This is a genomic window from Peribacillus sp. YIM B13472 (genome assembly GCF_042788005.1).
Taxonomy (GTDB): domain Bacteria; phylum Bacillota; class Bacilli; order Bacillales; family DSM-1321; genus Peribacillus; species Peribacillus simplex_E.
Genome location: NZ_JBHZPG010000013.1, coordinates 1 through 57,671 on the forward strand (window position 1 = coordinate 1; position 57,671 = coordinate 57,671).

Sequence of the window (57,671 nt, forward strand, 5' to 3'; positions counted from 1 at the left end):
CCAAGACGGACACATCCTCTCAAAAATCATTGTAAGGACTTAACTAAAATGTGTCCATGAAACTATACTAACTCCATATGTAATAAATAAATTGTAAATAATTTTTGATAACTTGATGAACCGTTTTTCTATAAAGAAATAATTCTCTAATAAAGATTAATGTTATTAAGGTAAAAATAAACAATCCTAATTTAACAAAGTAAGACAAAGTAAGACCCTTAAAAGTTGTGTTTGCAAGACTCCTTAAAGCTAAACTGAGAAGCACAGCTAACAAAAGATAAAAAATAAAGCTAATAATTTTTTTTTGATCAATCTTATAATTTTTCATATTTCACCTCTTTAATAACTTACATTAAATAGTTTAATACTAATACTCCAAGTTTACATTCATACTTAATTTCTTCACTAGTTATCAAATTTCTTTACATCCATCATGTTTTCTTGGAGTTAGTATAGTTTCATGGACACATTTTAGTTAAGTCCAATTTGTCTCAGGAATTAAGAAAGGGGTAGCGATAACGACGCTACCCTTTCTCACTCAACCCAACCAATAATTCCCTCAGGGAAAAAAACTTAAATCGCCGAATCCATTAGTAACCTTTGTTGAAATAAGGCTTCATATAATATATCATCTATCTCTCTGAGTCTATTATATGGTATTCTTAATAATTCAATATTGTAGTCCATACAGTATTTATCCTTTATCTTATCACGCAACTGAACTCCCTTAAGCGCCTTTTCTCCACCAAACGATTCGATTGGATGGAAATGTTGCTCTCCGTCAAACTCAATTAACATAGTCAACCCTGTAGCATCAAACACACCGAAGTCGAAAGGCAGAGGTTTACTAAGCCTGCATCTACTAATCCTGTATTCTTGAATAAAGGCGATGTCATTGGACTCCAAGAATCTTCTTATCGCTGCTTCTCCCTTGCTCTCGTTGCATCTAGGGCATCTTCTCCCTCCACTTACAAATTTATGTGGAGAGGTTTTCCAAATGTGTCCACAAATCTCATGCATCATATTTATCTTATTATGAGCGCCATTATACTGTTCTAATGGATTATACTCATCCCCCACCCTAACTTTTACATCCAAAAGGAATTGCTCATGTGTTTTCATAGAAGATAAAGTAGAGCAACGCTTGCAATTTTTTGTCATGATATCTGATGGGGCTTTAGAAAACTCGCTCCCGCATGGATTGTGTTTTACAAGTATTCGCTCTTTACTACCTTTATATTCTCCTAGGACAGTATAGTCATCACCGTATAGTATACGCAAATCTTCTTTAAACTCATCTGTTGTCTTCATTCTGCTTTCTCCACGTTGAATCAGCATGCACCTAGGACATCTTGTAAATTCTGTTTTTCCTGTAAACTTATTTGGAGAAACTGGAAACTCATCTCCGCAAGCATTATGTCTCATTAAGACTTTTTCATTTGAATTGATGTAAGTACTTAATACCTCGTACTCAACCCCAACTAATTCAAAAACTTTTTCTACAAATTCTTCATGAGTCTTTAACATATTTCCTGCACATTTGGGGCATCTTACTCCACCTATAAATGCAGATGGTGTAGTTGTGTCCCATTCATATCCACATTTATTGTGTCTAGTAAGGATTCCTTCGTTCGTAATATTAAAGTCGCCAAGAACAGTGTACTCATCACCCACAAGTTCGTAGACATCATCCCTATACATCTGAGGTGTTCTTCTAATTTTATTATTACATTTAGGACATCTTTGCCCACCTTTAAAGTCCGATGGGTAAACAGTGTATTCGAATCCACAATCGTTATGTCGCATTGAAATATTAGTATGATTATTGATGTACTCGCCAAGTACCGTGTATTCATTATCTTCTGTAATCCTCGATACATAATCAATGAACATCTCAGTAGTATGCCTTTGCTTGTCAATCAATTCTTTATGAGAGCATGTCTTGCAACGTTGACCAAATAAGAAGTTGCTTGGTTGCATTTTAAATACTCTTCCACACTTATTGTGCTTGAACCCGATCTTCTCCTTTGAGCCTATGTATTCGCCTAGTACAGTAAACTCATCGCCCACTTTCTCAAAGACTTTCATAACGAATTCTTCATGGGTCATGGTCTGTTCTTTTGTTCGCTCTTTTTGCTTACATACTTTGCATCTTCTACCACCCAAAAACTTAAATGGAGGCTTAGTAAATTCCAGACCACATTCATTGTGTTTAAATAGAACGGGTTTATCTGTAGTTATGTATTGACCCATAACTGTATATTCTGTTCCAACCTTTTCAAAAACCTCTGCAATGAATTGTTCATGCGTTTTCTTCTTAGCCATATTTTCCCTACTTATAATTTTATTGTATTCTATCCTTGTACCAAGCTTATTTTATTGACTCCTTGCTCCGTCTTGTATACGACATAGCAATGCTAATCTTTTATCCTCATTCGTTTGCAGTTGTTCATTAAAATCTATAATAAACTGTTCGCTTTCCTAAAATACTGTACCACCCACATCACCTTCCCTTTTTAATTATGGTTATAACCAAACGGAATTGTTTGTAGTTTTCGTTTGAATACGTTTTCAACCTCAACTGCTTCTAATGCTGTAATATCTTTAGGTAACACTTTTAAAATCACATATTGGAAATGTAAATGCGCGTTAGAGTTTTGTGAAAATAGCTGCTTAAATACTTCATTGCCTCCATGAATCGTGGTGGCATACTCCGACCAACGAGCAAGTAAACCATTTTTATTGTATGAAGAGCCGATATAAATTTTACCGTTGGAACGATCTGTTATTGCATAAATCGCATTTATCGAGCCTAAAGCGACGTGCCAATCCGCATACGTTTGACGGTCATAGATGATTTGTTTTAACTCGTTATACGATAATAAGATATTTTCGTATCCTGGAAAGACAAATTGACTCGTATTCACTAGCTGCGTAATGGATTTTTCATTGGTTCCTTTTTGATACCATTTCACAGCTGCCTTGCCCCATTCAATAAATAATTTATTTTCGTATGTAATTAATGGATCATTATCAATTTCAAATAAAGGATGCATGATTTCATCTTTATAAGACTCTAACAAAAATGGCGAACAATCTTGCGAAACAAACGGTGTCTTACCATGTCTTACTTCAAACGATTTTAAATACTTCCCTGTCGTACCTTCATCCGCAGAAAAAACAATTACTTTATCATATCCATCAAAAAAATGAGGCGGTTGTTTTTGTGTATATTCACGTAAAAAGCCATCGCGATATGCGTTGATAAATCGTTCATGTTTCAACGAATGACGGATAAGTAATGTTCTATTCAAGTTGTATTTGCAACGCTGTAATAAATCAGATAAATAGAAATGAACCATTTTTTATCTCCTTCTGGATGTTGCAGGAAGTTTAAATAATCTTAATTGTAAGGGATTAAGTTAGGAAGCATTTAAATGATAAAGTGAACAAATATTCAAATAGGTCTTGAATACGTTTGTTTTTGTAAATTTTATCAAAATGTTTTTGGATTCTCTATAAATTCAATTCCAGCTAATTGATAGCGATAGAAAGCGTTTTGACCATCCCAACCATCCTGCATTTTTGTTGAGGGTAACGAGTAGTCTTCTTCCTCTGTCACAGTACACGTATAGTAATATTTCAACAGCACATTATAAATTTCATCATAAGTCAAACGTCCTTGTTGTGCTTTATTAACCAGCATATTTAAATAGAGATTTTTCGGTATTATGTGTTCAAAAATTAGTTTTGCCTTTTCTTTTTGTTGCAGTATGAGTAAAGCTTGCGGGGTTATAAAGTCGGTCATACTGTATTTGCCATTATACAAACCATTCTGACGATGATAGCTCTCTGTTAGAAAGTACAAATCATCTCCTAACCCCTTGGGGCTTATATGGTATTTCTTCAAACGTTGATCGCTTATTTGAAGCTTTAAATGAATGATTTGGTCTAAATGTCGGCTTATAAATTCAATCAACTCTAATCTTGAAAATTTACTTTTTTTGGGTGGGGAATATACGTCCACCTGTGGTTGCTTTCTTCTAGGTCTACGATCATTCGCATGTTCACTCAATTGATTAAAACTATAAACGGCGCTATTTGTGTGTGTATAGCTGATGTTTTCAAGGATTCCCTTATTGATAATCGACCAGGGAATACGTTCTCGTCCTAGTTCAGCTTTCATAAAATGAGCTGCCTTTTGAATTGTCGGAAACTCTGCCAGTAGCTCATTGTCTTTATAAATGATTACTGTTACACATTTTTTTTTGATTTTCATCTGTTCACCTTATTTTCAAATTGTTTATGAATGGAAAATATAAGTTAGTAGTTAGGATTATGTGCTTTAATCTACACTTTTCTAAATCAATCCTAAAAAAGGAAGGGCAAATATAATTTATTTAGAGTACTTGCCTTCGTGAGGATATTAATCCTCGACTCTTTCAGATTCTGCGTCACTACGTCCCCTTGTTTAAGCCGAACCTTGCTACCATCTTCGAGAATCGGAACTTTAAATTGAGTAATACCTATTCCATGTACAGAAACAAAGAGCCTTTCTAGTTAGAAAAGCTCTTTACTCACAATTACATCCCTTATTGTCTTTTTTACAAGTAGTAATTGTAGTAACAACCCTCCACGTAATTGCTTAGTCTATATAATCCATAAAAAAGCAGTTGGAATATCCCTAAAATTTCACGATTGGATTTTATTATCAATTTCTTTCCAATCAATTGTTGAAAAATGGTTCATTCGATTTAATATAGAAGCTTTTAGAAACACACTATTTTAAGAGATATCTTATTGTATATCTCTTAAAATCTTCATCTAGAAATAGTTTTATCTACAATATACCTAAGCTTCGATAATATATAGTTATTTGAATGAAGCCAATAACTCCTATCTTCATTTAATATCACTTTAGTAGTGATGATAATTTTTGCTCGACCCACTTACTCATACTGATTCCTTCTTGTTCAGCTAACTCTGTTATACTTTCTATTAGATCAATAGGTAATTCTAAACTAGTTTTTCAATAGGAACTTCGAAAAATCAGGTGACCCTCTTCATAGTAGATGTCTCCTTTTATTAAAAATGGCAGGATATCAGCCGCATAGAAACCCTTTGTCGTTATTGGTCTTTCCCCTGCTCGAATGAAGAGTACTATCGTGTTATCCTGTTCCCTCAATCGTATGTTTTCCATTCCCCATGTTTCATATAAATAGTCCACGAATGGATAAAATACAACGGTATCCTTCGGAATTTCTAGCTCTACATAGCCTTTATACTCAAAAGTTGATTGATGAATAGGAAAGACCGGCATTAACTGATACTCCCTTACCCCTTTTTCAAATAGTAACCATTTTTGAATATTGGCTAAGTAAAAACCCCATTCATTATCCTTATTCCGTATAACACGTGCTTCGGGCACTTTGCTTGAATGAAATTTCTGAAATAAGACGATATCTTGACTAGGATAATAATACTCAAATCGTTTGGGACGTTGGGATTCAGATGGTTTCAGTAATCCGGAGGCTTCCTCATATGCTGTTTCGATATGACATAGATCGTCCTCGCATCCCCATATGGGACGACCTCAGCTTTTATGGATCCATCTTGTATATACTTATAAACACTTTGTACAGATAAACCCAATTTCTTTTCCACATCATTGGGGCTCATACCAGTAGGTAAAGATTGTTTTTCATACACTAATCGATCCACTTCCGCTTTTTCATAATGGGCCTCTTTATGTAATCGATGTGGGTCCAGAATTTTAATGATTTTCTTCTGCTTTCCATAATGGTAGACCGTTGCCTTGGATATTCCTAATAAATCAGCTACTTCTTTTTGTATATACCATTCCACTTTATCCCCCTCCCATCCTTCTTGATTATCCATTACTTTTATTGGAACATCCCGTTGGTTTCCATTCGTCAATTCCTCATGATACAAGACTGCTTCCGCCTGGCCAAATTCTACACGATATTGGCGACGTGGGTGTTCGATCACTTCCAAAATCACGCCTTCTTTTTTTTCAATTGTTTAAAGAATGGCGCGCTCTTAAAAGATCCAGTTTCAAAAATGGTTTAAAGATTAAGGATTTGAAAAATAGTCCAGATTTAATAAAGATATTTTAACACCTACATTTAATTCATGTATGTTTACTTCTTTTTATAAAGAAAGAAAAAGATAAAAGAGGGAGAACAATCACCTGGATGACTTGTTCCCCCTCTTTTTTAGAACCCCTTAGATAGGCATGACGAAGGAATGATAGGGCCTGGAGGGAAAGTCTCCAGATTCATAACAAGGTAAAAAATGGAGTTCTATTATTTAGCTAAAAAAATCGAATTCAAATATTTAATTCTTCTCTCCGAACTCTTTTCCTGCTGATTTTTGATCCTTTATTTTAAAAGAAATGAGGAAGCTAATTAACGAAAGTACAGCGATGACAATAAATGAGATTTGCGCGCCATACATATCAGGATGGACTATCTCGGGACGCTGCTGAGCATTTTCGGTAGCTGATGTCATCACAGTAACAAGTATTGCTGTACCTACAGATGCGGCAATCATTTTCATCGTATTATCCATTGCTGCACCATGGGCGATTAACCGTTTAGGCAGCTGGTTTAAAGCGGCCGTTGAAACAGGCATCATAACCATGGCTAATCCGAACATCCGAATACTGTACATGACCATAATAAATGTAAAACATGTCGAAGGACCAACATCCATAAAAGTAAAGGAGGAAGCGGTTATGAGGAGTAATCCGCCAATAACCAACCACCTGGCCCCAATCCGGTCAAAAATACGTCCAATGAACGGGGACATTAACCCGGTAATAAGTGCTCCAGGGAGTATGGCCAATCCAGCTTCAAACGCAGTAAATCCTCGCATGTTTTGCATAAATAGCGGGATGAGAGTTTCGGCACCTATCAGACCCATAAAGGTAATGGCTCCTATAATAATAGCAATCGGGAATAATGAATACGTGAACACACGGAACTCCAGCATTGGATGCTTCAATCGCAATTGCCTTTTGATAAACCAAACAAGTGAAATTGTTCCAATGCCTAGGGATATGATTGTACTCTCGTCTGTCCAGCCATAATTACCAGCAGCTGTAAATCCATACAATAATCCACCGAAACCCAAGGAAGATAAAACAATCGAAAGCACATCCACTTTTGGCCGTGTAACTTCTGTTACATTTTTTAAAGCGAAGAACGCAACTATGATATCAATAATAGCAATTGGAAGAATGATAAAGAATAACACCCTCCATGAGTAGGTCTCCGTAACCCAGCCGGATAAAGCGGGCCCAATAGCCGGCGCGAAGGAAATGACCAGCCCGACCAATCCCATGGCTGCACCCCGTTTATGAACAGGGAAAATCATTAGGAAGACTGTTTGCATTAACGGGAGCATAATTCCGGCTCCGCTCGACTGAATCATCCTTCCTAGCAGCAGCATTCCAAAATTTGGAGCCAGCCCCGCAACCAATGTACCAATAGCAAAAATCCCCATCGCGGAAAGGAAGAGCTGTCTGGTGGTAAAACGCTCCAGTAAAAACGCGCTAACAGGGATCATGATCCCATTAACCAGCATAAAAACGGTTGTTAGCCACTGTGCACTATTTGCCGTAACATTCATCTCCTCCATTACAGGAGGAATCGCGGTAATCATTAATGTTTGATTCAAGATCGCAATAAATGTACCCGCAAGCAAAAGAGGAACAATTGTTGTCTGTTTACGATTTGTTGAACTCAATTATGGTCCCCCTTTACGATTTGGAAAAAAACATACTTTTGTAGATTACACGAATTTACATCATATTTCCAGTAATTTGCTGTTAAAAATAAAAGCAATAAAGTCAGCATTAAATCATTACTTTCCCTACAATAAAAGGGGATTCCCTTTGAAGAACAGGTTGCAATTGATGTGCGTATTGCCCTAGTCACAGGGTTGCTGTCACAGACCGCAAAGTAGCAGATAAGTAGAGAGATGATGGGGAACACAGGAGCAAAGTGTATGCTCCTTATGTTGTTTATAGGGTCCGTTTCTGTATAGCTCTGTATAAAAAAACCTGTGAAATAATTCCTTTAATGGAGTATTCCTTACTGTCATACATTCGTAGGAACAAGACTATTTTATCCTTGGTTATCATCTTTCAAGTAATTTTTCGTTTCTCGGTTTCTTCTTGTATAAATATTGTCAACTAAGGATATTTTCATTTTATAAAGTAGGTTACCTTGTTTTTCGTTAGTGGCTTGATGAATGGACAGAGTGTTCTTATCTTTAGTCTTCCCTACCCATTTCGTCATTTACATTGTATCCCCTTGTAGAATATAAGTTTTGTGCTGAAATTAAAAAAGAGCACTTTGAAAATACCGATGCTCTTTAAATAGTAAAAAATAAAATTATTATTTATTATTTTCTGATTCTTATACCTTTTCATTGTGCTATCACAAATATAAAGGTGTATTTCCATTCCTGTTTAGTAATCTTTTTTTCACCAACCAAGCGCCTCCCATAATTCCTGCATCATTTCCTAACGTGGCATTGGCTAATTCCACTCCTTGCAATACTCTTGGAAAAGCAAAACGAGTAAATTGCTCTTTTAAAGGTACTAACAGTGCATCCCCTGCTTTGGAAACTCCTCCACCAATGATAATTTTCTCAGGATTTAAACCATTCGCAAGATGCGCTAATGCTAATCCTAAATAAAGGGTAACTTTCCCAATCACTCTATTAGCTAATTCATCACCCTCATTCGCTACTTCAAATACTAGCTCAGATGATAATATTTGATGTTCATTGTAAAAATCCCTCAGTCTACTTGGTGTCTCGGTAAAAGATAATTCTTCAATCGCTAAACGAACAATACCTGTGGCAGATGCTATGGTTTCAATACATCCCGTTTTCCCACAATTACAAGGTGCCCCACCCTCTACGAGAGAGGTAATATGCCCTATTTCGCCACCTGCCCCATTTATTCCATGTACAATTTGCCCATTGGAAATAATTCCACCACCAACGCCCGTTCCCAAGGTGATACATAATAAATCTTTTGACCCTTGTCCAGCACCTTTCCACATCTCCCCAATGGCTGCTGCATTTGCGTCATTATCAACTATGACTGGCAAAGATGTTCCCATTTCAAGAAGATCCTTCAAAGGAAAGTTATTCCACCCTAAGTTAACTGCGACATCAATAGAACCATTCCCCAAGTTAACAGGACCGGGTGCTCCAACCCCAATACCAATTAACTTCTGTTTTTCTTGCCCTAACTCACTTAATGTTTGATCTATTGATTTAGCCATCTCCTTAGGAATATTTTTCCCTTTTTCATTTATATTGGTAGGAATTTCCCATTTATATATAATCTCACCATTTTGATTGATAAATGCCATTTTAATAGTTGTACCGCCTATATCTGCACCCACTAACCATTTTTCATCCATCAATACTCACCCTTTTTCATTCAAGTTGGCAAGGAACTGTATGCCTTCACCTTACGGCAAGTTATGATTAAATTCGTTAATCTTGTACTAGCTATCGACTATACAGCTTTACTTTTTTATATAGTAATTAAGAAGTTTAACTCCTATCTTTCCTTGTTCAATAGAAATTTTCTAGAGCTACGATAGCCCTTTGTTCATCGTCTCCATCTGCAGTAAATTTAAACTCCTTTGCCATGTCTAACTGTCAGGGCCATTCCCCCGATATTACTTTTCTCAACTACCTTTTTTCCTTTTTCACAATATTAATGTCACTGTTAAAAGATGATGCTTTTCCTACAAATTTCAGAACCAGATCGAGATTGGAGTCCATGACGAAGAAGTACGTCAATTTTTTTCTACCATTAATCCTCACTCTACCCTTACTAATTTATCTATATTTTTAATTGAAATTAAAAAACTTATTTCTCGTAGTTCATACATCTGTTATAAGACACCAGCTTCTCTTCTTTTATGTGTTTTCATAGGAAGTGGAATACGAGTCTCCGTTTTACTATCAAAGAAGTGTACCTTGTTCATGTCTATAGCTAATTTCATTTGTTGACCTGCTTTCACTTCTGTACGAGCATCCACGCGCGAAACAAAGTTCTGATCATTAATTTGTGAATAAACCATTATTTCAGCACCCATTAATTCTGCCACTTCCACTTTAATATTTATTGTTGTATTCGGTGAGGCATCAACGAAAATCAGCTCATCATGAAAATCTTCTGGACGTACACCTAAAATTATTTGTTCACCTATATATCCTTGCTCACGTAATCCTTTCATTTTTCCCTCTGGCACCTCAATACGTACCGGTCCGATATGGAAGATACCCTCTTTTAAGGTACCAGTAAAGAAGTTCATCGCAGGAGAACCAATGAACCCGCCAACAAATACATTTGCAGGTTCGTCATATACTTCTTTTGGTGCACCCACTTGTTGAACAATTCCATCTTTCATAACAACAAGACGAGTTGCCATGGTCATCGCTTCTGTTTGATCATGCGTTACATAAATTGTGGTGGTTTGTAAGCGTTGATGTAGTTTAGCAATTTCAGAACGCATTTGGACACGCAGTTTTGCATCCAAATTGGACAAAGGTTCATCCATTAAAAATACTTTTGCATCACGAACGATTGCACGACCTAAAGCAACACGTTGACGTTGCCCACCCGAAAGGGCCTTTGGTTTACGCTGTAAGTATTGCTCTAGACCAAGGATATGGGCAGCCTCTTGTACACGACGATCAATTTCCTCTTTCGCGAATTTACGTAATTTTAGACCGAATGCCATATTGTCATAGACGCTCATATGGGGATATAAAGCATAGTTTTGGAAGACCATTGCAATATCTCGGTCTTTTGGTGCCACGTCGTTGACACGTTTACCATCGATAAAAAAATCGCCTTTTGAAATCTCTTCAAGTCCTGCAATCATGCGAAGAGTAGTTGACTTACCACAACCAGATGGACCAACAAAGACAATAAATTCTTTATCTTCAATCTGAAGGTTAAAATCTTTCACTGCTGTTACGTTTTTATCGTAGATTTTATAAATATGATTTAAACTTAACTCGGCCATTGTTTTCTCCTTCTTGAATCAGATTTTTTAATTTGTAATAGACTAGAATTTTATGATAATTTGATTTTGAAAAAATATTGTGATATGGATCAAGTAGATTCATACCACAACGATCTTTCAATAAAATTAACTTGTTATGCCCACCACATCTGTGAAGGTGATTCCTCAATTAAAACCGTTTGTAAGTTTGTCACTGCACGTTCGAATCCCTCATCAATAGACATGATCGCATCTTCATGCTCGATACTTACCACATAATCATACCCGTATGTGCGTAATGCACTCATCATATCTGACCATTCTTTTAAACTATGTCCACAACCAACTGAACGGAACGTCCATGCCCGCGAGCGAACTTCTCCATATGGTTGCATATCGGTTAACCCAAACATATTAATATTTTCTTGATCTAAATAAGTATCTTTGGCATGAAAATGATGAATGGCATTTTCTTTGGCTAAAATCTTAATGGCTGCCACTGGATCAATTCCTTGCCACCATAAGTGACTTGGATCTAAATTCGCTCCAATTGCATCACATGTTTGTTCTCGAAGTTTTAACAAGGTATAAGGTGTATGAACTAAAAATCCTCCGTGCAATTCTAATCCGATTTTCACGTTATTATCTTTTGCATACTCTCCTACCTCTTTCCAATAAGGAATGAGCTTTTGTTCCCATTGCCAAGTTAAGATCTCACCATATTCATTTGGCCATGGAGTAACCGGCCAGTTTGGGTATTTAGCCCCCTCGTGATCACCAGCTGTTCCTGAAAAGCAGTTGACAACAGGTACATCAAGTAAAGAGGCCAGCTTAATCGTTTTACGTAAGGTTTCATTGGATTCTTTTGCAAACCCTTCTTCTGGTGAGATAGGATTTCCGTGACAACTAAATGCACTAATCGTCAATCCACGATCCGCTACTTTCTTTTTATAGCTTTCTCTCGCATTCGCATCTTCTAATAATTCATCTAACGGGCAATGATGGTTTCCTGGATAGCAGCCTGTCCCAATTTCCACGGTATGTAATCCAGCTGTTTGCACTTTATCTAGCATGTCTTCAAATGAATAGTTTGCAAATAGAACAGTAAATACACCCAATTTCACGTTGTTTTCCTCCTATAGGTCCCAAATTCTTAATATGGTAAGATATTTTTATAAAGCAGATTTTAAACTGCTGGCTCTTTTATCGCTAAAAAGGTACTTACAATTTGTTTGGTTTCATGAGATTCAATAGCGGCTAGAATAACAGATAGAGATTTTGCCCCTTCCTCTCCTGAAACGGCTGGCTCTTTATCCTCTACGATAGCATTTACGAATTGTTCAATCACATGTGAGTTGTCTTGGCCGCCCTCATCGTTTGATTGAATTTTGCCAAGCTCATAATTTGCAACCTCACCTGTTGCGTATTGAACGATTAAGGAATACGTTGGATGATCTTCTAAACGAAGAATTCCTTTCTCACCGTAAATAATCGTGGAGTTATCTTCTTGACCCACGTACGCCCAACTAGATGCGAGCGTTCCAATAATTCCACTTTCTGTTTTTAACACACATACTGCGTTGTCATCGACATTAGCAAAATCTTTAGCGTTCGTTTGCACAAATGCACCTACTTCAACGATTTCTTCACCAAGAATGTAACGAAGTAAATCTGTTTTATGCACACCTAAATCTCCCATGGCTCCAATAAACGCTTCATTCTTTTTAAAGAACCAACTCTCTTTACCGTCAACACTCCATTCCTCAGGTCCTCCATGACCAAATGCGGTACGGAAGCTATATATTCTTCCAATTTCACCACATTCAATAAGCTGACGTGCTTTTTGATGGGATGAAACGAAGCGTTGATTGTGACCGATCATAAGTTTTTTGCCACTTTCTTTTGCTGCTTGAATCATAGCCTGAGCTTCTTCTTTTGACGTAGCCATTGGTTTTTCACACAATACATGAACGCCTTTGTTTAAAGCTGCGATTGATATGGGCGCATGCAAATAATTTGGTGTACAAACACTCACTGCATCTACCGTTTTGCTTGCGAGTAATTCTTCATAATTTTTATATACTTTTGCACCATACTGCTTGGAAACTTCAATGGCGCGCTGTTCATTTATATCACAAACTGCTACAATCTCTACTTCTTTATTCATTTTATATTCTGGTAAATGACGAAGTTGAGCGATACTTCCACAACCTATAATCCCTACTTTTACTGTTTTCATAATCAGTTTCCCCTTTAATATCCTTAATTTTTCACTGCAATTCGTTCCAGTGGTGTTGCATTTCCGTATATAGGACGTTTTCTGTCAACTGGGTGTGCCCATTTCACGCCATTTATAATGACACGTTGAATATCTTTATTGTGATATGTTGGATACGTTTCATGGCCTGGTCTAAAATAAAAGACTTTTCCATTGCCTCGTTTATATGTGCAACCACTGCGGAAAACTTCCCCACCTTCGAACCAACTCGTAAAGACTAATTCGTCTGGAGCCGGGATATCAAAATGTTCCCCGTACATTTCTTCGCGTTCTAGCTCGATATATTCTGAAATGCCTTCAGTAATCGGATGACTAGGATCTGTTACCCAAATACGCTCTTTTTCATCTGCTTCGCGCCATTTTAAATCACAACTTGTACCCATTAATGTTTTGAAAATTTTGGAGAAATGGCCTGAATGCAATACGATTAAGCCCATTCCTTCTAATACACGCTGCTTTACCTTTTTAACAATTACATCGTCTACTTCATCGTGAGCTAAATGCCCCCACCAAATCAGCACATCTGTTTCTTCTAATACAGCATCTGTTAAACCGTGTTCGGGATCATCCAATGTAGCTGTTTTTGCATCAAATCCGCTTTCTTTTAAAAATGCTGCAATAGCACCATGAATACCTTCAGGGTAGACTTCTCTTACAACTGGATTTTTTTGTTCATGTCGATTTTCATTCCATACAGTTACTTTTACCATCATAAATACTCCCTCTCATTTTGATTTGATGTATTGAAATTATTATCCGTAAATCTCCAACTTCACAATACATAAGCTGTCGATTTGACTGCCCAACCGCTTTCTAAAGTATTTGCTTTAGAGGTCTGCCTGCCAACCTATCACTCTATGGACTGCACTGAATTAAGTCGTTAAAAACAACGTAAACGTTTACGTTAATGGTACTGTAGTCTTCCTCGTAGCGGATAGCGGATTACGGCTGTCAATGCCCGTGAGTTGTGGAACAGCCATTACATCACTTGAACAGAATACGGCTGTAAATGTTGGATAGTCCAAACTTGAACCACCCTTTCTATTCCACGTTGAAGACCATAATACCCATATGTACTAATTTGAATGGTTACCGTAACACCAACATCATTTATAGCGTCCTTAAATCCATTTACACGAGGAATTGTCGAAATGACATCTCCTTTTGTTCCGGCAATCATCCCAACATCAATTCCTGTTAAAACTTCACTTGTTAATTGTTTCGATACTTTGAGAACCAGTAAGCAATATATCTAGTACAACAGCCTTAGCCTGATAACCAATCTCGTCAATCACTTTTCTGAATGCCAGAAACAGATAAAACTGGCTTTCTTTGCTGCATCAATAATTGTAATTTCCACCAACTTTCTACGTAAACGTTTTCTAAAAACACACTAGCACATGTGTAAAACCTTTTCAACGATTTTTCAGATATTTTTGAATTTTATTTATTTTATAAGATATTCTGTTACTGCAAAAAAAAGTGGCATCACCCCTTTATGGGTATATTTGTATAGTGTTTATGGAAAATGAGTGTCTAAGCTTCAAAAGCATGTACAGACAGAAAAATTACTATTAAAAAGGGAACTATTCTTGCACAAATAGCTACTTCAAATCAAAGGATAGAATGACTTATCTGGGGCTTAGATTCAAAGGTGAAAATTTTTTATTCGATTGATGATCAATCCGGATAAACTATGCTTCTTCCTTCTTGAATAAAACCCGCGCCCGTTAGCTGAAAGTACAATTAGCATTAGCAATCTTTTAACTATCTCAAGTGAACTTTCGGAAGTTGCGCTTACTTTTATCCACGAACTTCGGCTTTCTAAAGACACATCTTCTATCCTAGAGACTCTTCTTTTTATAGGCTGTGCTTCCTATGTTTTCTTTCATTTCCCATCTCCAACGAGTCTGTTTCTCTCCCCTAAGATGGCAGAAATAATCGCCTATTTTGTGTTGGTAATTTCGGTTTTCTGTGAATGTTTTTTTGATTTCGCTTATTTTAACCTCTCTTCACTCCAACTATTTGCAACTGTATATTTATCATTGTGTATGTGTGTAACATCACATCATATTATGTTTTCGTTTTCTATCTGGGGCATTTGTTTTCGAAAATCTTCATTTACATCTACATCCACCTCTATTAACCCTTTTTTCAAAATATATGCTTCATATATTTTTCATTCACATAATCGTGAAATTAACGGATTAAATGTTTACATATGAAACAAGTCGTTTGACGGAAGTTAGAATATTCAATTTTTGAAATAAATTGTATTGAAAACGCTTTATTTATATGTTAAGGTTTTTTAGAAAACGTTTACGTAGAAAGTTGGTGAAACATGTCGATTACCATTAAAGATGTAGCAAAGCAAGCAAATGTATCCGTTGCGACTGTTTCTCGTATTTTAAATAATTTGCCTGGCTACTCGGATGAAACACAACAACGAGTAAAAAAGGTAATCAAAGAACTTGGTTATCAACCTAATGCCGTTGCAAGAGGTTTAATTAATCGCAAAACAAAAACGATAGGTGTACTCGTTCCCAATGTATCTGATTTATTTGCAAGTGAGGTTTTAGCCGGAATTGAGGAACAAGCTCATGAGTTTGGTTACAGTGTAATGATATGTAAAACCAATCATGATGGTAAACGAACGATCAACTACTTGCAGGCATTGTATGAAAAACGGGTGGATGGAATTATTATCGTCAGTGAATTTATCACGCTAGATTACTATAAAGCGATTGAAACAAACAATGTACCGGTTGTATTAGTGGCAACACAATCAGACTATCCCCTTCCCTTTATTAAAGTAGATGATTATCAAGCTGCTTACGATGCCACGACCTATTTAGTAGAAAAAGGGCATTCACATATTGGAATGATTGCAGGAACAAAAAGCGATATCATTTCGACAACTCCACGTGTAAAAGGCTTTACAGACGCATTAAATCACGTGGGAATAACAGTGACCAATGAAATGATCACGTATGGAGATTTTTCTTTCAAGAGTGGTATTGAGGGGATAGACGATTTATTGAAAAGTTACCCAAAAGTAAGAGCTGTATTTTGTGCAAGCGATGAAATGGCTGTAGGAGCCTTATCACTTTTATATAAAAAAGGAATTAGAGTACCGGAAAGTATATCCATTATAGGATACGATAATACAGCTACAGCTGAGAAGGCCATTCCCCCACTTACGACGGTAGCGCAGCCCTTATATAAGATGGGTAAAGATTCCATTCAACTTTTATTGGATCCATCTTTAAAAATAAACCAGATTTATCCTCATCATATTGCTGAACGTGATACAGTCCATTCATATAGCGAATAAAGGTTAAGTTACAAGTTGGGGTGATTACACTATTATCACTCCAATTATAAACGGCTTAACGTAAACGTTTACTATCATTGATGATTCCATTAGAGTAAACGTTTACTTATGCATAAAATAGACGAAATTTTCAGACGGGAGATACGTATATGAAAAATAAGTGGCGTTACCTCTGTACTACAGCATTTATAGCCAGTTTACTTACAGGATGTGCTAATCAAACAACAGCTGATGAAAAAATCCATATTGAATTTTTTCAAAATAAGCCGGAAGCTGTAGCGACATTTGATCATTTAATTGAAAGGTTTGAAAAATTGCACCCCAATATTGATATTGAACAGAATAACGTTCCTGATTCCGAGACGGTATTACGGACGAGATTGGTGAAAGAAGATGTACCAGACCTTTTAGCGATCGGAGGCAATGCTACGTATGGCGATATTGCAGAAGAAGGATTATTTTATGATTTTTCAAAGGATTCAGCCATCAATAAAGTTATACCAGACTATGTTAATATGCTTAATTTATTAGGTAGAACGAATAATGAGGATAATGGAATTCCCTTTGCGACGAATGCAAATATGCTTTTATATAACAAGGATAAATTTAAAGAGTTAGGGTTACAAGTACCCAAAACATGGGATGAGCTAATTAACGTTTCAAAACGGATTCAAAAACAAGGAGAATTACCTTTTTATTTTACGTATAAAGATGCTTGGACTGCAATGGTCTCATTTAATGCCTTAGCAGGAAACTTGCAAGGTGACAACTTTATCCAGGATCGCAATTCCAATAAAACAACTTTTACAGAGCATTACAAGGAAACTTTAGAAAAAATGCTTACATTGCTCGATTATGGCCATAAGGATAATTTTGGCCGTGACTATAATGCAGGCAATCGGGCGTTTGCAAATGGTGAATCAGTTATGTATATCCAAGGAAGCTGGGCAATCTCATCAATTAAGGCAATTAACCCAAATATAAAACTCGGTTCCTTTCCCTTACCTGCATCCAATGATTCATCTCAAAACAAACTCGTATCAGGTGTAGATACTGCATTAACGATGTCAAAAGATACACCACATAAAAAAGAAGCGTTAATGTTTATTCATTTTTTATTAGAAAAGGAAAATTCACAGTATTACATTCAAGAACAAAACAGTTTTTCTGCAGTTAAAAATGTTTTACAAAATGATGAAGCTTTAAAAGAGTTAAACCCTTATTTTGTACAACAAAAAATCACTAGTTTTCCGGAACACTATTTCCCTGCTAGTATGCAAGCAGCCAATTTAGTACAGGATTTTCTAATTAAAGGAGAAGTCAAACCGTTCCTTTCAAAACTGGATGATGAGTGGAATAAAGTCAAAGCGAGAGAATAACAAGGGGGAAAAACGAGTGGTTAAACAATCCAAAGCCTATTACTGGATGGTGCTTCCAGCATTTTTAATATTTTTTGTATTTCATACAGTTCCAGTTTTTCAAGGAATGATTTATAGTTTTACAAATTATAAAGGGTATGGGGATTTTAATTTTGTTGGCTTAAAAAACTATGTGAATTTATTCCAAGACCAACGTATTTTGGCTTCCTATGGCTTTACATTTAAATTTGCCATTGTTTCCACTTTACTCGTAAATATCATTAGTTTGGCAATTGCCATAGGACTTAATGCAAAGATTAAATTTCAAAATACACTTAGAGCTGTGTTTTTCGTGCCGAATATTCTAAGCGTATTAATCGTTGGGTTTATCTTTAATTATTTATTTGCATTTTTTATCCCTCAAATTGCTGAAAAGTTGGGCATCACATCTTTAACACAAAATATTCTTGGTAACCCAGATTTAGCATGGGTTGGAATTGTGATTGTGGCTGTATGGCAAGCCGTTGCATTTAATACCATTCTCTATTTAGCAGGATTACAAACGATTCCAACTGAATTGTACGAAGCTGCTAGTTTAGATGGTGCGGGAAAATGGAAAAGTTTTAAACACATTACATTTCCACTTATTGCATCTTTCTTCACCATAAATATGGTGCTTGCAATGAAAAACTTTTTGATGGTATTTGACCATATTATTGCAATGACAAATGGAGGTCCAGGTCAATCCACGGAAGCCATTTCGGTATTGATATATAAAGGGGGCTTCTCAGGGGGGGAGTTCGCTTATCAGGCAGCAAATTCTGTGATCTACTTTATTTTAATTGTGGTTATATCAATCCTGCAAATTAAATTCCTTCAAAAACGTGAGGTGGATATGTAATGGAAAGTAAAAAAGTAAATTGGCCTATAACCATACTGCTAATTTTTTGCTCACTGGTTATCTTATTTCCCCTCTACCTAACAGTCGTGACAGCATTCAAGTCACCAGATGAAATGAGTAAATCCCTTTTGTCTCTGCCTCATACATTAAGATGGGAAAACTTCGCTGAAGCCATTCGCCTGACGAATTTTTTTCAATCTATTAAAAATAGCTTTATCGTTACAGTTTTTACAGTTGCTCTTACATTACTGACAAATTCGATGGTGGCTTATGCCATTGCACGGAATATGCATAGACGATTCTTTAAGTTGCTTTATTACTATTTTGTTAGTGCGATGTTTGTACCTTTTCCGATCATTATGTTGCCTGTTGTAAAGCAAACTAGCCTATTCGGATTAAATAATATGACAGGACTTATCTTTCTGTATATTGTATACGGTTTGGCTTTTAATATTTTTATTTATGTGGGCTATATACGTTCGATTCCCAAGTCATTAGAAGAAGCAGCTTATGTAGATGGAGCAAGTATTTGGACAGTATTTTGGAAAGTTATTTTTCCATTATTAAGCCCAATAAACGCAACAGTCGGAATTTTAACATGTTTGTGGGCATGGAATGATTTTATGTTACCACTTGTTATTTTAAGTGATCGTGATTCGATGACATTGCCGCTTGTTCAATATGTATTCCAGTCACAGTTTACAACAAATTATAACTTAGCATTTGCCTCCTATTTAATGGCACTCTCCCCTATGGTCCTTGTTTATATCATAGCTCAAAAATGGATTATTAGTGGTGTGACAAAAGGTGCTGTTAAATAAGGGGAATATGAGACTGATTAAGAAACAAATTAGAAGTGAAAGGAAGATGAAATTGGAGAAAAAATGGTGGAAAGAAAGTGTTGTTTATCAAATTTATCCTCGGAGTTTCATGGATAGTAACGGGGACGGAATTGGAGATTTACGTGGAATTATTTCAAAACTTGATTATTTAAATGAATTAGGAGTTAATGTCGTTTGGCTATCACCTGTTTTCAAATCTCCAAACGATGATAATGGCTATGATATTAGTGACTATCAAGACATTATGGATGAGTTTGGTACCCTGAATGACTGGGATGAACTTTTGGAAGGATTACATTCACGCAATATGAAATTAATGATGGATCTAGTTGTTAATCACTCATCAGATGAACATAAATGGTTCATTGAATCCCGATCATCAAAAGATGATCCGTACAGAGACTACTATATTTGGCGCCCCGGCAAAGATGGAAAAGAGCCAAACAATTGGACATCAGTTTTTAGTGGTCCAGCTTGGCAATATGATAAAGAAACAGATGAATACTACCTTCATCTGTTTAGCAAAAAACAGCCTGATTTAAATTGGGCAAACCCTACAGTAAGAAAAGAAATTCATGACATGATGATATGGTGGCTTGATAAGGGCATTGATGGTTTTCGAATGGATGTGATTAACCTCATTTCCAAAGCGGAAGGATTGCCCAGCACTCCAGGCGGAAAGCGATACGACTGGGGTGGCGATTTCTTTATGAATGGTCCTCGTGTGCATGAGTATCTACAAGAGATGAATCGTGAGGTACTTTCGAAATATGACATGATGACAGTCGGCGAATGTCCTGGGGCATCCGTTGATGATGCCACTAAGTATGCGAATAGTGAAGGTACTGAACTAAATATGATTTTCACATTCGAACATATGGATTTAGACTCAGGACCAGGCGGAAAATGGGATGTAAAGCCTTTAAAGCTGGACGATCTTAAAGAATGCATGACAAAATGGCAGAAAGGATTGGAAGGAAAAGGATGGAATAGCCTTTATTTAAATAACCATGATCAACCAAGAATGGTCTCTCGCTTTGGCAATGATACATCTTACCGAGTAGAATCCGCAAAAATGCTTGGAACATTCCTTCATATGATGCAGGGAACGCCTTATATTTATCAAGGTGAGGAAATAGGTATGACAAATGTTAAATTTAGTCTTGATGATTATAAGGATATTGAGATTCTGAATATGTACCGTGAAAAAGTTATAGAGGGTCAAGAGGATAAAGCTAAAGTAATGGAATCCATTTATATTAAAGGCCGTGATAACGCTAGAACTCCTATGCAATGGGACGATAGTAAAAATGCTGGTTTTACAACAAGTACTCCTTGGTTAAAAGTAAATCCAAACTATAGAGAAATTAATGTGAAACAATCATTAGAAGACTCGAATTCTATCTTTTACTACTATCAAAAACTAATTAAGTTAAGAAAAAAATATGACGTAATTGTGTACGGTGCATATGATCTTATTTTAAAAGAAAATGAGCAAATTTATGCGTATATACGTACTTTAGATAACGAAACATTACTTGTTATTTGCAACTTTACAGGGGAAGCAGCCTACTTTGAATTACCAGAACACATTAGCTGTGAAGCTAGACAACTGCTAATCAATAACTACACGGATCAAAACAGTGATGAAATTTCTTCTAATACATTAAAACCTTATGAAGCGCGCGTTTATCTCTCGAAGTAACGAAAAAAAGTAACCTCGATCGTTTTTGACTTTATGCAGAGTTCACCTTTTGATGAACCTATTCTTTTTAAGCATATGCATCGTAAGGTTCGTGTGCGAGGACTTACAATTAATATTCTAAAGCTAGATATACGGATACTTTCAGATTAAAAAGGCATGTGTATAGCAATAAAAAATAAATTTATATCCGAAAAACTTACCCATTAGGTAAGTTTTTCTTTTTTTTCGTTTTAAATTACCGATAACAATACTAGTGAATTTAAATGAGTTATTATAATTCATGTGTTTTGCCTTAACCATGTGGATGCAATCACCCTAGAATTTCCGGTTAATTTAACTCTTCTATTTAATTCTTTAAAGAGCTCAATATTTTCTTTATCCCTCCTGCAAATAAAAAGCACCCAATTTAATGGATGCTTAGATTTCCTTTCTTTCGTAATCTTATTTCAAATTTATCACTGAAAAATTCATTTGCATTAAATATAGTACTAATGTCTGAAATATCACCAACGTTCACAATTAAAGCTTCATCAACTTCTTGATCTGTGAGAACTATGCGATATTCATATTGATTTTCAAAGTATTTATCTTTCCAAAAGTAAATATCAGTCCCTTGATTTTTATAAGAGCTCATCCTAGCTGAGGAATTGATGTTATAATCATCATATTTTACCAACCCTCCTCTGTAAGCATAACCTTTTTCATTGAGTGTTTTAGTAATTCTGTCAATAAATTGCGATGGGGTAACAAAAATCAAGCTATCTCCGAACTCCCTGATCATTTTATCGATTTGTTCATTAGGTAAATCAAATTTGGTATAGTAATACTTGTCATCCTCCTTAACCACTTTTAACATATCGCCGACAATTGCAAACATACAATATAATGGTCTTTTTTCATTTATATTTTTTCTGAAATTCATTTTTTTAGTTCGCCCGGACATTATTAATTCATGGGTATCCTGAGTAAAGAAATTCATTGTTAATTCCGTAAAAACATGTGCTGCTTCAAATTTGTCTCCTACACCTTTTTCCCCTAAAGCACTTTCCATATCAATATACTTTTTGAAATTATTCATATATAAATCTCCGGACAAGAAACTTTCCACAAAAGGTGTGAACTTTATAAATCCAAAAACTTGGCCTTTAAATCCAACGTCTGATATTTTCATACTCTTCATTCCCTCCTATTTGACTACTAAATTCGACAAAAGGGACTATTCACCGGTATTTATTCCAAGACTATTAAGGAACGTTTACTGTTAGTGAACATGTAAGAATGTATGCCTAGTTTACAAAGAATATACTTCATTAAAAAACGCTTATCCAAAGGATAGACAGTCTTTCTTCTTTACAGTCTTTTCTTTAACCTCTCCTGATTCCATAATCTCTCCCCAATAAAAAAAGCACCCAATTTAACGGAAGCCCCTTTAACATCTATAAAACACCTTCGAATATAGATCCCCAAAAACCTTCCGATATTCAGGAAACACTTGAACCTATATATTTACCCGTTCAAGCTTTTCGTTGAAGTGAAATTCAAACGGGAGTGCCCACGGATTTTAAGGCTTCACGGAAAGATCAATTCTTTTAAAATCTATGATTTCTTCCTGCACTGCGATTTGGACCATTTCATCGGCCGTTTTCAAAAATATTTAAAGCGGGAATCGTGAATATACAGAATATCACTAGGGCAGCGGTACTGTATAATAGAAAAATAAGTTTACATATTTTAATGCTATTTACTTTGCGTTCAGCTTATTCAAACTTAAATATCGGTAGAAAGGTTGATAACTATTTTGAGTATAAATCCAAATATGGTGGAGATAGCCTCCCTTCTTGGGGAAAAGTCACGTGCAACAATTCTTGCAAGTTTACTGGATGGGCGTTTTCATACGGCAGGTGAATTAGCATTGATGGCTGTAATAACACCTCAAACCGCCAGCTTTCACCTTTCTAAATTAGTGGAAGGTAATCTTGTTAAAGTTGAAAAGCACGGAAGACATCGTTACTATCAGCTAGCAAATGGAGAAATTGCGCACATTTTAGAATCATTTCTTGCCATTTCCCCACCTCCTGAAGTTCGGTCGTTAAAACAATCAAACCAAGTCAAATTGCTTAAGGAAGCCAGAACTTGCTATGATCATTTGGCAGGAAAACTAGGAGTCCAATTAACTGAATCGATGTTGAAAGCCGGATATTTGAAAATAGAAGAGAGAGAGTTTACAGTCACACCCAAAGGAGATCATTTTTTTTCTGAATTCGGCATCGATTTACCTGATTTAAGAAAAAAGCGCCGTTCATTTTCCCACTCATGTTTAGACTGGAGTGAACGTCACCATCATCTTGGCGGTGCTTTAGGAAATGGGCTCCTTACACATTTTTTTGATTTAGGCTGGATAGTCCGTGTTCCATCTATTCGCGCAGTAAAAGTAACAGCTAAAGGGAAAGAAGGATTTAAAGAAGTTTTTTGTATAGAGGTATAATTTAATAATCCCTCGTGAAAAAGAAAAGAGGCGCTTTTCTTTTTCACGAGGGATTTTCTGACCTTGGCAGCTTAGGAAAATCCATACGATTACTATAAAGCTCTTTTTACAAATTTATTTTCCTTTTGGAAATTGCTATTTACAAGATAGATGCCAATGATAATAAATAGTCCGCCAATTAGGAGTGAAGTGTATATCGGTTCACCTAATAGTGCCCACCCTGATAATACTCCGAAGAAAGGTGCCAAAAATAAAAAGGCACTTGTTTTTCCTGGATCACTCTTTTGTAAAAGGTAATACCAAACAGCGAATTGCACGATCGATGACATGATACTTAACCATAATAAAATGAACAACGAATGACCATTCATTATGAAGAATGGTTTTTCAAGAATAAAGCTGCCAAGTAAAAGCAGTAAACCGCCAAAAAGCATCTGATAAGCAGATAATACCCATGTATCGGAAATCGCTCCCCATTTTTTCGCCAATAAAGTGGAAATGGCCCAGAAAACAGCAGAAAGAATGCCGAAAAGAATACCAACCTTAAACTCAAGTTGAGCCCCCATCGTTATAATTACTCCACCTAATCCTAATGAAACTCCAATCCATTGATATAGTTTATAGCGTGTTTGTGAAAAGATGGTACCGAATACAACAACAAGTAACGGGTTCGTGAATGTAAGTATTGAGGATTCACTTGCTGTTATAGTGCGTAAACTCAGGAAAATGCACCCCATTACTCCGGCTGTTTGAAAAGTGCCGATAATAAGCATTTTAATCCAATCCCCTCTAGAGTTTGGATGCGGTCTTTTTAAAAAGATTACGATCATCGCCATTATGAATCCTGCAAGTGTGAAGCGTAATGCTGCTAATAATAATGGGGATGAATAATGCAGACCAATTTTAACTACTGCAAAGGAAGAACCCATTAAAAAAGTCGTTAAAAGTATCAACAGTGTAAATTTGTAAGCATTCATTTTTTTATCTCCTGACATATTTAAATGACCTATCTACCAATATTATAGCTGGTGATTATTTCAGCTATCATCGAAATATGGAATACAAGTGGAGATAAATTAGATAGTATACATGGTTAGTTGTTGAATATATCATTTACAGTGGCTGCCATATCATAATCATTGGAAACGACTTTGAAGAAAGATTCTGTCATGGCAGCCTGCGATCCACTTCTGAAGGTATCAATTCATGTACTCATATTTATAATCGCCTGTTATTTTAATAGCAATATCCACCTGAATATTACGGATGGATCCTTCATTAAGGCTAAAACCACCTTTGGAAATTTCTTTCCATTTTTTCAAATCCTTTCTGTAGATAACTTCTTCTAAATTATAGATGTCTATATTTTTTTCAAGAGCATATTTGTACGTATCCCTAATTTCTTTCTCTAATTCCCCCTGTATTTTTTCTTTAAGGTGGGGTAAGGAGATGTTTTCTTCCATATCCACTACGGTACCTTCTACTTCAATTGAAATATCGAATTCGACTTTATCATTTACATAGATAGGTTTTATATTGAATTTTGGCCTCATTAGAGATAATTGAACATTTTTGTTTTTGTTGATTTTTATTCTAATTGGGGACCTTACCGTTGATTTTGTTAACCATCTCATACCCCCAAGATGTTTATTTGCTATCTCCCCCTTTAGCTGATTATTTTTAATAAAATAGGACCCTGATAGTTTTACGGTGTTCTGTGTTTTTTCTTTTGCTTTCCATACCTCATTTTTCAACGAAATCTTCGGTAGTTTTATTGTCATTCCTGTTTCATAATTTTGCGTATAAAATCTTTGAATCTGATGGGTTCGACAAAGGATCTTAATTTATAAATATCCTCCGGATTGAAAATGCTTGTTTGCACTGAAGAGCCGAATAAACTATTGACAAAGAGGATCTTTTCTAAGGAATCATCGGTTCCATATAACCAAGTTGTTTCCCTAATTTGCTGAAATCTTAAAATGGGGTCGTTTACGTTGTCCAATCCATGTTTTAGTAAGCTTTCAGAGAAAATGATCAATTTAACATGAGCCCAATAAATATACTGGTTTGACCTTTTATAAATGTCATTCATGGCCTCATTCATTGTTTTCCCGCGTCCCTCGGCGACCCAAACAGGTGTTGGTTTTGGTTCCAAGCCCTCTTGTTTAGCCACACCGGCAAAAGACGTCACCTGCACATAAATGACATACTGACCATTTTGATAATCTATTCCCATTGCACTTATATATTGAATATCTTGAATATCCTTGGCATCCCAGCAGCCACTTAAAAGAGCAAGGCTCATTACGAATAGTATAAATCTAAGGATCATTTTCATTAGCGATTTCCTTTTGTTCTGTCCTTTGTTTTCAGCATTTCGGCACGTTTCTTTCTAAAGAGATATGGCTTCACAAAGACACCGCCCCCTAGAAGATCTTTCAAGGATAGTGGTGATATAGGAGCTAAGTAGGGTAAACCATAAATCTGCAGCCTTGATATATAAAGGACAATGGAGAAAACACCGAGAAAGAATCCGAATAAACCTAACACAGAAGAGAGAAATAATACAAAAAACCTGGCCATGCTTACAATTCCACCTAAAGATTGATTGATTAATGTATAGGTGGCTACCGCAGTAGTACCTGCCACCACCAACATCGTCGGGGATGTAATCCCGCCTCTAATTGCCGCATCCCCTATAATTAAGCCACCCACAACGGCCAGTGATTGACCGATTGCTTTGGGGAGTGTGATCCCTGCCTCTCGAAACAACTCAAATAAACCCAAAATCAAGAAGGCCTCTTGTTGAGGTGATATAGGCAACCCAAATCTAGATACGGTTATCGTCGCCAAAAATGGGAAGGGGAGCTGGTCTAATTGAAATGATATTAGTGCTATATAAAAACCTGGCAGAAATATTGATACCATTAGTCCGAAAATGCGAAAGAAATATTCGAAATTTGTATAGTAAGATGGAGTATGACGATCTTCCGCGGCTTTTAACAATAATGTAATATTACCTGGTCCAATTAAGGCAGTTGGTGACCCATCCACTAAAATGGCAAAGCGCCCATTATTTAAACTGGCTACAGCATAATCCGGCCTCCCTGTATAATCAAATAACGGGATCAGGTTGAACTTACTGTCTGATAAAAATTCTTCAAGTTCAGTAGTTCCCAACAAGATATCTGTGTTTATGGAGGAGATTTTTCTTTTTACTTTTTCAATGGTTTCTGGATTTACAACATCCTTCACATATAATAAATTGATTTTTGTCTTGCTCCTTTTCCCAATGGTAAATGATTGATTTTCGAGTGATGCAGTTTTATATCTTTTTCTGATCAACCCTAAATTAACAGAGATATCTTCGATAAATCCATCACGCGGACCTCGGATGGAAATTTCACTACGTGTTTCCTCGGGACTTCGATTCGGGATGCTTGGTAGGGAAAACATAAATAATAATTCCAATTCTTCAAATAGCATCAGGACCATCCCGGAAAATACGTTTTCCTCCACATTTTCTTTTAAAGTGGAGGAAGGGAGAACCCTACTGACTTTAAATTCTTCATGCGGATCCTCTATAACCTCTTCTTCCTTCAGTTTAGAATTTATGAATACACTATCAAGCCGTGCTACTGATTCCCACATTTTTTTGACATCGACCAACACCTCTGAATAAATCAAAGTGCAAATAAGGGGCGGATCTGTTTTCCCTTCAGATGTAATGGTATGCTTTTTGAATTTTACATCCGAGCTCATTCCGAATAGTTCATTGAAATATTCCGTCGTTAGTTGGATCTCCGAAGAACTCCCCTTATTTGCCTTGTTCAATAGAGGCTCCATTCTTTTTCACCCTTTCTTTCAAAAAAATGACTATGTTAATGAAAAAGGTTATAACCAAAATGCTAATCACACTCAATTTAAAATAATATCGTTCGGTAAAATTCCTGTATGCTGGAATGTCGATTGGTATACAAAGCGCAATGATTAAGGAGACTGATATAGCAAGCAATACAATATTTTTTATTTTCTTTGATTTAATTTGAAACAGTTCCCCCATTAGGAATATCGATAACGATACACGGATAAATGCACCTGAAAGCCATTGGTATATTGATAAAAAATCCAGCCGGTTCAAATACTTACCCATAGTTAGTAACCGCCATTGAGCGTATGCAGGATTGCTGATTTTTGCAGCCTGTACCGGACCAAACTCTGTAATGGAGCCTATTATGGGTCCCATACTGATAAACAAAAGAAATAAACCTAAAAAAAGTAAACTCCTGAACTTTATTTCTGTCTTTACAAACTGTTGAATCAAAATGAGTAGAAATATCTCTGTAAAACCTCCACCTAGTATTACGACCCCGTCCCAAACAGGTGTAAATCCATTTTCAAAAATAGGGAAAAGCAAGGAATAATCCTTATACTGTATATTTGCCGTCATTATCATAAATCCAAGTGCCACAACAAGGGGCAAAACCAATCCCCCGGCAATGGCTATTGTTTTGATTCCAGCCTCTGCAGCAATAAAACATAGGATGATGAAAGGTATAAATAATATATATTCTGGCGTTTGAATCATATAAGTACTGTTTACCCAGGAAAATGTGCTAAATAAAGTGACAAACAAGTTTAATAAAATATAGAAGAAAAGAAGGATTTTTATGGACCAGGCGGCGAGCGGGTGACTGTGAGTATGAAGCCAGCCAATGATATGCTGTTGTTTTGTTTTATTTATGATCCAATAAACCATGGGAAGCCATAAAAGAAAAAGCACTCCGGTGACTAAATTACTGATCCATGAATCTCTTCCGGATGCCCCAAGCAGTGAAGGCAAAACGATAACATGGTTCATCAACCCAATAGATAGAATCAGCACCATTGTCGCTTGAAAAGTAGATATACTTTTTATCATGTGACACATCCCCTCTCTTTTAATATGAGGAGGCATTTTTGTTTTTATTCATACGGAGCATCAATTCTTTAAGGGACAGATAAGTATTTGAACGTCCCTTCCCGTCAATAAGCTCCGTTGAATCAACTGCCATTTATCATCGGCTTTGCGATAAATAATTTAGAGAGACATTTTTTGTTTACAAATCAGAAAAGTTTTGTACGGTTTCATCGAACGCTCAACAGGCACCAGCTGTTTTTTAGCTGGTGCCTGTTGGCGTTTATCCCTTATACTGTATCCTACCAGTATGTATGATAATTTAAGATGTTAGATTTGTAGGTTCTTCATTGATAGTTTTTTCTATACTGCTGCTTTCTGCCGTCAAATGCCACAAAATTATTCATTAGTTAAAGCATTAGAAGTAGTTGAAAGAAACCTGATTGTTACCTCATATAATATACAAAAGTTCAGGAATACATGAAAGGTCGCTCATCAATTATCCATTAGCCAATCAATAGAATCACGGTTAGTGCGGAAATACTGTAAAGATTTAGACCTTATAATTGATTCATTAAAAAATATATCATAAATATAAGTGGGCTTTTTCATTAGAATTGTCGGCGGTTCCATAAAAAAAAGGAAACTAAGGAAAGTAGATACTAGCCGATCAGAACTGGTCATCGGTTTGGATATAAAAACGATGCAATGCCCTTTCTTACATTTCGGCAGTGCTGCCTCTGGTCTTATTGAACGTTGCCCATAAATCTTCAAGTATCCTCATCTCGCATCGTGCACAGTACACAGATTTTTGCAGTGGATAAATAAATCAGGTTATTTGCTTCATACATGATATACAAACAGGATTTGTTAAACATTATTAAAAGAGACCACTTATTGTGGTCTCCTCAGTTTTTAGGCAAAAGGGTTCTATCTAAATGATAATACAATGTTGATTGGAGCGCAAAGGAGCCAAGGAGAGCAAGTGCCTGGAGGCAAAAAGACCGAAATTGGAAGTCAAGTCGGTCTAAAAATCCTATTTAGCAAACATAAGGTTTAAAAAATTAACACTAAGGGTTTTCAACTCTTTTTTATTCTGATAACATTAGTCATTTTGCTTATCGTTTTTCACTGTTTTTCCAGATAAAAACCATCCGCCTATAGCAATAAGAAGCATGACTGACCAAAAGATAATATTCCAAATCGGTCCTTCAACAAAATCGTGTGGGATAATGTGCACGGCTGGATGTGCAAGGGTATGCATTAATAACTTAACCCCTACCCAACCAACGATTAACATGGCTGCCGTTTCGAGGCTTGGTCGCTCCGTCAGTATCTTAACAAAGTACCCTGCTGCAAACCGGATGACAATTAAACCTGCAATTGCCCCTAATAAAATAACAATGAATTTTGCCCCATCCATACCTCCTATATCACCCATTGGTGTATCTGGCAAGGCAATGACAAGAGCGACTGCAGCTAAAATGGAATCGATAGCAAAAGCAATATCAGCCAATGCAATTTGCGCAACGGTCATACGGTAGCTTTTCCCTTTTCCCTCTTTTTCCCCGTGGTCCTTTTTTAGTAAATGCTTTAATGAGATGAAAATCAAATATGCAGCACCAATTGCTTGAACTTGCCAAACATGGAAAAGGTACGAAATAATGAAGATTGCACCAATCCTGAATATAAAAGCTAAAAGCAACCCAATATTAATCGCTTTTTTTTGCTGTTCTTTTGGTAAATGCTTTGACATAATGGCTAATACCAATGCATTATCGGCAGATAATAAGCCTTCTAAAAAAATTAGAATAATTAACACCCAGCCATATTCCAATAATAACGATAATTCCATGATACCCCCCTAAAAGCATGTATAAGAATGCGTATGACTTCAAACCAAACAACACTTTCTCCTCCAATATTGTCCCATCTTAATTACTTCCTTATTCAACCCTTCCGTCCCATTAACTCCATTTGAGTAGGTGGCGACTCCCCTATTGAAAGCAAGGCATCCGTTAGCTCTATAATATATTCTTTTTTGCTTAGTCTTAGCCCATTGAGATAAACTGGGATTCCAGTATGCGTTTTTTCAAATTCATCACCCCAAGATTTATTTTACATTCCCTTCCATTCTAGCAGAAACTTAATATTTCCAAGATTAAGAATTCTTATCTTTTCATTGCAAACTAAAAAGCACCTCAAATATTCACGACGGATAACAGGTAAGATTAAACATCATCGTGCCTTAAATGATTTAGTTGCAACATTAATCCCTGAATAAACGAATAAAATTAAGCCTTTCCCCAAATAATAGGTAGACTAATTAGCAGGGAGGGATATATGTGGATGTTAAGCGTGTAAGACAGATACTTTCTTCTTCATCCGACATTGAGGTGAGATATAATGGCACCTCAGTATGGATTGATAATTTAAATGAAGATGGAAGAACGGCTACAGTACATTTAAGAGGACCATTAGAGGAAAGATCAGAAGTAGCAATTGACGAACTTAAAGAAATATAAGGAATATTTTAAAAAATAGCTCCTCTCGTAATGAGAAGAGCCTTTACTTATTTCAACCTTAATTTTTGACCGATATAAATTTTGTCGGGGTCTTTAATTCCGTTAAGACCAACAAGAGACTTTACCGTTGTATTATGTTTTTTTGCAATGAAGCTAAGTGTGTCGCCTTTTGATACAGTATAAGCTGTGGTTGTTTTGGTTTTCAATGCATGGGAGCTGTGCTTCCTAAAAGTATTTTTTGTATTCGTAAAATCCCTATAGGCTATATTCAAATCCACCTTTGTACGGATGCCCCTTATTTTACCCGAATCAGAATGCTGCCAAATATCTGCGCCACGTCCCAACGTGCTGTTGTATCTGGCAATCCACAAAGAATAATTCGTCAACCTTGATTCATCCAAAGTGTTTTCGAGAAAGTATTTACCAGTATACAGCACGGCCGTGTATCCAGCTTCTTCAATAGCTTCTAAAAAAGCTAATGCTGCATCGGTCAGCGTTTTTTTCTTTGCCTTTTTTTTATTTTCCTCAAGATCAAGAACAACAGGGTAATTTAAAGCAAAAGAGCTGATTGAATCTAAAAAATAAGCTGCCTCAGCCTTTGCTTCTGAAACAGTTGCAAACTTTGCATAGTGATAGGCCCCGACTTTCAATCCCGCCGCCAATGCTTGTGGTGCATTTTCTTTGAAATAGGATAGCTTAGAATAACTCGTTCCCTCTGTTGCTTTAATGAACACGAACTTCACGCCTGCCTTTGCAACTTCCTCCCAATTAATAGCACCTTGCCAATGTGAAACATCGATTCCCTTTATATATTCCATATTAATGACCTCCTCCTTTCTCAAAAAAGATTAACCCATTGGACATGATTATAATCCTTTTTTTCTATGTTTTATCATTATGTATCAGTTTTTATAAACACCTAATTAGCAGACATACCGTTCTATTGCCCACACTATAATTGTGGATATTATTGCCGTTATAATACAAGTAAAACATTAATATTTTTTCCTTCTTTATAAAAATCTTTGATCCGGCTTGTATCAGGGAGTTGTTTATTTTATTTTTCTTTCTCCAATATCAATAACCCGCTCCCCTATATCTTACATAGCCTGCTTACTTTGAAGCTCAAGCATCGATTATGTAAATTAAAGATTCTCATTACCTGAACCAGAATTAGAGCAATTTAAATGATGTCTCCCTCAATACCCTTCCTAGAGAAATATTAACTGCATCTTTTGAACCTTTTATTCGAAAAAAAGTGTTGAATCTATCGAGACACCAAGCCTAATATCCTTATTAACATTGTTATTTTAACCTAACGAATATAAATCTTTTATGACTCATATTATGAGGTGAACAATAGATGGAAGTTAAAGGAGGATGACTTTAATGAGTAAACAAGTGGTAGGAATATATGAAAACGGTGAAGATGCGGTAAAAGTTGTTGAAGAACTTTTGATACAAGGGTATAAACGTGATGAAATTTCTGTTGTTGCCAAAGATCGGAAGGAAACAAAAGTGGTCGAGAGAAAAACGGGTACGAAGGCTGAAGAAGGATTAGCAACCGGAGCTGCAACAGGTGGAGTTATTGGCGGGACGGCTGGCCTTCTTGCCGGCGCGGGTGCATTGGCCATTCCAGGAATAGGACCGCTGCTCGCTGCTGGACCTATCGTTTCAGCACTGGCAGGAGTGGCTGTTGGTGCAGGAACTGGAGGATTGGCTGGTACTCTCATTGGATTAGGCATTTCAGAAAAAGAGGCAGAAAGTTATGAAACGGATATAAAGGCCGGAAAAGTTTTAATACTAGTTGATAATGATATAAAAAAAGGCCCCTCTACTTATAGAAGATAACTGGCACTAATATTCATTTAGAAGCAGTAATTAAGGCTAGATAATTTGTTTCAATAAATGAAAAGCTTCCTTTTGTTTTCAAAGATTATTTTATGTTATACTGATTTTATTAATATCAGAAGGGATGATGGGTGGCCGATGATTAACTAATCTTATTTTTAAAATTTGAAATCACATATTTCAAATCATACGAAATAGGATTAGTCTGCCCATTTTCTATAAATTGTAGAGCTATCATGAAAATAGCTCTTATTTGATAATGCACAGGTACGGCTAATCCTTCCATATGAACTGGGAGGATTTTTTTTATTCTCCCTTTAAGGAGAGGGATAATTATATGAAAGAACTATTAAAATTAACCAATATCAGCTTTGAAGTATTGGACCATAACATTTTTGAAAATGTTAATGCTAGTGTTCAACAAGGGGAAATCATCGGTATCATTGGCAAAAATGGTGCCGGTAAATCTACGTTGCTGCAATTAATTAACAATGATTTAGAGCCTGCACATGGACGAATCCAATGGCTGCAGCAAGACTTGAAAGTTTTTATGGTTGAACAAGAAGTCGAGTCGCATTCTTCAGAAGATAAGACGCCTACCGAAGTTAAATTACTGGATAAAATGCATGTACCAAGCCATGACTTCCTACAATTAAGCGGAGGAGAAAAACTCAAAGCCCGGCTAGCAAAAGGACTTTCTAAAGGTGCAGACCTTTTACTATTAGATGAACCGACGAACCATCTTGATGAGGCCAGTTTAGGATTCCTTAATGAACAAATAAAAAATTATAGAGGTACCATTATTTTTGTTTCGCACGATCGTTATTTTTTGGATGCTGTCGTAACGAAAATTTGGTCGATTGAAGATAAAAAGCTAATTGAGCACAAAGGGAATTATTCTAGTTATATGGATGTTCGCAAACAGAAAAGACTTACACAACAACGTGAATATGAAAAACAGCAAAAAATGGTTGAACAGATCGAGGGACAAATGAATGAAATTACTTCTTGGTCAAAAAAAGCCCATTCACAATCGACGAAAAAGGAAGGAGTTAAGGAATACTATCGCGTGAAAGCGAAGCGAATGGATGCACAGGTAAAATCTAAACAAAAGCGTCTTGAAAAAGAGCTTGAAAAAGCAAAAGCTGAACCTGTTGAATCAGAATATACTGTACGCTTTTCAATTAAAACAAAAAACAAGACGGGAAAACGTTTTTTGGAAGTTAAGAATTTAACGAAGACTTTTAGCGGGCGAACACTGTTTAAAAACGTCAATTTCACGATTCAGCATGGTGAGAAGATTTCCATTATAGGCCCCAACGGCAGCGGAAAGACGACATTATTAAAAATAATTCTTGGACATGAAACTTTTGCGGGCGATGTATGGATTTCTCCATCTGCAAAAATAGGCTATTTGACGCAAGAGGTGTTTGATTTACCACTTGAACTAACACCCTCCCAGCTATTTCATAAAGAAACTTTCGAGTCGAGAGGGAACGTTCAAACTTTAATGAAGCATTTAGGCTTCACGGCGTCTCATTGGACAGAACCCATTAAGAATATGAGTATGGGTGAACGGGTGAAGTGTAAGTTAATGGAATATATATTAGAAGAAAAAGATGTGCTTATTTTGGATGAGCCGACAAATCATCTGGACTTAGCTTCACGGGAACAACTTGAAGAAACCTTAGCACAGTATACTGGAACGCTAATCGTCGTTTCGCATGATCGATATTTTCTCGAAAAAACGACAAGCAGCAAACTTGTCATTTCGAATAATCGCATACAAAAGCAATTGCATGAATCAACATCCTCAAAAAGAGATGATTTGGAAGAACTGCGATTAACACTTGAAACAGAAAGGCAGGAAGTTTTGGGAAAGCTTAGCTTTATGACTCCAAACGATAAAGCGTACACAGAACTCGATAAGAAGTTTAATGAGCTTACGAAAAAAATAAATGAACTTAGTGACAAATGACTATCACCAGTAACCTAATGATACTGCTGGATTAAAATACGAGTACCCTTAGATAAAGTCTAAGGGTTTTTTTATACAGAGTGGCTGCAAAAAGTTTTTCAAGAAAATACATGGTATTCGATTCCCCCTTTGAATCTCTAATGTTACATGCTTTTGGTGCCATCCTAGGTTCAAAATCCATTTACCTTTCTCGCTAAAATGCAATAATCACAATACCGGCAAGAATTTGGATGAATCATGTTATTCCCCTTCAAGAACTCATCATAATAAACGCCATCAAGTACCAATTGGTTGAGGTGCTAAAAGGAGATTAGTAATTGCTTTCAATTGAGCAGAATACTAATGTCCCTTTGTTAATAAGATTTAATGATGGTTTTGTTTTAAAAAGGGGGCTTTAGTTATGAGTGAGGATATACAGGAAGCTATGAGGAATAAATCAGGAATGTTTGTTGCACGCTCTTTAGATGAGATTCGTTTTTGGTCAAGAATAATGAAAGAACACTCGTTATTTCTAAGACTAGGTTTTAGGTGTGAAGATACACAGCTAATAGAGGAGGCTAATCAGTTTTATCATTTATTTGAACGGATAGAACAGCAATCCCATACATTAACAAATCAAGCTGATCCAGAACAGATCAAGAGATTCAACTCGGAAGTGCAACAAGCTGCTACAGGAATATTTTTATTCAAAAGGAAGGTATTAGGATTGATCCTCACCTGTAAATTGCCTGGTGCAAACAATTTCCCACTTTTAGTCGACCATACAAGCAGGGAAGCCAATTATTTCAGAAAACGATTAAAAGAATTAAATGAGGGTAAATTGAAACCACTTGCAGATGCCATAATCAAAGAAAATGTTTTCTTTTTAAGGATCATGGCGGATCATGCAAAATTCATCGGACATCTCCTTGATCCATCGGAAAGAAAGCTGGTGGATATGGCTCGTAACTTTAGCAATGATTTTGATCAATTAGTCTTTCAAGCTGTGGACTTAGAATCCATGAAACCGCAATCTCAAACCGCTCCTCTTTTGGATCAATTTCTAGATCAGAATCGAGTTTCCGTCGTATCACTTCGAGACTTTAAGAAAACCGCAAGAGATTTAATCGAAGAATGCAAAATCAAGAGCATTATCCATCCTCTATTGGCCGATCACGTTTTCCGTGAAGCTGAACGTTTCCTTGAAATCATCGATATGTTTGAAACTCACCTTACAGGTGAAACGTACAATTAATTGAGTATGAATGATATAGAAAATTGCAATTATCGGATAAAGAAATTCTAACCTAAAATAAGCCCCTCTCGATTAAGAGAAGGGCTTTTATATGTAAAAAGTTAAGACAGGGAGTTTACCAATGTTTTAAGTTTCTCTTTATCAGAAACATGAATCCATGGTAAATCCAGATTATCATCGTCAATACCAGGTTGGATAACGCGGCTATTTAAAAGGTCACAAATACAATCATTTAATAACAGGATATCCTGGTCTGATATTTTCCGGTTATATGTTACATTAGCGGCTCCTGTTTGTTTATTCATCCCCCCTATCAAGCCTCTTTGTTTTAATGAACTTCTGATCACTTCTCTAATAGCCTCTAGACTAGTCAACGGAAATACATCAAGGTGCTTAATAATCATTCTAAAAATATCATCTTTAGATAAGTCCTGTTCAATATGTTGTCGCAATTAATCCACCCCCATTCTTCAAAACATTCTTCAAATGAATCGTAAAATCCTCCTTTATCCTTAAAAAGGACTACGCACACTGCCTTTTTTGAGTGGGCACTTCCTTTATACAAAAGATATAAATTAACACAAAAAAACGGATTCACTGACGTCTTTCCGCAACGTATACAGCGCCTGAACCCTTTTTGGCAAAAGGTGTTCCATTGTATGGAAACTCATCTTCCATAACTAAATTATTTTGTTCTTTGCAAATTAACATTCATATTTTTGGTAAATATTTGTATTATAATAAAATAAATATTTAATCTGTTACGTTACGATAATGATTATTTAACGAAGGGAAAGATGCTTATCTTTAAGATCATTCTGTTCATTCATATTTTCGCTGGAGCAATATGCCTTATTAGTGGAATAGGTGCTATGTCTTCAAAGAAAAAAAGAGGTATGCATACAATTTGTGGTGAAATTTATCACGGTGCATATGTTGTACTCTTTGTCACATCCCTGACAATGGCAATATTGAATTGGGAAAGCAGCGCCTATTTATTTTTCATTGGGATATTTTCATATTCTTTCGCATTTATAGGCTATCTTGCTGGTAAGAAGAAATGGAAAAACTGGATTGCATCTCATATTAGCGGGATGCTCGGTTCCTATATCGCTATTTGTACTGCAATTCTTGTAGTGAATGTACCCAATATAACTATCTTGAATGAATGGAACCCATTAATTTTTTGGTTTCTTCCAAGCATTATAGGTTCACCGCTGATAATTTTGGTTGGACAGAGGTATAAAAAATCCAATTCAATCTAAATGCAGTCCAAAAAGCTCCTACAAATTTATTTAACAATCCCATCACAAAAAAAGCCCCTCGATTAAGAGAGGGGCTTTTAACAATGGAGGAGTACCACTTAGGGGGTAGTACAATAATATAATTATCGCCAATCAAAAACATTTATATTCATTGTTATTCGGCAAATAAGTTAGTGTATAAGCTCAATTATCTGTGTTAGCATATATCTACTATTTCAGAGATGCCAATTTTCATTTCCTAAACTCAATACCAAGTATAATATTCGTCAACTCCACTATTCATAGCGTCTCGCTTTTTCCACCTACTAGAAAAAGTAAAGCTTCTTCTGCACAATAGGTAGCTAATTTACAGTCCTCTGCCTCGCCTACACCAGTTCATTCATTTCAGACTGGGCTAAATCACCAGCTGCTTTCACACGAATTCGGGTTGCATTCCCAGGCATATATGCTAAAGGTACATCTTCTATGTCACAAATAACAAGCATTTCGGGATCGGCTCCGGCGCTGATACTATTTTTTCAATTCAAATAAACAAGCATTTGGCCACAATTTCTTGTCTAAATCATCCAGATAAGGAACTTCTTTTCGCACCTTGGATATAATTGAAAAATCCACATCATGAATTAGAATACTCTGCTCTGTTCTTGAAGCTTCACATAGTACCTCACCGGTCGGAGCAACAAGTTTACTCTTTCCGCAACTTCCCTCATTAACCGTGTTTACGCCAAGGATATAAACCGTATTATCGAGTGCACGTGCCGGAAGTTGAATATCCCATCTTGTTTCAGCTCCGTAACTCCATACTGAAGGAACAATAATAAGTTCTGCACCTTGAAGAGCTAGAATTCGGCTAGGTTCAGGAAATTCAATATCTGCACAAATAAGAACACCTATTTTCCCTTTCGATGTTTCTATTGCATTATAGACTTTCTCACCAGGAGTAAATATTCCCTTCTCTCTTCCCCATACAAATGATTTTCGATAAGTGGCAATGACTTCCCCTGTTGACTCAATTACAGCTAAGGATATGTAAAGGTTTCCATTTTCCCCCTCAACAAAAGGTACGATGAGTATTACTTTTAACTCTTTAGCGAGCTTTTGAAATAATGAAACAGTCTCTCCAGTCGAAACCTCTTGCAACGATTGGAATTGCTCCTTCGATAAATAGTAACCACTCACCCAAAGTTCAGGTAATACGATTAATTCAGCTCCCTGTTTAGCCGCCTCTTCAACCATTTCTATACAATTTTTAATATTTTTATCCCTTTCTCCAGGGATAGCTTGTAATTGAACTGCAGCAACCTTAATCAACAAAAGCACATCCTTTTCTGCAAATGAAAATTATCAGATTTTTTAGAAACCTGTGTTTAATTTAATAATATTTTATTTTATTTAATTAAGCAATGATTATTTCTTTTGTTATTTAATTTTGAATTTTTTATTTCAAAAAATCTAAAAATTGTGTAAACTATAATCAATCCAGTTTCGGTTAGGAAAATTGTAAACTTTTACACCACATTTTTTAGGGAGGTCTTACATGAAAAAACAACAGAATGATTTAGAACAATCACTCAGTTCTCGTCACATGTCAATGATTGCTATCGGGGGCGTCATTGGTGCAGGTCTTTTTGTAGGTAGTGGCGCTGCCATACATAAGGTCGGGCCTGGCATCTTGGTTTCTTATGTAATTGCCGGTGTTTTAGTGTTCTTGATTATGAAGAGCCTTGGTGAAATGGCCACTTCCAATCCATCAAGTGGTTCATTTTCAGAATATGCCCGGGACGCAATTGGCCCTTGGGCAGGTACAACAGTTGGGTGGCTTTATTGGTTTCAATGGGTTGTCGTTATTGCCATTGAAGCCATTGCAGGTGCAGCCATCATCAATATGTGGTACCCAGGTATTCCTTTATGGTTTCTTGCTTTGGCCTTGACAATCGCTTTGACTTTAACAAATATCTATTCAGTGAAATCCTTTGGAGAATTTGAATATTGGTTTGCCATGATTAAAGTAGCGAGCATCATCGCCTTTTTGATTTTAGGCGTATCTTATATATTCGGATTTTCAGGAGAATCGACAGTTGGAATATCTAACCTCGTACAAAATGGAGGATTTTTCCCTAATGGTGTAAGTTCCGTCTTCGTGGGAGTCATCACTGTATTTTTCTCTTTTGCCGGTACAGAAGTAGCAACCATTGCAGCAGCTGAATCAAAGGATCCCGTTAAGTCGGTCTCTAAAGCTATTAATAGTACAATTTGGCGTGTCTTGATCTTTTATGTAGGCTCAATAGCCGTAGTTGTGACATTACTTCCTTGGAATTCTGCCAATGTATTACAGAGTCCATTTGTTGCCGTTTTAGAAAACCTAGGCATTCCTTTTGCAGCTCACCTCATGAATTTCATCGTATTAACTGCTGTTTTATCATGTCTAAATGCTGGATTATATACAACATCCCGAATGCTTTTCTCTTTAGCTAAAAAAGGGGATGCCCCTCAATATTTTAGTAAGTTGAATAATAATGGCGTACCTGCCAGAGCTGTTTTTGCAGCTACCATATTTTCTTATATTGCTGTAGTGATGAGTTATGTTTCGCCTGAATTAGTTTTTCTGTTTCTCGTTAATTCATCAGGAGCGATTATATTACTAGTTTATTTGGTTATTTCCATTTCTCAGTTGAGGATGAGAAATAGATTAGAAAGAGAGAATCCTGATGCTCTGAAAGTGAAGATGTGGTTGTTCCCATATTTGACATATGCGACGATCCTGGGGATTTCCACCATTTTAATTTCCATGGCTTTTATCGATTCTACAAGAAGCCAACTATATTCAACACTTCTACTAACTGGGGTAATTATTGTGTTGACTCATTTTTTCGGGAAAAAGAACATCAGTAGCGCAGAGGAGAAAAGCAAAACTATCCAGTAATTTGCCTCCATTGAAATAAGCTAAGGCAGAATATGATGATGTGATTAAATAAAAAGCCTTACTTTTCCAATGTGGAAGAGTAAGGCTTCTTTCTATTCCATTTTCTTTTTTTGAAAAACATCAAAATGACTCCAGATGTCTTCTAAAACTTCTAATCGCTCGTGTATATCTTCCTGCTTCTCTTTTCCGACAAACATGATCAAAGCATTAATCAAGCTTAATGGTGCAACGAAAGAGTCAATGAAGCTGGGCATCTGACTGGATGCTGTCAATGGAATGTCCGCATGAGGAATAAGCGGTGAGAGTAAATTATCAGTAATGGCAATTGTTGTCGCATTTTTTTCCTTTGCAAAAGAAAACATTTGTATTGTACTTTTCGTATATCGTGCAAAACTGACACCAATCACTACATCTTCTTCACTTAAATTATATAACTTTTCCGATGAATTCTCTATTGACTGCAGAAGTTCCACATTATTTAAAACAATTTGAAGATAATATTCCAAAAACACGCCCAGTGAAGTGGCACTGCGGTTTGCGATTACATATACTCTTCTCGCCTGTAATAAGCATTTCACTGCTTCATGGAATGCATCTTCATCCAATTTCTCCATAGTGGATTTTATGTTTGCGATATCATCTTGGAAAACTTCGTATACCCCTGAAGACTCTTTATTGTAAACCTTTTGGGACATCTTTAATCGCTCTGTCGTTGTCAGCTGCTGCTTAACGGAATTCTGCATATACTGCTGCATCTCTGGATAGCCTGAATAGCCAATCGAGGTTGCAAACCGCACAACAGTGGCATCACTGACCCCTGCCATTTTTGCTAATTTTCCAACTGTAAAAAAAGGAACGGTCGTTTGATTCTCTAATATATATGTAGCTATCTTCACGTGGGACTTGCTCATTTCCCCTATTTGTCCAGCGATGTTTTGATAGACGTTTGACATTAAAAAGAGCGCCCCTTTATTTATATTTATGTATTGTAGGAGTATCTAATTTCTTTTTGTGAATGATTATAATTTAACAATAGGTTTTTTCATCCTTTTTTGTCAAGTTAATTGCCAGTACCATGGTGGAATTAAAAAAGGCCGATCAATTAAAATCGCTTTGATCGGGCCTTTTGCTTTTCACCTAACACTCAGTTAAGCTGAATTATTTCAGGATTCGTTCAATGGCTTCGTCATGCGCTTCCACAGTTCGAAGAATATCTTCCTCCGTGTGTACAACAGACATAGAATAACGATTAAGCGGCTTTGTATAAATACCTAATTTTAATAACTCATAGTCAATCTCTTTTCTTAATTTCGTATTTGCCCTGCTCATATCACGATAATTTTTAATCGGGCCTTCGGCTAAGATAATGTTAAAGATACTACCCATACCGACTGTTTGCATGTTTAAGCCATGTTTTTTATACACATTCTCAAGTTCCTTACGTAAAGATTGCGTCTTAGTAAACAAATCTTCCATTGTTCCTTTCTGTTCCAATAAGTCAATAGTTGCTAAACCGGCAGCCAATATGGTTGGATGACCATTGTATGTTCCACTATGATATAACGGATTTTGTTTATCTGTATTATCTGCTCCAGCTGTTAAAATATCTCGTCCGCCTCTAGCTGAGGTAATCATCATTATTTCTTTTTTACCTCCAATGGCCCCTACTGGGAATCCGCCGCCCAGTACTTTTCCTAATGTAGTGATATCCGGTTTAATGCCATATACTTTTTGAGCTCCACCAATCGATATCCTGAATCCTGTTTTTACTTCATCGAAAATAAGTACTATATTAAGTTCTTCTGTTATTCTACGAAGTCCTTCCATGAATTCTTGTTCAGCAGGTATGAACCCTCCTTGAATTGGCTCTAAAATAACACCTGCTAATTCATGTGCATGGGCACGTAAAATCTTCTCGGTAGATTCTAAATCATTGAATGGAAGAATGACGGTATTCTCAATATAGTAATCTGGTATTCCTCTTGATTCTCCTACCGCTTGAGGAGCTGTTGCGTTACCTGCCTGATCCATATCAGGGTTAACACTCACTAATACTTGATCATATCCTCCATGATAATGTCCTTCAAACTTTGCCAATTTCGGTTTTCCAGTATAAGCCACCGCCATGCGAATTGCAAGAAGAGTAGCTTCCAAGCCCGAATTCGTATAACGAACCATTTCAATACCAGGATATAACTCTACTAATTTTTCCGCCATTGTTGTTTCCATCTTGTGAGGCGTACCGAATATGGTAGTTCCAGACTCTAACATTTGTTTTGTCACAGCATCAAATACTTGTTGATGACCATGACCTAATATAAGAGCTCCATAACATAATAAGTAATCGATATATTCATTGCCATCTACATCATATAACTTACTGCCTTTTCCTTTTTCCATCATTAATGGATGTGGCGGAAAGTATTTAATATGTGCTGTGACACCGCCCGGAATCACGTCACAAGCTTTTTCAAATAAATCGGCTGATTTTTTTGTTTTTTCTGATAATATTTTTTTGTCGTGTAGTATCATAATTAATTTCCCCTTTATATAGATTTTTTTCATGCGAAGTATTTATAAATAATAGAAGAGATTTCTAAAATTTAATCAAAACTTCTATTAAATGTGGATATTTTTCAGACCAAACCCAGATATTCAATTGATTAAGCAACCAGGTCCAGCCCGACCATAAGAAGATAAAGGATAATATGCTATACACTTTAAAAATGCTTCCACCAACCATCCTTTCCAGCTTCTCATTCACTTCCTGTTCTAACCAATAGTAAATTTTCTCATTATTAAAATAAACATTTCATTATAAATTATAATATGAAATAAATATTACAAAGTCAAGATTAATAAGGAGATTTTTGCTTATTTTTAAGATCTCAGAAAAATAAATGCTAGCCCATACGGATGAAGCGATTCAATGACTATTCAAAAATCAGAAACAATTTCTCAATAAATAAGCTGTTATCCATATTTTAGACGGATATCTGACTTTAATGAGCAAACGCCAATTAAGCGCTCCAAAAAATGGCGCGCTTAATTGGCGTTATTTATCATGCACTTCAATCATGCCTGTGTCTCCTTGGCCTCTACCGCAGCAATTCTATACCACCGTTGTTATTTAGGGATGCTGTATCTATTACATATTTTTAGAGGTTCATCAGGCGTGCCTCAGATCCCTACAACATTTTAAACTAGTAAAAAAGAAAAATGAGACTGAAACCACGGAGTTTTCTGCATTGAACGGAGCTCAACTATATTGCTGAACTTTTAAGGCAAAGATTTTCTTTTTCGGTCACTATTACACCTTCTCCCTCCTTATAATAGGGAGGAGGCCCATTTAAGGAGAAAATTTAAAATACGTAACTGCACTTACATTGTTTCATAGTTTTTTATTTCAAATTCACTTAGGGGTCGATTAATCGACTTACTCAATTTGCTAATAAGCTCTTGGTAATCCTTAGTATCATTTGGATCTATACCTTCCCTGACGTTTAGTATCTCGTATCGGTCATACTGTTCTGGAATAAGTTTTCCGTCTACATGGATATAAAGCCTATATTTGATCCTCAGATTCATAAAATACCATCTCCTTTACTATCAGTTCGATATAAGGAGCTGTTTTCCTGCAAGAAAAAATACTCTAATGTGGCCTCCACTAACTATTCATTTTTCTAATAAGAATGATCAGTAGCTCGTATTATCTCAAAACCTCTCTTTTTATATTCGCGATGAGCGCACGAACGGTTAGGAGGAATTGTTATATATATAAGAGAACAGCATATTAATAAATATACTTTTTTGAATTTACCTGAATTTTTTTGTTTTTATTGCATAAATTGTTCAATACGAAAAAACTAGTGTATATGGGGGTTTTTTTATGAATCATCCCGAGTCAGTATTAGAAATGTATAACTATCACTCTTGGGCAAATGTGGTCATCATCGATCGGTTAAATGAACTTCCACAGCACATTTATCATAAGCAAATTCAGAGTGGTTTTTCGTCCGTATCAAAAGTGTTGTCTCACATTTATCTCACAGATTATGCATGGTTTGACATTATCTCAGGTAAAAGTATGGATGAAGCAATGGCATCTTCCAATCAATTAAGAGAAGAGTTGGAAAAGAAAAGTATTGAGGAAATGAAAAAAATATTTCTAGACTTATATGAAAGAAACAAAGCACTTCTGAGTACAGAGGATATGGAAAAGGTAATTGTCGTGGATAACCCATATGCTGGGTTGCTTGAAACCTCCATTTCCGAATCGGTATTACACGTTGTCACACACGGATCATACCATCGTGGCAATATTGCTACCATGTTGCGGCAAATGGGACATACTTCCGTTATGCAAGATTTTGGCCTTTACCTTTATTCAAAATAGAAAACAAAACTATATCCGATTCCTGAATAAGGGGATGTATCAATGGACGAACTAGTTGGCAATTGTGTTCGCTGTGCACGTAATGTATATTGTACTGCTGGATTTCTGAACGGTATTCTGTTAGATAACAAGAAAATCTTATGTTTTAATTGTAAGGATATTTTATATGCAATGATCAAAGAAGAAAGATTGGAAGATGAGAGTTGAAGGAGTGATACACCAAATCATAATGTAAAGACACTTTTCAAAACTTCAAAATAGGTCATGCCAATAATTTGGCATGACCTATTTTGCCCGATGAACAGTCAGATTGACCTTGTTGGTTTCGCACATGAACGTTGAGAGATGCACAGGTCGATCGTTTGCATCGAAAGCGATCTTTAATATTCTAAATAAATTGGCGCCAATATCACATTCTAAAAATTTAGCATAGTTTTTTGTAGCACCAATCACATCTATAATCTTATCGTTACTGACTATTTCTGTATGGTAATCTTCCATAAGGATTTTATAAGTTGATTCATCCCTTGCAATCTTCTTTTCTAAATCCGGAAAACGAATTAACGAATACTGAGCGGTATCGTAGAAAAGCGGACGATCATTTACATACATGAGTCGCTCAAGTTCGAGAACGGGGCTACCTTCTTCAATGAGGAGATGACCTGCGACGTCTTTTGGTGCCGGTATGACCTCACTTCTTAAAATCCGGGAATTCGGTATCATCCCAAGCTGATGACTAAACTCCGAGAATCCACTTATGGATAACAATTCATTATGGAACTTATTAGATGCAACAAAGGTGCCTCTGCGCGGAATCCGTGTCAGTGTTCCTTCCTTCACCAATTCCTCTATTGCTTTTCGTATGGTAATGCGACTAACGTTATAAGTTTCACAAAGCTCTGCTTCGGTTGGGATTTGTTCATCTGGTTTATATTTACCGTTCTGAATATCATTCTTCAACATTTGCCTTATTTGCATATATAATGGCTGGGGGGTTGAAGGATTTAAATTCATATTAGATTCATCCTTATCCGTCAAAATTTATTATTTACTATCTATTATACATGATTTCCAGTCCCAGTCACCACGCACCAAAATATCTAATTGTTTTCGCAGCAGACTCTGTACCCAATTCTAAGCAATTGCCGATAGATTTGCCTTTCAATATTCCATAAATAAAACCGGAAATGAAGGAATCCCCCGCACCCATAGTATCCACCACATTCGCTTCAACGACACCGCATTGATAAAATTGAATGCCGTCATAGGCAAGTGAACCATTTTCACCTAAAGTGGCGACTGCAATTTTAGATCCTTGATTTTTTACATCCTTTAAAAATTGGCGGATAAAGGCATCATCCTTCGTATAAGAGAAAAAAGGATAATCAACAAACTGCGGTAAAGTCTTCACTAAATCGTGATCTAGCTGATCTGAGAAATCAAAAGACGTGAGCGTTCCTTTTTCTTTAAAAAAGGAATAGTACCTATCCGCATGTCCCCAAATCCCTGAATGTATGAGCTGAAATGTTTGAATGTACTGGAGCTCTTGCGTCGTTAAATAGAAATGTTCCATGACGCCTTCGTCGTATTCTCCAAATCTGCGGTCATTTCCTACCATTTCAACAAAAGTAACCGCTGTTTTTCCTTCTTTCCTCGAAAGATGAGATATATCAACGCCTTTTTCCTGAATCGCTTGAACCATTTTTTCACTATATTGATCGGAACCCACCCAGCCAATATAAGCAGATTCAGCACCTAACCCTTTTAAATAGACAGCCACATTTAAAGGATTACCGCCAGGATAGACCTCCCCGCTCTTTTGATAGACATCCATACAGTTATCTCCGACTGAAACCGTTCTCATCATTTTCCCCCGCTTTCTTTGAACTTAAGAAATGAGCACTACTAAGTAGTGCTCCAAATATCTTAATATTCCATTTGTCGATAGTATCTTCTAAGTGTTAACGGGTGATTTCTTTCACGCTCAAGGTGAACGCTGATTCGACTTAATACTGCCCAGTTAATACTAACAGCAAAGTGCTTTCTAAATTCTTCGCTGATGCCATCCATTTCAAAGCTTTTGGTATCAATAACCGTTATATTTTTTGAAATTTTTTCTACAAATCTCTCTACACGGTCCATCAGCGGTCTTGTTTCGTCTTCTCCTTTTAGTAAAATAACACTGGTATCTTCAACAACAAGTTCAAGCGTACCATGGAAAAACTCTGCCGCGTGGATGGATTTCGCTTGGATCCATTGCATTTCCTCTAAAATGCACATTGCATATGAATACGTGTTTCCCCACAGGTTACCAGAACCGACCATCATGTGGTAATCCGTGTCTTTATGTGTAATGGCAAATTCCTCTGCTTTTTTGTCAAAAGATTTAACGGCATCCAGAATTGCACGTGGAAGAAGAGAAACCTCCTTCGTGAATTGTTCATATTGTGGGAATTCATCATTGTTATACATGAAACGGAAGGCGAGCATGTACAAAAGCATAAAGAAAGTATCAAAAGAGTGCGTTTCAGAACCTGTCGTTATACAATAATCCGCAATTTGTGTTAACGGAGTATTTGGCTCTGCAACTAAAGCGATTGTAGTAGCCCCTTTTTCTTTACAATACTCAGCCGCTGCAACTGTTTCTTGAGTTGTCCCAGATACAGATGTAAAAATACAGACTGAATCTTTGCTGAAATGCTTATGATTCATCACCATGAACTCAGCAGCAATTTCTGCATGGACATCAATGGTAGAATTTGATTTTAAAATGTATTCATATGGATACATCATGGCTATGGTGCCACCAGCCCCGATCAGGAAAATATTACTGTAGCCCCTTTTTGTGATTCCATCTACGATTTCTTCAATTTGGCCTCTAAAAGCTAGGCCCTCTTTTTCTACAAGATCAAGAAATAACCCCTCATCAAACTTTAGCATCAATATCTTCCTCCCTGTATCATTGTTTATTTGTTATGTCTTGTATTATAACTAAACATAACAAAATTCACAATTGTTTTATTTTAAATTTTAAGGACGTTTATCGAAGAGGCCTAACTTCCCTTATCATTCTGCTAAGCCACGATGTCGCTGTCGTTATTGCTCTTTGATCCATATTTCCTTTCCCAATAATAGTAAACCGGCAGACCTGTTGCGATAACGATCAATGCTGCAATCACTCCTTGGATAGGAGCCCAAGAAAATGTTCCCCAGGCAAGCCATGATGCTCCAAGAATAGCTAAAACCGTCGTTAATCTCCACATTGGCATACGATAGATTGGATTATAATCATCCCTTTTACGACATTTATAAACTGCGGCAAAGTCCAGAATGTTAATAACCAATTGAATCAGTGTGAAATAGCCAAGTAACACCGTTAAATTACTAAAGCACACAAGAATACATGCATACGCAACCTGAACGATGATGGAGAAACTTGGAGTTTCATACTTAGGATGGACTCTTGCAAAACGTTGAAAGAATAGTCCGTCCTTTGCCATCGCATACTCAAGGCGCGGCTGAAACATTATGCAAGAGCTCAGCGAACCCAAGATAACAATAATCGCCGTAATGGCCACAAATGATGATGCAATATCAGATAATCCCGGAATATATTTTACAGCTTCAGAAACAGCCGCATTGGAGTTCATTAATTCTTCAAATGGCATCAAGCCGATGACACAAACGGCTAGCAGCGTATATAAAGCCAACACGATGAATACCGAACTAATAAGAGCTCTTGGAAGTATTTTCCCTGGATTTTTGAACTCACCAGCCATGAAACAAATCGCAGCCATCCCCGTATATGCCCATGTGGTTGCAGATACACCACCTATTAAACTTGACTTTTGGGTAACAGGTCCTGGCGTATAAGTAAAGTTATCAGGGTTCATATACATGATTCCCAGGACAATGACAATCAGGAAAGGAATGATTTTGATAGCCGTGATAATAACTTGGAATAGACCTCCTTCTTTCACACTTCGATAATGAATCGATGTGATGAGCAGGATGATCGCAATACCCAATAATTTCCCGGCCACTCCTGAGAAAAATGGGAAAAAGGTTGCTAAATAAGAAACAATCGCTAAAGCCATAATCGATATGGATGGAGGATCCAAAGCCCAGAAAGTGGCCCATCCATATAAAAATGCCAAAGGCCTCCATCCAGCTTTATTCAAATAAACGTAACCGCTTCCATTTTGGGGGTATGCCGTCGATAACTCCGCCAGCACCATTACTTGCGGTATGGCAATCACCCCGCCTATTATCCAAGCCAGAATAGAAATGGAAGGAGTACCCGCAGCCCTTGCAACATCACCAGATGAGACAAAAATACCCGACCCTATAGTAGTTCCAACAGCAATAGCTAGAGCAGACCAAAAACCCAGTTTTCTTGTAAGTGTGCCATTACTCATAAAGAGTTCCTCCAAATTAGATGATTAAATTCCCAATTCCCTTACTATTTCAATAGATTTCATGATTGCATCTCTTGGATTTTGATAATAATTTGATCCCATAATCTCTAGAGTACAACTTCCTTTGTAATGATGGCTTTTAAGGCTTGTTAAGTATTCTCTCCAATTTAAAACCCCATCATCTAGTGCGAAATGCGAATCTGATTGACCATCTCCATCCATTAGGTGAAAATGGCTTAATTCGGGAAGGAAGGAAAAGTACTCATCAGGGGTTTCACCTGCCAGCTGCATTGCAACTGTATCTATCATTCCTTTTAATGAGGAAGATTGGATCTCCTCTAACATTTTCTTTAGCCCTATAGAGTCTATTACCAGATTGGATTCATATTTTGTTAATGGCTCTAAAGCAAGAATCAAACCTTCCATCTCAGCTACTTTGGTTAATTGAAAGATTGAGTCACTTGCATACTTCCATGATTCCTCTCGTGAGACAGAAAAGTCCCCTATTCCAGAAGTGATAAGCATCATGCTTGTGTCTAACTCCAGCGCCGCGTAAAGATTTTCCATAAAATATTCAATGCTTTTTTTTCGCCAATGAGCATCCGAGGATGCAATGTTATAAGGATAGATACATTGCTCTGGAGTATAGCAGATGATTTTCATATTTCTAGACTTAATTTCCCTTCTCAAACTCCTAATATTTCCTAGAATATTGCGATAAACATATAGATGTGGCTCCCCACCCCATAATTCAATGCTTTTAATCTCAAGTTGATCCATGCAATCCAAAAAATACTGAAAAGGGAAATGCCTAAATGTGATATTCATCCCTGCAATATTCAATTATTTCACCCCCTCAAAATGACTTTTTATTTGTTATGTTTTGTATTATAATTAACCAATACATTGATTGCAATAATTATTTTGAATATTAAAAAAAATAATCATTCGGAAAATACGGAAAAGTCGTAATTTTATTGTTCATCACACCTTTTTATAAATTAACTATTTTTTTATGACTACGAATGATAGAATGTTAAAGTATTTATACCTAGTGCAAAAATTTCTCTGGTACATTGTAAGTATTATGTTGGTGATTATTGTTTGAAATATGATATACCTGTAGAATGGATGTTAGCCTGGGGGGATTTCCGTGAGAATGTATCCTGAAATATTGTCAAGTTAGTGGTTAATAAAGAATAAACACCTCAAAAAAGGCGTAAATTGAGATGAATCTCCTTAAATGGTGTATTTTTTGGAAAATATAGGTTAGTTTACACTAATACTTCGTGAGACGAATTAGTTTCTTTAAAAATAGCAGGCGGTACAATACGTACTACCCTAGCGGAAAGGACGTGCCATAATAATGAATCACGACAAAACAGCCATCACTAAAATTCGAACGGGTCCCATGTTTGCGGTGATGCTGGCTGGGGCTCTAGTCGCTTTCTTAAATCAGACATTAATTAATATCGCATTGCCCCAATTAATGAATCATTTTGAAATATCAGCTGCAACAGCTAACTGGCTTACTACAATCTTCTTATTGGTCAATGGGATTGTCATCCCTATCACTGCTTTCTTAATGGAACGTTTCAATACAAGACAACTATATCTTGCTTCAATGGGACTCTTCGCTTTAGGAACTTTCCTATGTGGTATAGCCCCCAGCTTCTCCGTCTTATTGATTGGGCGTGTCGTTCAAGCTGCAGGTGCGGGGATTTTATTCCCTTTGATTACAAATGTGATTTTCACTTTATTTCCACCTAACAGACGCGGTTTCGCAATGGGTATATTTGGTATCGCGATGAATTTTGCCCCTGCTATAGGACCGACGTTATCAGGGTGGATTATACAAAACTACTCTTGGCGGGTTCTGTTTTTTGTCATTTTCCCATTTGCACTGCTTGACTTAATCTTTGCCATTTTCATCATCAAAAAAGTAGGGAAAACGAGTCGGCCTAAACTCGATAAAATGGGTGTAATTCTATCCACTATCGGATTTGGCGGAGTTCTATATGGATTTGCTACAGGGGGTACCAAGGGCTGGGACAGTCCCGAAGTACTGACGATGTTCCTTGTTGGAGGAATCAGTTTAGCTTTATTTGTCTGGAGGCAATTTACTGTATCCCATCCTATTTTGGAATTTAGAATTTTTCGGTATCGGATGTTCACTTTAACGACAATTATCAACATCATCGCAACTATGGGTATGTTCTCTGGAATGATCATCATGCCAATCTACATGCAGAATATCCGTGGGTTTACCCCGATGGAATCCGGTCTAATGCTATTGCCTGGCGGGATTTTAATGGGGATCATGTCTCCTATAACAGGTAAGCTGTTTGATCGATTTGGTGCGAGATGGCTTGCGGTGAGCGGACTTGCCATCACTATCATTACAACCTATCTTTTAACGCGGCTTGAAACAGATACGTCCTATTCTTATGTGGTGTGGGTATATACGATTAGAATGTTCGGAATGTCGATACTGATGATGCCTATCTTCACAGCTGGATTAAATGAATTGGCACTTAGCCTAAATAAATATGGAACAGCAATGGTCAATACATTGAGAATGGTAGCAGGTGCTGTTGGCATGGCATTCTTTGTTTCCATCATGACAAACCAGGGAACGAAACATGTTCAGGAAATTTTATCTCATAGGAACATATCACCAGATAATACATCACAAATGGCCATGGCCATTAAACAAGGTAGCGTAATGGGAGTGGATGATGCATTCATGATTGCAACAGGTTTGACAATAGTTGCATTCATACTGGCCTTTTATATACGGCAAACTTCACCGCAAGAAGATACCATTACAAATCGCCTATCAAAAAAAAGAGCTTGAATAAACAAAGCTAAACTCAACCTATTTTCCAAGGTATAAAAATTCTATAAAACTGACTTGCCCCATTAAAGCCAAAAAAAAGAGACACTTTTTATGAGTGTCTCTTTTTTTTGCCAAATTACTTCAAGTGCTCAAGGTGGCGGCCTTCATTTAGATACTGCTGCTTTCTCGCATGCATCTAAAATTTCAGAACATCATTTAGGGAGGAGAGCCAACAATACCCAAATAGCAATCGTAATTTCCAAACAGCTAAGTATATATTTACATTCCTCTCATATATTTTAAGATAATGATTTGGACAAGGGGAATGTTTTTATGAAAAAGTTTGTTACTCTGCTTTTTTCAAGTTTTTGCATTGGAGTAGGTCTTAACCTGTTTATTGTCCCCATTCATCTAATAAATGGCGGGATATTTGGAATAAGTTTGTTAATCAAATATGTTTGGGGAATCCAGGTTGGACATACCATGATCATGATCAACATTCCCATATACCTTCTATCTCTTCTATACGATAAGTCTTATTTCTTCAATGCCATCCTTGGGTTAGCTTTTACTTCAACCGTTATTGATTGGCTAACACCACTAAACGGTTTGGTTCATCTGCCGATCATAACGAGTGCCATTATCGGTGGAATGACGATTGGGATTGGTGTTGGTTTTATGCTGAGACAACATATTAGCCCCGGCGGAGTGGATTTACTAGCACTATTAATCTCTAAAACCACAGCAACTAATCCTGGAATTATTATTTTTATTATTGATTCACTCATAGTAATTGCGGGAATTATTATATTGAATGACTTAAAGTTAATGTATTCACTCATCACGATTTCCTGTGTCGGCATATGCGTCATTTTTATCAATTCTTTTAAGACAATAAACACTTTTATATGATAAAGCCATACCTACAAGTGCTGCAACAGGGAAGCCTGATCAAGTATATCCCCCCTTTCGATATACATTTTGCTCGGAATGTAATGAAGTTTGACATATGATACTATTCAAAAGTATATATTATAGAAACCTTATTTCATTCTTAAAAAGCCCAGGGAATTTATATAATTCCTTGGGCTCTTCTTTTTACAAAAGTGTACTTTTTCCAACAAGATTAAGTTAAAGCTGAAGCTACTTTTATATTGAATGTTATGGGAGTGATGTATATGAATCGATTAAGAAGGAGTGACTAACTTTATCATGGAATTTCTCCAAATCCAGGTCTATCAACCATCGGTACCCTCACTTGATGCACATGCTAGGCACACTGAAAAAGAACAGCTTCTCATTTATAAGTAGAAGAAGTCTGTCCAAAATCAGTGGTAATTCTTTGATTTATTATTTAAATTAGTACGTTAAAAATCGATAAACCGAAGATCCTGTAAGCCTTCTCATTTTTTACAAAAAATCTCTTTACTTAATATTCCTAATATAATCATCCGTTTCATTATAAGAATTTATCTGATTCTTATTTCCTCGATTTTTCATATAGTAGAAGAGATAGCATAAAATAATAAAAGGTACTCCACAATACAGAGCAATTCTTTGGCTCGCATCAAAAGCAAGACCTATACAAGAAGCAAGACACAAAACACAGGCAGCAATGGGTACAAAAGGATAAAGTGGTGTACGGAATTTTAAATTTTTAATATCTCCACCCATTTTCAAAAAATGTTTACGGTACATATATTGTGATAAAACAATCCCTATCCAAACTACTACTACTGCAAATCCTGATATAGCCACAAGTACTACATAAACTGTATCAGGTGCAAATACACTAGATAATAGAGATAAACAAGCTACTGCCATACTTACGGCTAAAGCATTCAATGGTACTCCATTTGACGTTACCTTCCCAAAAAATGTACTTATCATTTTTTCATTTGAAAGAGACCATAACATACGAGTTGATGCATATAGACCAGAGTTTGCAACTGAGAGTAAAGCTGTAATAATAACAAAGTTCATAATATCAGCTGCATAAGGAATTCCGATGTTGTCAAAAACCATCACAAATGGACTTTCAATGACTCCTGCTTCTTTCCAAGAGATTAACCCAGATAACACAAAAATTGCACCAACAAAGAAAAACATTGTTCGCCAAATTACATTTCTAATAGATCTAGGAACGTCTTTTTCTGGATTTTCACTTTCTCCAGCAGCAATGCCAATAAGTTCTGTTCCTGAAAAGGCAAAATTAACAGAAATCATAGCCATAAAAACTGGAAGCAGGCCATTTGGGAAAAGACCTCCATCTACAGTGAAATTAGAAAGCATGGGGGCAGAGGCTCTATCATCCATTGGAATAAATCCAAGCATTGCAGACCCTCCAAGCACAATAAACAAGATAATAGTAATTATTTTGATACCTGAAAACCAAAATTCAGTTTCTGCAAATATTTTTACTGAAAAGGAATTAAGTAAAAAAATTAGAATCGCAAAGATGGCGCTCCACATCCAAACAGAAGTGTGAGGAAACCACCTCTGCATTAATAGTCCAGAGGCAGTAAATTCGGAACCTACCGTTACCACCCAAGTAAGCCAGTACATTAAACCGATAGTAAATCCAGTAGCAGGACCGATATATTTGGTAGCGTAAGTTTGAAATGAACCTGTTACTGGCATAGCAACAGTTAGTTCGCCCAGGCATAACATGACAAGGTACATGATTAATCCGCCTACTAAGTAAGCGAGAATCGTACCTCCTGGTCCAGCTTGGCTAATTGTATATCCACTGCTCAGAAAAAGACCCGTTCCAATTACACCACCTAGCGAAATCATGAACAAATGCCTGCTTTTCATTGAACGTTTCAACTGGTTTTCATTGGTATTATTTGTGTTTGGCATCTAGTCTCCTCCTTCGTTATTTACTCTCTTCAAGTACTTATTTTAATAGACAACAATATACAAAGTTTATATTTTTACAGAAAAATCAAAATATTTATCTTAAAGACTGACCTGCACAGGTCAGTCTTTATGTCATCATATTGTTTTATTATTAACTTTAAAACAAACAACTTTTGGTTCAGTCATTTCTTGAAGTGCAAACTTAATTCCTTCACGACCTAAACCAGAACCTTTTACACCTCCGAAAGGCATCGCATCAATGCGATAATCTGAGCTATCATTTACCATTACTCCACCTACTTCAAGTTTACGTATGGCTCCCAATGCCTTATCTAAATCACGAGTGAATATACCTGCTTGCAGTCCGAAATCTACACGATTAGATTGGGAGATAGCTGTATCAAGATCAGGAACATTATAAATGGTAACAACTGGGCCAAAAACCTCTTCAGTTGCCAATTTACAATTTTCTGGTACGTTAACTAAAACAGTAGGTTGATAAAAAGATCCTTCACGTTTTCCACCACAAAGCAACTTTGCACCTTTCTCAACAGCTTCATTTACCCAACTTTCAACACGTTTTGCTTCTTTTTCGGAGATCATTGGTCCCATATCTGTTTCTTCTAATAATTTATCACCTACTCGATATTGTTGAGTACGATCTATAAATTTACCAATAAAATCATGATAAACACCTTCTTGGACATATATTCTCTGTACCCCTAAACAATTTTGTCCTGCTGCCCAAAATGCTCCAGAAACAGTTGATTTCACAGCTTCTTCTAAATCAGCATCTTTCAATACAATAACGGGTGAGTTTGATCCAAGCTCCATACATATCTTTTTCAAACCTGCTTTTTGAATAATTGCTTTGCCAGTGGCAAGTCCTCCTGTAAAAGAAATCATTCGTATAGCTGAATGAGTAATTAGGCTATCTCCCATGTCACCTGGATGACCAGTAATGACGGATAAAACTTTCGGTGGCAAACCGGCTTTTTCAAAAGCTTCTGCCAATAAGAGAGCACTTAATGGTGTTACAGTTGCTGGTTTTACAATAATAGCGTTCCCAGCAGCAATAGCAGGACCCACTTTATGTGCAACAAGATTTAATGGATCGTTAAAAGGTGTTATAGCTACAATAATGCCAATAGGAAAACGATAATAGTAACCTATGCGATCTTCGCTTCCGGGCATTTGATCAAACGAAATGGTTTCTCCATTAATTCTCCTTGCTTCTTCAGCACTTATACGAAGTGTTTCAATACAACGTAGTACTTCTTTCCTTGCTTCTTTAATTGTTTTACTTCCCTCACGAGCAATAGTAGTTGCATATCTTTCCTTATTTTCAAAGATCCAGTCCGCAGCACGATGAAGAATAGCAATTCTTTCGTGTGTTGGCATATCTGCTGCTATTTTAACTCCTTTTTTTGCTTCTTCTATTGTATAAATGACGTCGCTTTCATTAGCAGCAGGAACTGTTGTGATTAAACTATGATCCTGTGGATCCAAGACTTCAATGCATTTATCACGAGATACCCATTCCCCAGCAAGAAACATCTTATTTTTATTTATTAATTTGTCAGTAAATATCATACAAAATCACCTCAAGATAAGTAATTTTTAACTTATAACTTTAAGACTGAAACGAATTATAATTATAATTGATCACGGTTAATGTTGATTAAATCAATAAGAATCGAGAATCCTGTTTCTTTACGTCCAGCTCCGGCTCCAATTAAGGTAATCGGGCCAGCTAAATCACAATCATAAGTAATAGCATTTTGTGCACCTAAAACTCCAGCTAGAGGATCTGTAAGAGGTATAGCTTCAGGTCCTACCTTTGCAATGACTTTATCGCCATCCTTTATACATTTAGCAATTAACTTCCATCTCTTACCTTCTGATTTAGCCCACTCAATGTCCTTTTCCGTAAGATGACTAATCCCTTCACATTCTACTTCTTCTCGTTTCATTGGAATACCCATTACAATGTTAGCAAGAATGGTAGCTTTATATTGAGCATCATATCCCTCAACGTCGCTAGTAGGATCTGCCTCTGCATAACCAAGAGCTTGTGCCTCCGACAATGCATCTTGATAACTCAATCCTTCTTCCATTTTAGTTAGGATATAATTAGTTGTTCCATTCAAAATCCCCCGTATTTCAAAAATGCTGTTCCCTGCCAATGAACTCAGAGGCATTCTTAATGCTGGGGTTCCACTCATAACTGTTCCTTCAAAGCCCCAACGAACATCATTATTTTTTGCTAATTCAGCTAACTCTTGATAAGCTAGAGAAACCGGACCTTTATTACTCATTACTACGTTCTTTTTGCTTTCAAATGCTGCTTTACAATGATCAATGGCAGGTTGTCCTGTTTTTACATCAGTAAAGGTAATTTCAACAACAGTGTCTGCATTACTCTCACGTATTGTTTGAAAACTATCCCACCCTCTTTCCAAGCTAGGAGTCTCAGGGTAACTATCTAATTTTCCTGTTTCCTTTACAGCTTGT

50 protein-coding genes and 1 pseudogene (1 of these 51 running past the window's edge) are annotated in these 57,671 nt (G+C 36.5%); 16 read left to right on the forward strand and 35 right to left on the reverse strand.

The window, feature by feature from the left end:
* Nucleotides 1-573 precede the first annotated feature (573 nt).
* The 14 genes and pseudogenes from ACFX4I_RS12095 to ACFX4I_RS12165 all read right to left on the reverse strand — a co-directional run bounded on the left by ACFX4I_RS12095 (nt 574) and on the right by ACFX4I_RS12165 (nt 14,369).
* Nucleotides 574-2,325: a hypothetical protein gene (locus tag ACFX4I_RS12095; RefSeq protein ID WP_377420854.1), complete on the reverse strand. Its 1,752-nt coding sequence runs from the start codon at nt 2,323-2,325 to the stop codon at nt 574-576.
* Nucleotides 2,326-2,516: 191 nt separating this feature from the next.
* On the reverse strand, nt 2,517-3,362 hold the full coding sequence (locus ACFX4I_RS12100) for a GIY-YIG nuclease family protein (RefSeq protein ID WP_377420856.1): 846 nt from the start codon (nt 3,360-3,362) through the stop codon (nt 2,517-2,519).
* A 134-nt stretch (nt 3,363-3,496) separates the two neighbouring features.
* Nucleotides 3,497-4,279: a hypothetical protein gene (locus ACFX4I_RS12105; RefSeq protein ID WP_377420858.1), complete on the reverse strand. Its 783-nt coding sequence runs from the start codon at nt 4,277-4,279 to the stop codon at nt 3,497-3,499.
* A 750-nt stretch (nt 4,280-5,029) separates the two neighbouring features.
* The gene (locus tag ACFX4I_RS12115) at nt 5,030-5,320 is read right to left on the reverse strand and encodes a hypothetical protein (protein ID WP_377420860.1); all 291 of its coding nucleotides are present in this window, start codon (nt 5,318-5,320) and stop codon (nt 5,030-5,032) included.
* 197 nt (nt 5,321-5,517) lie between these two features.
* Entirely contained in the window at nt 5,518-6,015 is a 498-nt protein-coding gene (locus tag ACFX4I_RS12120; RefSeq protein WP_377420862.1) for a MerR family transcriptional regulator, read from the reverse strand.
* Between the two features lie 342 nt (nt 6,016-6,357).
* A complete protein-coding gene (locus ACFX4I_RS12125; RefSeq protein ID WP_377420864.1) occupies nt 6,358-7,770 on the reverse strand; it encodes a DHA2 family efflux MFS transporter permease subunit in 1,413 nt (470 codons plus the stop codon).
* A 277-nt stretch (nt 7,771-8,047) separates the two neighbouring features.
* Nucleotides 8,048-8,164 (reverse strand): annotated as a pseudogene (locus tag ACFX4I_RS12130) (recombinase family protein); the annotation flags it as partial.
* Entirely contained in the window at nt 8,151-8,324 is a 174-nt protein-coding gene (locus ACFX4I_RS12135; RefSeq protein WP_377420866.1) for a hypothetical protein, read from the reverse strand. The pseudogene ACFX4I_RS12130 and the gene ACFX4I_RS12135, both read right to left, overlap by 14 nt.
* A gap of 141 nt (nt 8,325-8,465) precedes the next feature.
* Complete coding sequence (locus ACFX4I_RS12140; RefSeq protein WP_377420868.1) at nt 8,466-9,464, reverse strand: ROK family glucokinase; 999 nt, start codon at nt 9,462-9,464, stop codon at nt 8,466-8,468.
* Nucleotides 9,465-9,947: 483 nt separating this feature from the next.
* The gene (locus ACFX4I_RS12145; RefSeq protein ID WP_098372824.1) at nt 9,948-11,087 is read right to left on the reverse strand and encodes an ABC transporter ATP-binding protein; all 1,140 of its coding nucleotides are present in this window, start codon (nt 11,085-11,087) and stop codon (nt 9,948-9,950) included.
* Nucleotides 11,088-11,221: 134 nt separating this feature from the next.
* Complete coding sequence (locus tag ACFX4I_RS12150) at nt 11,222-12,190, reverse strand: sugar phosphate isomerase/epimerase family protein (RefSeq protein ID WP_377420871.1); 969 nt, start codon at nt 12,188-12,190, stop codon at nt 11,222-11,224.
* Nucleotides 12,191-12,252: 62 nt separating this feature from the next.
* A complete protein-coding gene (locus ACFX4I_RS12155; protein WP_377420873.1) occupies nt 12,253-13,305 on the reverse strand; it encodes a Gfo/Idh/MocA family protein in 1,053 nt (350 codons plus the stop codon).
* Nucleotides 13,306-13,328: 23 nt separating this feature from the next.
* A complete protein-coding gene (locus ACFX4I_RS12160; RefSeq protein ID WP_377420875.1) occupies nt 13,329-14,054 on the reverse strand; it encodes a ThuA domain-containing protein in 726 nt (241 codons plus the stop codon).
* Nucleotides 14,055-14,243: 189 nt separating this feature from the next.
* A complete protein-coding gene (locus ACFX4I_RS12165) occupies nt 14,244-14,369 on the reverse strand; it encodes a hypothetical protein (protein WP_377420877.1) in 126 nt (41 codons plus the stop codon).
* Nucleotides 14,370-15,685: 1,316 nt separating this feature from the next.
* Here ACFX4I_RS12165 and ACFX4I_RS12170 point away from each other — a divergent pair.
* The 5 genes from ACFX4I_RS12170 (at nt 15,686) to ACFX4I_RS12190 (ending at nt 21,484) form a co-directional block, all read left to right on the forward strand.
* Nucleotides 15,686-16,678: a LacI family DNA-binding transcriptional regulator gene (locus tag ACFX4I_RS12170; protein ID WP_377420879.1), complete on the forward strand. Its 993-nt coding sequence runs from the start codon at nt 15,686-15,688 to the stop codon at nt 16,676-16,678.
* Between the two features lie 149 nt (nt 16,679-16,827).
* Complete coding sequence (locus tag ACFX4I_RS12175) at nt 16,828-18,057, forward strand: ABC transporter substrate-binding protein (RefSeq protein WP_377420881.1); 1,230 nt, start codon at nt 16,828-16,830, stop codon at nt 18,055-18,057.
* Nucleotides 18,058-18,103: 46 nt separating this feature from the next.
* A complete protein-coding gene (locus ACFX4I_RS12180) occupies nt 18,104-18,937 on the forward strand; it encodes a carbohydrate ABC transporter permease (protein ID WP_230162282.1) in 834 nt (277 codons plus the stop codon).
* On the forward strand, nt 18,937-19,758 hold the full coding sequence (locus ACFX4I_RS12185; protein ID WP_063234577.1) for a carbohydrate ABC transporter permease: 822 nt from the start codon (nt 18,937-18,939) through the stop codon (nt 19,756-19,758). The genes ACFX4I_RS12180 and ACFX4I_RS12185 overlap by 1 nt, the downstream gene beginning before the upstream one ends.
* Before the next feature lie 46 nt (nt 19,759-19,804).
* A complete protein-coding gene (locus tag ACFX4I_RS12190) occupies nt 19,805-21,484 on the forward strand; it encodes a glycoside hydrolase family 13 protein (protein ID WP_377420883.1) in 1,680 nt (559 codons plus the stop codon).
* A gap of 406 nt (nt 21,485-21,890) precedes the next feature.
* Here ACFX4I_RS12190 and ACFX4I_RS12195 read toward each other — a convergent pair whose 3' ends face one another.
* Complete coding sequence (locus ACFX4I_RS12195; protein WP_230301963.1) at nt 21,891-22,655, reverse strand: hypothetical protein; 765 nt, start codon at nt 22,653-22,655, stop codon at nt 21,891-21,893.
* Between the two features lie 627 nt (nt 22,656-23,282).
* On the opposite strand from ACFX4I_RS12195, the gene ACFX4I_RS12200 reads away from it, so the two are divergent.
* Nucleotides 23,283-23,969: an ArsR/SmtB family transcription factor gene (locus ACFX4I_RS12200; protein WP_230301962.1), complete on the forward strand. Its 687-nt coding sequence runs from the start codon at nt 23,283-23,285 to the stop codon at nt 23,967-23,969.
* Between the two features lie 92 nt (nt 23,970-24,061).
* On the opposite strand, the gene ACFX4I_RS12205 is transcribed toward ACFX4I_RS12200, so the two are convergent.
* From ACFX4I_RS12205 to ACFX4I_RS12230, 6 genes are all read right to left on the reverse strand, one after another.
* Nucleotides 24,062-24,946 (reverse strand): DMT family transporter, encoded by an 885-nt coding sequence (locus ACFX4I_RS12205; RefSeq protein ID WP_230301961.1) that lies wholly within the window; start codon nt 24,944-24,946, stop codon nt 24,062-24,064.
* Nucleotides 24,947-25,168: 222 nt separating this feature from the next.
* Complete coding sequence (locus ACFX4I_RS12210; protein WP_377420886.1) at nt 25,169-25,723, reverse strand: Ger(x)C family spore germination C-terminal domain-containing protein; 555 nt, start codon at nt 25,721-25,723, stop codon at nt 25,169-25,171.
* A gap of 23 nt (nt 25,724-25,746) precedes the next feature.
* Nucleotides 25,747-26,307, reverse strand: a complete 561-nt coding sequence (locus ACFX4I_RS12215; protein ID WP_377420888.1) for a Ger(x)C family spore germination protein — start codon at nt 26,305-26,307, stop codon at nt 25,747-25,749.
* Entirely contained in the window at nt 26,307-27,815 is a 1,509-nt protein-coding gene (locus ACFX4I_RS12220) for a spore germination protein (RefSeq protein ID WP_377420890.1), read from the reverse strand. Before ACFX4I_RS12220 ends, ACFX4I_RS12215 begins: the two co-directional genes overlap by 1 nt.
* A complete protein-coding gene (locus tag ACFX4I_RS12225) occupies nt 27,787-28,890 on the reverse strand; it encodes an endospore germination permease (protein WP_377420892.1) in 1,104 nt (367 codons plus the stop codon). Before ACFX4I_RS12225 ends, ACFX4I_RS12220 begins: the two co-directional genes overlap by 29 nt.
* Before the next feature lie 1,081 nt (nt 28,891-29,971).
* Complete coding sequence (locus ACFX4I_RS12230; RefSeq protein WP_377420894.1) at nt 29,972-30,721, reverse strand: TerC family protein; 750 nt, start codon at nt 30,719-30,721, stop codon at nt 29,972-29,974.
* A 490-nt stretch (nt 30,722-31,211) separates the two neighbouring features.
* On the opposite strand from ACFX4I_RS12230, the gene ACFX4I_RS12235 reads away from it, so the two are divergent.
* Entirely contained in the window at nt 31,212-31,391 is a 180-nt protein-coding gene (locus ACFX4I_RS12235) for a small, acid-soluble spore protein, H family (RefSeq protein ID WP_377420896.1), read from the forward strand.
* Between the two features lie 47 nt (nt 31,392-31,438).
* Here the strand turns inward: ACFX4I_RS12235 and ACFX4I_RS12240 are convergent, their stop codons facing one another.
* Nucleotides 31,439-32,209, reverse strand: a complete 771-nt coding sequence (locus ACFX4I_RS12240; RefSeq protein WP_377420898.1) for a GH25 family lysozyme — start codon at nt 32,207-32,209, stop codon at nt 31,439-31,441.
* A 571-nt stretch (nt 32,210-32,780) separates the two neighbouring features.
* Between ACFX4I_RS12240 and ACFX4I_RS12245 the strand changes: the two genes are divergently transcribed.
* The 3 genes from ACFX4I_RS12245 (at nt 32,781) to ACFX4I_RS12255 (ending at nt 36,454) form a co-directional block, all read left to right on the forward strand.
* Nucleotides 32,781-33,242, forward strand: coding sequence for a general stress protein (locus ACFX4I_RS12245; protein WP_063576757.1), 462 nt, complete (start codon nt 32,781-32,783; stop codon nt 33,240-33,242).
* Nucleotides 33,243-33,579: 337 nt separating this feature from the next.
* The gene (gene abc-f / locus ACFX4I_RS12250; protein ID WP_377420900.1) at nt 33,580-35,220 is read left to right on the forward strand and encodes a ribosomal protection-like ABC-F family protein; all 1,641 of its coding nucleotides are present in this window, start codon (nt 33,580-33,582) and stop codon (nt 35,218-35,220) included.
* 400 nt (nt 35,221-35,620) lie between these two features.
* Complete coding sequence (locus ACFX4I_RS12255) at nt 35,621-36,454, forward strand: DUF2935 domain-containing protein (protein WP_377420902.1); 834 nt, start codon at nt 35,621-35,623, stop codon at nt 36,452-36,454.
* A 101-nt stretch (nt 36,455-36,555) separates the two neighbouring features.
* Here ACFX4I_RS12255 and ACFX4I_RS12260 read toward each other — a convergent pair whose 3' ends face one another.
* On the reverse strand, nt 36,556-36,906 hold the full coding sequence (locus ACFX4I_RS12260) for a hypothetical protein (protein WP_230301953.1): 351 nt from the start codon (nt 36,904-36,906) through the stop codon (nt 36,556-36,558).
* 345 nt (nt 36,907-37,251) lie between these two features.
* On the opposite strand from ACFX4I_RS12260, the gene ACFX4I_RS12265 reads away from it, so the two are divergent.
* The gene (locus ACFX4I_RS12265) at nt 37,252-37,719 is read left to right on the forward strand and encodes a DUF2306 domain-containing protein (RefSeq protein WP_377420904.1); all 468 of its coding nucleotides are present in this window, start codon (nt 37,252-37,254) and stop codon (nt 37,717-37,719) included.
* Between the two features lie 510 nt (nt 37,720-38,229).
* Here ACFX4I_RS12265 and ACFX4I_RS12270 read toward each other — a convergent pair.
* Nucleotides 38,230-39,039, reverse strand: coding sequence for a nitrilase-related carbon-nitrogen hydrolase (locus tag ACFX4I_RS12270; RefSeq protein ID WP_377420906.1), 810 nt, complete (start codon nt 39,037-39,039; stop codon nt 38,230-38,232).
* 217 nt (nt 39,040-39,256) lie between these two features.
* Here ACFX4I_RS12270 and ACFX4I_RS12275 point away from each other — a divergent pair, with 217 nt between their 5' ends.
* On the forward strand, nt 39,257-40,642 hold the full coding sequence (locus ACFX4I_RS12275; protein ID WP_377420908.1) for an amino acid permease: 1,386 nt from the start codon (nt 39,257-39,259) through the stop codon (nt 40,640-40,642).
* 92 nt (nt 40,643-40,734) lie between these two features.
* Here ACFX4I_RS12275 and ACFX4I_RS12280 read toward each other — a convergent pair whose 3' ends face one another.
* From ACFX4I_RS12280 to ACFX4I_RS12290, 3 genes are all read right to left on the reverse strand, one after another.
* Complete coding sequence (locus ACFX4I_RS12280) at nt 40,735-41,595, reverse strand: MurR/RpiR family transcriptional regulator (protein WP_377420910.1); 861 nt, start codon at nt 41,593-41,595, stop codon at nt 40,735-40,737.
* Between the two features lie 205 nt (nt 41,596-41,800).
* Complete coding sequence (locus ACFX4I_RS12285) at nt 41,801-43,174, reverse strand: aspartate aminotransferase family protein (RefSeq protein WP_377420912.1); 1,374 nt, start codon at nt 43,172-43,174, stop codon at nt 41,801-41,803.
* Between the two features lie 849 nt (nt 43,175-44,023).
* Complete coding sequence (locus ACFX4I_RS12290) at nt 44,024-44,230, reverse strand: hypothetical protein (protein ID WP_076368693.1); 207 nt, start codon at nt 44,228-44,230, stop codon at nt 44,024-44,026.
* Between the two features lie 301 nt (nt 44,231-44,531).
* On the opposite strand from ACFX4I_RS12290, the gene ACFX4I_RS12295 reads away from it, so the two are divergent.
* Together ACFX4I_RS12295 and ACFX4I_RS12300 are read left to right on the forward strand one after the other, a co-directional pair.
* Nucleotides 44,532-45,038 (forward strand): DinB family protein, encoded by a 507-nt coding sequence (locus ACFX4I_RS12295; RefSeq protein ID WP_377420914.1) that lies wholly within the window; start codon nt 44,532-44,534, stop codon nt 45,036-45,038.
* Nucleotides 45,039-45,080: 42 nt separating this feature from the next.
* Complete coding sequence (locus ACFX4I_RS12300; protein ID WP_230301950.1) at nt 45,081-45,245, forward strand: hypothetical protein; 165 nt, start codon at nt 45,081-45,083, stop codon at nt 45,243-45,245.
* Between the two features lie 78 nt (nt 45,246-45,323).
* Here ACFX4I_RS12300 and ACFX4I_RS12305 read toward each other — a convergent pair whose 3' ends face one another.
* From ACFX4I_RS12305 to ACFX4I_RS12325, 5 genes are all read right to left on the reverse strand, one after another.
* Nucleotides 45,324-46,052 (reverse strand): GntR family transcriptional regulator, encoded by a 729-nt coding sequence (locus tag ACFX4I_RS12305; protein ID WP_230301949.1) that lies wholly within the window; start codon nt 46,050-46,052, stop codon nt 45,324-45,326.
* 67 nt (nt 46,053-46,119) lie between these two features.
* Nucleotides 46,120-46,902: a fructoselysine 6-kinase gene (gene frlD, locus ACFX4I_RS12310; protein WP_377420917.1), complete on the reverse strand. Its 783-nt coding sequence runs from the start codon at nt 46,900-46,902 to the stop codon at nt 46,120-46,122.
* Nucleotides 46,903-46,964: 62 nt separating this feature from the next.
* Nucleotides 46,965-47,978 carry an SIS domain-containing protein gene (locus ACFX4I_RS12315; RefSeq protein WP_377420919.1) on the reverse strand — a complete coding sequence of 338 codons (1,014 nt, stop codon included), beginning with the start codon at nt 47,976-47,978 and terminating at the stop codon, nt 46,965-46,967.
* 134 nt (nt 47,979-48,112) lie between these two features.
* Entirely contained in the window at nt 48,113-49,456 is a 1,344-nt protein-coding gene (locus ACFX4I_RS12320; RefSeq protein ID WP_230301947.1) for an amino acid permease, read from the reverse strand.
* A gap of 24 nt (nt 49,457-49,480) precedes the next feature.
* Nucleotides 49,481-50,299 (reverse strand): TIM barrel protein, encoded by an 819-nt coding sequence (locus ACFX4I_RS12325; RefSeq protein ID WP_377420921.1) that lies wholly within the window; start codon nt 50,297-50,299, stop codon nt 49,481-49,483.
* A 523-nt stretch (nt 50,300-50,822) separates the two neighbouring features.
* Between ACFX4I_RS12325 and ACFX4I_RS12330 the strand changes: the two genes are divergently transcribed.
* Entirely contained in the window at nt 50,823-52,313 is a 1,491-nt protein-coding gene (locus ACFX4I_RS12330; protein ID WP_377420923.1) for a DHA2 family efflux MFS transporter permease subunit, read from the forward strand.
* Between the two features lie 315 nt (nt 52,314-52,628).
* On the forward strand, nt 52,629-53,207 hold the full coding sequence (locus ACFX4I_RS12335) for a YitT family protein (RefSeq protein WP_377420925.1): 579 nt from the start codon (nt 52,629-52,631) through the stop codon (nt 53,205-53,207).
* Between the two features lie 513 nt (nt 53,208-53,720).
* On the opposite strand, the gene ACFX4I_RS12340 is transcribed toward ACFX4I_RS12335, so the two are convergent.
* From ACFX4I_RS12340 to ACFX4I_RS12350, 3 genes are all read right to left on the reverse strand, one after another.
* Nucleotides 53,721-55,157, reverse strand: coding sequence for an amino acid permease (locus ACFX4I_RS12340; protein WP_309519304.1), 1,437 nt, complete (start codon nt 55,155-55,157; stop codon nt 53,721-53,723).
* 135 nt (nt 55,158-55,292) lie between these two features.
* Complete coding sequence (locus ACFX4I_RS12345; protein ID WP_377420926.1) at nt 55,293-56,750, reverse strand: aldehyde dehydrogenase family protein; 1,458 nt, start codon at nt 56,748-56,750, stop codon at nt 55,293-55,295.
* A gap of 62 nt (nt 56,751-56,812) precedes the next feature.
* Nucleotides 56,813-57,671 carry the 3' portion of a homoserine dehydrogenase gene (locus tag ACFX4I_RS12350; protein WP_230301941.1) on the reverse strand. The gene runs 182 nt beyond the window's last position, so the window shows 859 of its 1,041 coding nt (coding positions 183-1,041); the start codon falls outside the window, past its right edge; its stop codon occupies nt 56,813-56,815.

Bases quoted from the DNA above. Each gene is read 5' to 3' on its own strand.
- ACFX4I_RS12095 (WP_377420854.1), bottom strand. From the start codon at position 2,325: ATGGCTAAGAAGAAAACGCATGAACAATTCATTGCAGAGGTTTTTGAA.
- ACFX4I_RS12100 (WP_377420856.1), bottom strand. From the start codon at position 3,362: ATGGTTCATTTCTATTTATCTGATTTATTACAGCGTTGCAAATACAAC.
- ACFX4I_RS12105 (WP_377420858.1), bottom strand. From the start codon at position 4,279: ATGAAAATCAAAAAAAAATGTGTAACAGTAATCATTTATAAAGACAAT.
- ACFX4I_RS12115 (WP_377420860.1), bottom strand. From the start codon at position 5,320: ATGCCGGTCTTTCCTATTCATCAATCAACTTTTGAGTATAAAGGCTAT.
- ACFX4I_RS12135 (WP_377420866.1), bottom strand. From the start codon at position 8,324: ATGACGAAATGGGTAGGGAAGACTAAAGATAAGAACACTCTGTCCATT.
- ACFX4I_RS12140 (WP_377420868.1), bottom strand. From the start codon at position 9,464: ATGGATGAAAAATGGTTAGTGGGTGCAGATATAGGCGGTACAACTATT.
- ACFX4I_RS12145 (WP_098372824.1), bottom strand. From the start codon at position 11,087: ATGGCCGAGTTAAGTTTAAATCATATTTATAAAATCTACGATAAAAAC.
- ACFX4I_RS12155 (WP_377420873.1), bottom strand. From the start codon at position 13,305: ATGAAAACAGTAAAAGTAGGGATTATAGGTTGTGGAAGTATCGCTCAA.
- ACFX4I_RS12160 (WP_377420875.1), bottom strand. From the start codon at position 14,054: ATGGTAAAAGTAACTGTATGGAATGAAAATCGACATGAACAAAAAAAT.
- ACFX4I_RS12170 (WP_377420879.1), top strand. From the start codon at position 15,686: ATGTCGATTACCATTAAAGATGTAGCAAAGCAAGCAAATGTATCCGTT.
- ACFX4I_RS12175 (WP_377420881.1), top strand. From the start codon at position 16,828: ATGAAAAATAAGTGGCGTTACCTCTGTACTACAGCATTTATAGCCAGT.
- ACFX4I_RS12180 (WP_230162282.1), top strand. From the start codon at position 18,104: ATGGTGCTTCCAGCATTTTTAATATTTTTTGTATTTCATACAGTTCCA.
- ACFX4I_RS12185 (WP_063234577.1), top strand. From the start codon at position 18,937: ATGGAAAGTAAAAAAGTAAATTGGCCTATAACCATACTGCTAATTTTT.
- ACFX4I_RS12190 (WP_377420883.1), top strand. From the start codon at position 19,805: ATGAAATTGGAGAAAAAATGGTGGAAAGAAAGTGTTGTTTATCAAATT.
- ACFX4I_RS12195 (WP_230301963.1), bottom strand. From the start codon at position 22,655: ATGAAAATATCAGACGTTGGATTTAAAGGCCAAGTTTTTGGATTTATA.
- ACFX4I_RS12205 (WP_230301961.1), bottom strand. From the start codon at position 24,946: ATGAATGCTTACAAATTTACACTGTTGATACTTTTAACGACTTTTTTA.
- ACFX4I_RS12215 (WP_377420888.1), bottom strand. From the start codon at position 26,307: ATGAAAATGATCCTTAGATTTATACTATTCGTAATGAGCCTTGCTCTT.
- ACFX4I_RS12220 (WP_377420890.1), bottom strand. From the start codon at position 27,815: ATGGAGCCTCTATTGAACAAGGCAAATAAGGGGAGTTCTTCGGAGATC.
- ACFX4I_RS12225 (WP_377420892.1), bottom strand. From the start codon at position 28,890: ATGATAAAAAGTATATCTACTTTTCAAGCGACAATGGTGCTGATTCTA.
- ACFX4I_RS12230 (WP_377420894.1), bottom strand. From the start codon at position 30,721: ATGGAATTATCGTTATTATTGGAATATGGCTGGGTGTTAATTATTCTA.
- ACFX4I_RS12240 (WP_377420898.1), bottom strand. From the start codon at position 32,209: ATGGAATATATAAAGGGAATCGATGTTTCACATTGGCAAGGTGCTATT.
- ACFX4I_RS12245 (WP_063576757.1), top strand. From the start codon at position 32,781: ATGAGTAAACAAGTGGTAGGAATATATGAAAACGGTGAAGATGCGGTA.
- abc-f (WP_377420900.1), top strand. From the start codon at position 33,580: ATGAAAGAACTATTAAAATTAACCAATATCAGCTTTGAAGTATTGGAC.
- ACFX4I_RS12255 (WP_377420902.1), top strand. From the start codon at position 35,621: ATGAGTGAGGATATACAGGAAGCTATGAGGAATAAATCAGGAATGTTT.
- ACFX4I_RS12265 (WP_377420904.1), top strand. From the start codon at position 37,252: ATGCTTATCTTTAAGATCATTCTGTTCATTCATATTTTCGCTGGAGCA.
- ACFX4I_RS12275 (WP_377420908.1), top strand. From the start codon at position 39,257: ATGAAAAAACAACAGAATGATTTAGAACAATCACTCAGTTCTCGTCAC.
- ACFX4I_RS12280 (WP_377420910.1), bottom strand. From the start codon at position 41,595: ATGTCAAACGTCTATCAAAACATCGCTGGACAAATAGGGGAAATGAGC.
- ACFX4I_RS12285 (WP_377420912.1), bottom strand. From the start codon at position 43,174: ATGATACTACACGACAAAAAAATATTATCAGAAAAAACAAAAAAATCA.
- ACFX4I_RS12290 (WP_076368693.1), bottom strand. From the start codon at position 44,230: ATGAATCTGAGGATCAAATATAGGCTTTATATCCATGTAGACGGAAAA.
- ACFX4I_RS12295 (WP_377420914.1), top strand. From the start codon at position 44,532: ATGAATCATCCCGAGTCAGTATTAGAAATGTATAACTATCACTCTTGG.
- ACFX4I_RS12300 (WP_230301950.1), top strand. From the start codon at position 45,081: ATGGACGAACTAGTTGGCAATTGTGTTCGCTGTGCACGTAATGTATAT.
- ACFX4I_RS12305 (WP_230301949.1), bottom strand. From the start codon at position 46,052: ATGAATTTAAATCCTTCAACCCCCCAGCCATTATATATGCAAATAAGG.
- frlD (WP_377420917.1), bottom strand. From the start codon at position 46,902: ATGAGAACGGTTTCAGTCGGAGATAACTGTATGGATGTCTATCAAAAG.
- ACFX4I_RS12315 (WP_377420919.1), bottom strand. From the start codon at position 47,978: ATGCTAAAGTTTGATGAGGGGTTATTTCTTGATCTTGTAGAAAAAGAG.
- ACFX4I_RS12320 (WP_230301947.1), bottom strand. From the start codon at position 49,456: ATGAGTAATGGCACACTTACAAGAAAACTGGGTTTTTGGTCTGCTCTA.
- ACFX4I_RS12330 (WP_377420923.1), top strand. From the start codon at position 50,823: ATGAATCACGACAAAACAGCCATCACTAAAATTCGAACGGGTCCCATG.
- ACFX4I_RS12335 (WP_377420925.1), top strand. From the start codon at position 52,629: ATGAAAAAGTTTGTTACTCTGCTTTTTTCAAGTTTTTGCATTGGAGTA.
- ACFX4I_RS12340 (WP_309519304.1), bottom strand. From the start codon at position 55,157: ATGCCAAACACAAATAATACCAATGAAAACCAGTTGAAACGTTCAATG.
- ACFX4I_RS12345 (WP_377420926.1), bottom strand. From the start codon at position 56,750: ATGATATTTACTGACAAATTAATAAATAAAAATAAGATGTTTCTTGCT.